The organism is Sorangium sp. So ce117, assembly GCF_051524395.1.
Classification (GTDB): domain Bacteria; phylum Myxococcota_A; class Polyangia; order Polyangiales; family Polyangiaceae; genus Sorangium; species Sorangium cellulosum_B.
The window spans coordinates 12,846,292-12,903,286 of sequence record NZ_CP150309.1; the positions used below are offsets into that span (position 1 = coordinate 12,846,292).

General features: G+C 73.1%; 44 protein-coding genes (1 of these 44 cut by a window edge). 28 read left to right on the forward strand and 16 right to left on the reverse strand.

What is annotated here, in order from left to right; genetic code table 11:
* Positions 1-191 precede the first annotated feature (191 nt).
* Positions 192-1,034, forward strand: coding sequence for an MBL fold metallo-hydrolase (locus WMF46_RS48300; RefSeq protein WP_437743285.1), 843 nt, complete (start codon positions 192-194; stop codon positions 1,032-1,034).
* A gap of 32 nt (positions 1,035-1,066) precedes the next feature.
* Entirely contained in the window at positions 1,067-2,572 is a 1,506-nt protein-coding gene (locus WMF46_RS48305) for a sigma 54-interacting transcriptional regulator (protein ID WP_437983427.1), read from the forward strand.
* A 100-nt stretch (positions 2,573-2,672) separates the two neighbouring features.
* Here the strand turns inward: WMF46_RS48305 and WMF46_RS48310 are convergent, their stop codons facing one another.
* The 4 genes from WMF46_RS48310 to WMF46_RS48325 form a co-directional block, all read right to left on the reverse strand.
* A complete protein-coding gene (locus tag WMF46_RS48310) occupies positions 2,673-3,278 on the reverse strand; it encodes a hypothetical protein (RefSeq protein ID WP_437983428.1) in 606 nt (201 codons plus the stop codon).
* A gap of 143 nt (positions 3,279-3,421) precedes the next feature.
* A complete protein-coding gene (locus WMF46_RS48315; RefSeq protein WP_437983429.1) occupies positions 3,422-4,987 on the reverse strand; it encodes a hypothetical protein in 1,566 nt (521 codons plus the stop codon).
* Entirely contained in the window at positions 4,984-7,839 is a 2,856-nt protein-coding gene (locus tag WMF46_RS48320) for a DUF4175 family protein (RefSeq protein ID WP_437983430.1), read from the reverse strand. The genes WMF46_RS48315 and WMF46_RS48320 overlap by 4 nt, the downstream gene beginning before the upstream one ends.
* Positions 7,840-7,917: 78 nt before the next feature.
* Positions 7,918-9,204, reverse strand: coding sequence for a GNAT family N-acetyltransferase (locus WMF46_RS48325; protein WP_437983431.1), 1,287 nt, complete (start codon positions 9,202-9,204; stop codon positions 7,918-7,920).
* 170 nt (positions 9,205-9,374) lie between these two features.
* On the opposite strand from WMF46_RS48325, the gene WMF46_RS48330 reads away from it, so the two are divergent.
* From WMF46_RS48330 to WMF46_RS48340, 3 genes are all read left to right on the forward strand, one after another.
* Positions 9,375-11,366, forward strand: coding sequence for a DsbA family protein (locus tag WMF46_RS48330; protein ID WP_437983432.1), 1,992 nt, complete (start codon positions 9,375-9,377; stop codon positions 11,364-11,366).
* Positions 11,367-11,800: 434 nt separating this feature from the next.
* A complete protein-coding gene (locus WMF46_RS48335; RefSeq protein ID WP_437983433.1) occupies positions 11,801-12,721 on the forward strand; it encodes a hypothetical protein in 921 nt (306 codons plus the stop codon).
* A gap of 144 nt (positions 12,722-12,865) precedes the next feature.
* Entirely contained in the window at positions 12,866-14,197 is a 1,332-nt protein-coding gene (locus WMF46_RS48340; RefSeq protein WP_437983434.1) for a phosphoribosyltransferase family protein, read from the forward strand.
* Between the two features lie 56 nt (positions 14,198-14,253).
* Here WMF46_RS48340 and WMF46_RS48345 read toward each other — a convergent pair whose 3' ends face one another.
* Positions 14,254-15,681, reverse strand: coding sequence for a hypothetical protein (locus WMF46_RS48345; protein ID WP_437983435.1), 1,428 nt, complete (start codon positions 15,679-15,681; stop codon positions 14,254-14,256).
* 351 nt (positions 15,682-16,032) lie between these two features.
* Between WMF46_RS48345 and WMF46_RS48350 the strand changes: the two genes are divergently transcribed.
* The 5 genes from WMF46_RS48350 (at position 16,033) to WMF46_RS48370 (ending at position 24,258) form a co-directional block, all read left to right on the forward strand.
* Complete coding sequence (locus WMF46_RS48350) at positions 16,033-16,575, forward strand: inorganic diphosphatase (protein WP_272096779.1); 543 nt, start codon at positions 16,033-16,035, stop codon at positions 16,573-16,575.
* Positions 16,576-17,280: 705 nt separating this feature from the next.
* On the forward strand, positions 17,281-18,987 hold the full coding sequence (locus tag WMF46_RS48355; RefSeq protein WP_437983436.1) for a DUF1592 domain-containing protein: 1,707 nt from the start codon (positions 17,281-17,283) through the stop codon (positions 18,985-18,987).
* A 51-nt stretch (positions 18,988-19,038) separates the two neighbouring features.
* Complete coding sequence (locus WMF46_RS48360; protein ID WP_437983437.1) at positions 19,039-20,364, forward strand: DUF1552 domain-containing protein; 1,326 nt, start codon at positions 19,039-19,041, stop codon at positions 20,362-20,364.
* 100 nt (positions 20,365-20,464) lie between these two features.
* Positions 20,465-21,754 carry a DUF1552 domain-containing protein gene (locus WMF46_RS48365; RefSeq protein WP_437983438.1) on the forward strand — a complete coding sequence of 430 codons (1,290 nt, stop codon included), beginning with the start codon at positions 20,465-20,467 and terminating at the stop codon, positions 21,752-21,754.
* 134 nt (positions 21,755-21,888) lie between these two features.
* On the forward strand, positions 21,889-24,258 hold the full coding sequence (locus tag WMF46_RS48370) for a methyltransferase domain-containing protein (RefSeq protein ID WP_437983439.1): 2,370 nt from the start codon (positions 21,889-21,891) through the stop codon (positions 24,256-24,258).
* A 12-nt stretch (positions 24,259-24,270) separates the two neighbouring features.
* Here the strand turns inward: WMF46_RS48370 and WMF46_RS48375 are convergent, their stop codons facing one another.
* Positions 24,271-24,723 carry a nuclear transport factor 2 family protein gene (locus WMF46_RS48375; RefSeq protein ID WP_437547947.1) on the reverse strand — a complete coding sequence of 151 codons (453 nt, stop codon included), beginning with the start codon at positions 24,721-24,723 and terminating at the stop codon, positions 24,271-24,273.
* A 480-nt stretch (positions 24,724-25,203) separates the two neighbouring features.
* On the opposite strand from WMF46_RS48375, the gene WMF46_RS48380 reads away from it, so the two are divergent.
* Positions 25,204-25,935 (forward strand): hypothetical protein, encoded by a 732-nt coding sequence (locus WMF46_RS48380; RefSeq protein ID WP_437983440.1) that lies wholly within the window; start codon positions 25,204-25,206, stop codon positions 25,933-25,935.
* 70 nt (positions 25,936-26,005) lie between these two features.
* Here the strand turns inward: WMF46_RS48380 and miaA are convergent, their stop codons facing one another.
* From miaA to WMF46_RS48395, 3 genes are all read right to left on the reverse strand, one after another.
* Positions 26,006-26,884 (reverse strand): tRNA (adenosine(37)-N6)-dimethylallyltransferase MiaA, encoded by an 879-nt coding sequence (gene miaA / locus WMF46_RS48385; RefSeq protein ID WP_437988022.1) that lies wholly within the window; start codon positions 26,882-26,884, stop codon positions 26,006-26,008.
* 62 nt (positions 26,885-26,946) lie between these two features.
* Positions 26,947-28,977: a DNA mismatch repair endonuclease MutL gene (gene mutL, locus WMF46_RS48390; protein ID WP_437983441.1), complete on the reverse strand. Its 2,031-nt coding sequence runs from the start codon at positions 28,975-28,977 to the stop codon at positions 26,947-26,949.
* Positions 28,974-29,645, reverse strand: a complete 672-nt coding sequence (locus WMF46_RS48395; protein ID WP_437547952.1) for a hypothetical protein — start codon at positions 29,643-29,645, stop codon at positions 28,974-28,976. Before WMF46_RS48395 ends, mutL begins: the two co-directional genes overlap by 4 nt.
* A gap of 145 nt (positions 29,646-29,790) precedes the next feature.
* Between WMF46_RS48395 and WMF46_RS48400 the strand changes: the two genes are divergently transcribed.
* Together WMF46_RS48400 and rsmI are read left to right on the forward strand one after the other, a co-directional pair.
* Positions 29,791-31,098 (forward strand): RNA polymerase factor sigma-32, encoded by a 1,308-nt coding sequence (locus WMF46_RS48400; RefSeq protein ID WP_437983442.1) that lies wholly within the window; start codon positions 29,791-29,793, stop codon positions 31,096-31,098.
* Positions 31,099-31,101: 3 nt separating this feature from the next.
* The gene (gene rsmI, locus WMF46_RS48405; protein WP_437983443.1) at positions 31,102-31,980 is read left to right on the forward strand and encodes a 16S rRNA (cytidine(1402)-2'-O)-methyltransferase; all 879 of its coding nucleotides are present in this window, start codon (positions 31,102-31,104) and stop codon (positions 31,978-31,980) included.
* Positions 31,981-31,985: 5 nt separating this feature from the next.
* On the opposite strand, the gene WMF46_RS48410 is transcribed toward rsmI, so the two are convergent.
* The gene (locus tag WMF46_RS48410; protein WP_437983444.1) at positions 31,986-33,128 is read right to left on the reverse strand and encodes a mannose-1-phosphate guanylyltransferase; all 1,143 of its coding nucleotides are present in this window, start codon (positions 33,126-33,128) and stop codon (positions 31,986-31,988) included.
* A gap of 80 nt (positions 33,129-33,208) precedes the next feature.
* Positions 33,209-34,012, reverse strand: coding sequence for an undecaprenyl-diphosphate phosphatase (locus tag WMF46_RS48415; protein WP_437983445.1), 804 nt, complete (start codon positions 34,010-34,012; stop codon positions 33,209-33,211).
* Between the two features lie 169 nt (positions 34,013-34,181).
* Between WMF46_RS48415 and WMF46_RS48420 the strand changes: the two genes are divergently transcribed.
* From WMF46_RS48420 to WMF46_RS48435, 4 genes are read left to right on the forward strand one after another with little or no spacing between them, the layout of a single operon-like run.
* Entirely contained in the window at positions 34,182-34,694 is a 513-nt protein-coding gene (locus WMF46_RS48420; protein WP_437983446.1) for an NADH-quinone oxidoreductase subunit A, read from the forward strand.
* A complete protein-coding gene (gene nuoB, locus WMF46_RS48425) occupies positions 34,691-35,245 on the forward strand; it encodes an NADH-quinone oxidoreductase subunit NuoB (RefSeq protein WP_437983447.1) in 555 nt (184 codons plus the stop codon). Before WMF46_RS48420 ends, nuoB begins: the two co-directional genes overlap by 4 nt.
* Positions 35,246-35,277: 32 nt before the next feature.
* Complete coding sequence (locus WMF46_RS48430; RefSeq protein ID WP_437983448.1) at positions 35,278-35,826, forward strand: NADH-quinone oxidoreductase subunit C; 549 nt, start codon at positions 35,278-35,280, stop codon at positions 35,824-35,826.
* Positions 35,823-36,989, forward strand: coding sequence for an NADH-quinone oxidoreductase subunit D (locus tag WMF46_RS48435; RefSeq protein WP_437983449.1), 1,167 nt, complete (start codon positions 35,823-35,825; stop codon positions 36,987-36,989). The genes WMF46_RS48430 and WMF46_RS48435 overlap by 4 nt, the downstream gene beginning before the upstream one ends.
* A gap of 96 nt (positions 36,990-37,085) precedes the next feature.
* On the opposite strand, the gene WMF46_RS48440 is transcribed toward WMF46_RS48435, so the two are convergent.
* The 3 genes from WMF46_RS48440 to WMF46_RS48450 form a co-directional block, all read right to left on the reverse strand.
* Positions 37,086-37,514 carry a hypothetical protein gene (locus tag WMF46_RS48440; protein ID WP_437983450.1) on the reverse strand — a complete coding sequence of 143 codons (429 nt, stop codon included), beginning with the start codon at positions 37,512-37,514 and terminating at the stop codon, positions 37,086-37,088.
* A complete protein-coding gene (locus tag WMF46_RS48445; protein WP_437983451.1) occupies positions 37,508-38,635 on the reverse strand; it encodes a hypothetical protein in 1,128 nt (375 codons plus the stop codon). The genes WMF46_RS48440 and WMF46_RS48445 overlap by 7 nt, the downstream gene beginning before the upstream one ends.
* Positions 38,636-38,825: 190 nt before the next feature.
* Entirely contained in the window at positions 38,826-39,164 is a 339-nt protein-coding gene (locus WMF46_RS48450) for a hypothetical protein (RefSeq protein WP_437983452.1), read from the reverse strand.
* A gap of 158 nt (positions 39,165-39,322) precedes the next feature.
* Between WMF46_RS48450 and WMF46_RS48455 the strand changes: the two genes are divergently transcribed.
* On the forward strand, positions 39,323-39,496 hold the full coding sequence (locus WMF46_RS48455; protein WP_437983453.1) for a hypothetical protein: 174 nt from the start codon (positions 39,323-39,325) through the stop codon (positions 39,494-39,496).
* Positions 39,497-39,619: 123 nt separating this feature from the next.
* On the opposite strand, the gene WMF46_RS48460 is transcribed toward WMF46_RS48455, so the two are convergent.
* Complete coding sequence (locus WMF46_RS48460) at positions 39,620-41,077, reverse strand: fibronectin type III domain-containing protein (protein ID WP_437983454.1); 1,458 nt, start codon at positions 41,075-41,077, stop codon at positions 39,620-39,622.
* A gap of 163 nt (positions 41,078-41,240) precedes the next feature.
* Complete coding sequence (locus tag WMF46_RS48465) at positions 41,241-43,301, reverse strand: hypothetical protein (protein ID WP_437983455.1); 2,061 nt, start codon at positions 43,299-43,301, stop codon at positions 41,241-41,243.
* Between the two features lie 426 nt (positions 43,302-43,727).
* On the opposite strand from WMF46_RS48465, the gene WMF46_RS48470 reads away from it, so the two are divergent.
* The 10 genes from WMF46_RS48470 to WMF46_RS48515 form a co-directional block, all read left to right on the forward strand.
* A complete protein-coding gene (locus WMF46_RS48470; protein ID WP_437983456.1) occupies positions 43,728-44,084 on the forward strand; it encodes a hypothetical protein in 357 nt (118 codons plus the stop codon).
* Between the two features lie 88 nt (positions 44,085-44,172).
* A complete protein-coding gene (locus WMF46_RS48475) occupies positions 44,173-45,489 on the forward strand; it encodes a YcaO-like family protein (protein WP_437983457.1) in 1,317 nt (438 codons plus the stop codon).
* A complete protein-coding gene (locus tag WMF46_RS48480; protein ID WP_437983458.1) occupies positions 45,467-46,207 on the forward strand; it encodes a hypothetical protein in 741 nt (246 codons plus the stop codon). The genes WMF46_RS48475 and WMF46_RS48480 overlap by 23 nt, the downstream gene beginning before the upstream one ends.
* Positions 46,204-48,009: a SagB family peptide dehydrogenase gene (locus tag WMF46_RS48485; protein WP_437983459.1), complete on the forward strand. Its 1,806-nt coding sequence runs from the start codon at positions 46,204-46,206 to the stop codon at positions 48,007-48,009. Before WMF46_RS48480 ends, WMF46_RS48485 begins: the two co-directional genes overlap by 4 nt.
* The gene (locus WMF46_RS48490; protein WP_437983460.1) at positions 47,996-48,775 is read left to right on the forward strand and encodes a nitroreductase family protein; all 780 of its coding nucleotides are present in this window, start codon (positions 47,996-47,998) and stop codon (positions 48,773-48,775) included. Before WMF46_RS48485 ends, WMF46_RS48490 begins: the two co-directional genes overlap by 14 nt.
* On the forward strand, positions 48,772-51,339 hold the full coding sequence (locus WMF46_RS48495) for a lantibiotic dehydratase (RefSeq protein WP_437983461.1): 2,568 nt from the start codon (positions 48,772-48,774) through the stop codon (positions 51,337-51,339). Before WMF46_RS48490 ends, WMF46_RS48495 begins: the two co-directional genes overlap by 4 nt.
* A complete protein-coding gene (locus WMF46_RS48500) occupies positions 51,336-53,951 on the forward strand; it encodes a thiopeptide-type bacteriocin biosynthesis protein (protein WP_437983462.1) in 2,616 nt (871 codons plus the stop codon). Before WMF46_RS48495 ends, WMF46_RS48500 begins: the two co-directional genes overlap by 4 nt.
* A 55-nt stretch (positions 53,952-54,006) precedes the next feature.
* Complete coding sequence (locus tag WMF46_RS48505; RefSeq protein WP_437983463.1) at positions 54,007-55,296, forward strand: YcaO-like family protein; 1,290 nt, start codon at positions 54,007-54,009, stop codon at positions 55,294-55,296.
* Positions 55,293-56,699 (forward strand): TfuA-like protein, encoded by a 1,407-nt coding sequence (locus WMF46_RS48510; RefSeq protein ID WP_437983464.1) that lies wholly within the window; start codon positions 55,293-55,295, stop codon positions 56,697-56,699. The genes WMF46_RS48505 and WMF46_RS48510 overlap by 4 nt, the downstream gene beginning before the upstream one ends.
* A protein-coding gene (locus tag WMF46_RS48515; protein ID WP_437983465.1) for an ABC transporter ATP-binding protein crosses the window boundary here: on the forward strand, positions 56,696-56,995 show its beginning. 663 nt of this gene lie beyond the right edge of the window; the window shows 300 of its 963 coding nt (coding positions 1-300); its start codon is at positions 56,696-56,698; the stop codon falls past the right edge of the window. Before WMF46_RS48510 ends, WMF46_RS48515 begins: the two co-directional genes overlap by 4 nt.

The window sequence follows — 56,995 nt, forward strand, 5'->3', positions numbered from 1 at the left end:
CTCCGCGCAAATCGGGGCGCGAGGGCCCGCAGGCCGTCCCCTCGACGCGATCCATTCTGAAGCGGCGATCCGGACCTCGCGCTGCAACTTCGATCGACCTCCGCGGGCGCAGCAGAAAAGCGAAGGGATTTCAATGGCCTGCGTCCTGGCACGCCGCTCGCTGAAGAGGGCCGAGGAGGCTCGCAACAACGATGGAGATCAAGTTCTGGGGAGTTCGCGGGAGCATCGCTTCGCCTGGGCCGGAGACGGCTGCGGTGGGCGGAAACACAAGCTGCGTCGAGGTTCGCTGCGGATCGTCGCGGATCATCCTCGATGCAGGGACGGGCGTGCGCAAGCTCGGAGATGCCCTGCTCCGGGAGGGACCGGTCGAGGCGACGGTGCTGCTGTCGCACCTGCACTGGGACCACATCCAGGGCCTGCCGTTCTTCGTGCCGGCGTACCTGCCGAGCTCGCGGCTGTCGTTCGTGGGCAGCGCGCACGGGGTCGGGAGCCTCCGCGAGGTGCTCTCGACGCAGATGGCCGCGCCGAGCTTCCCCGTCCGCATGGATGAGCTCTGCGCGCAGATCGCCGTGCGGGAGGCGCGGCCGGGCGAGGCGTTCGATGTGGGCGAGGTGCACGTGCGGATCGCCAAGCTCAACCACCCGGGCGGCGTCCTCGCCTACCGCGTCGAGCACGAGGGCCGCAGCGTCGTCTACGCGACCGACACCGAGCACTACGCCTGCGTCGATCCGGCGCTGCGCGCGCTCGCGGACGGCGCCGACGTGCTCATCTATGACGCGCAGTACACCCCGGAGGAGTACCGCGGCGACGGCGGGCGCTCGAAGGTCGGCTGGGGGCACTCGACGTACGTCGCGGGCGCGGAGATCGCGCGGGCGTGCGGCGCGCGGAAGCTCGTCCTGTTCCATCACGACCCGCAGCGGACGGACGCCGGCGTCGCCGAGATCGAGCGCCTCTCCCGCGAGCTCTTCCCTGGCTCGGTCGCCGCGCGCGAGGGGCTGTGCATCCACGTCGAGGCCCTCGCGCGGGCCGCGTGATGACGCGGATGACGACAAGCGTGGCGCCCTCTATGCTGGACACTGCTCCGCTATCCATGTCGCGCCTCTCGCTGCTCGTCGATCTCGCCTCCCTCCTCGCCCGGGAGGTCGACTTCGACGCCCTCCTCGGCACGGCGTGCGAGCGGCTCGCGAAGGCGCTCCGCGCCGACCGCGCGACGATCTGGCTCGTCGACGCCGAGCGCGGCGATCTCGTGACGCGCGTCGCCCTGCTGCCCGAGCTCCCCTCGCTCAGGCAGCCGCTCGAGCGCGGCATCGCCGGGCACGTGGCCACGACCGGGCAGGTCGTGCGCGTCGACGACGCCTCGCGCGACCCGCGCTTCGATCCGTCGGCGGACCGGGCGACGGGCTACACGACGCGCTCGATGCTCGTCGCGCCCATCCGCGAGGACGGCGCCGCGCCGGTCCGCGGCGTCGTCCAGCTGCTGAACCGCGCGGGCGCGCCCTTCGACGAGGAGGACCAGCGCTACCTCGTCGCCCTCGCGACGCAGCTCGCCCGCGCCCTCTCGCTGACGACGCTCCGCGCCGCCGAGGGCGGCGGCCCGGGGGTCGTGCTGCAGGGGCCGTTCAACCGGATCGTCGGCCGGAGCGAGCGGCTGGCCGCCGTGTACGAGAAGGTCCAGCTCGCGGCCCAGACCGACGCGACCGTGCTGCTCCGCGGGGAGACAGGCACCGGCAAGAGCCTGTTCGCCCGGGCGATCCACGTCAACTCGCGGCGCCAGACGAGGCCCTTCGTCACCGTCGACTGCACGACGCTGCCGGCGCAGCTCGTCGAGAGCGAGCTCTTCGGCCACGAGCGGGGGGCGTTCACCGGCGCGGACCGGCGCGTGCCGGGCAAGGTCGAGCTCGCCGAGGGCGGCACGCTGTTCCTCGACGAGCTCGGGGACCTGCCGCTCGACATCCAGGGCAAGCTCCTTCGCTTCCTGCAGGACCGCTCCTTCGAGCGCGTCGGCGGTCGCCAGTCGCTCCGCGCCGACGTGCGCGTCGTGTGCGCCACGCACTGCGACCTCGAGCGCGCGGTCGCCGAGGGGCGCTTCCGGAAGGACCTCTACTACCGCGCGCGCGTCGTCGAGATCGATCTGCCGGCCCTGCGCGAGCGCGGCCCGGACGACGTCGAGACGCTGGCCCGGCACTTCGCGGACGTCTACGCGACGAGGTACGGCAGGCCGTCGCCGCGCTTCGATCCGGACGCGCTCCGCCACCTCCGCGCGCATACGTGGCCAGGCAACGTGCGCGAGCTCGAGCACTGGGTCGAGAGCGCCATCGCCCTCGCGCCGGACGGCCGCATCTCCGCGGGGCACCTCCCGACGCGCCGGGGCGAAGGCGCCCCGCCGCCCGCCGCCGCGGCGCCCGAGGGCGACGCGCGGGTCGCGCTGCCGCTCGGGCTCACCCTCGACGAGGTGACGCGGCGCTACGTCGAGGCGATGGTCCGGGCGTGCGAGGGGAACAAGACGGAAGCGGCGAAGCGGCTCGGCGTCGGCAGGAACACCCTGGCGCGCGCGCTCCGCGCGAAGCACTGAGGCCGCGCGGAGCGCACGACCTCCTCCGGCACGACGCCTGAGCCGCGCGAGGCCCGAGGAGGCGCGGGGCGTGGGTCACGGCGCGCAGGCGCGACCCTCCTCACCCCGGGTCCACCGGGAACGTCAGGCCGATCCCGGCGATCGCCGCGACGGCGGAGCTCTTCCACCTCGCGGCCGGGCCGGCCGAGAGCAGAGGGCGCGCCAGGACGATGTGCAGCTCGAGGAAGCTGCGCAGCTGGAGGTACCGCGCGATGCGCCACTCGGCGCCGCCGCGCGCGCCGGAGGTGAGCAGCCAGAGGACGTCGCCTTCCGTCTGGGTGATGCTCTCCGGGATGGGCGCGCGGACAGCGCCGAGCTGGAAGACGTTGCACAGGAAGACGCCGTCCCGGTGCCTGCAGAGCGACATGACCCCCAGCCCGGCGCTGATGCGCCGCGGGCCGGCGCTCGGCAGATCGCTCGGAGGGCCGCCCAGCGCGACGATCGCCCGCGCCTCGAGCGACAGGGACAGGTCGGACCAGCGGAGGGCGGCAGCGGGCGAGATGCCGATGCCCGCCGTGGGTGTCAGGCCAAATGCCATCACGGAGGACGCGCTGAACTCGCTGTGCACGCGCGGCTCTGGCGCGCGCTGCGCGCCGTGGGCGTAGGCCGGGGCCGGCAGGGCGAGGCCCAGCGCGATCATCAAGGGGATGCGACCAGGGTTCGGCATCCCGCGCACCGTAGGAGCGCGCTGCGGCGCGACGGAATCCGGAGCGGGCGCGCTCGCGAACAAACCGCCGCTCGCGCGCCATTGCGTCGAGCGGCGCTATTTCCTCGGCTCGCCGTCTTTTTTTGGATCTCGGAGGCGACGGCCTAGCGCGCCCTGCGGCGCGCGGCCTCGCAGAGGGCCGAACGGAGGGGGTCGCCGGGGAGATCGGGCAGCAGCTTCTCCTCGCAGGCCACGTCGGGGTTCAGCGGATCGAGCGCCGTGCCCGCCGAGAAGGCGCGGTCCCCGTCGGGGCCTCCGTGGAGCAGCCCGTGCAGCGACCACCACCGGCCGTAGCGGCTGTGCACGTCCTCGACCCGCTCGACGAGGGGCGAGGCGCTCGCGCGCTCGCCCGACGCCAGCAGGGCGGCGGCGAGGAAGCAGCGCACCGCCGGCTCGTGCGGCGCGAGCGCCTGCGCGCGCGCGTGCTGCACCGCGGCGGCGGCGTGGTGGCCGCGGTCATGGAGCAGCTGGCCGAGCCGCACCCGCTTGCTCACCTCCTGCCGGTGCGGCATGTCGGCGCCGGGCGCGAGGTCGGGCGGCACGTCGGCCGGCACGCTGGCGAGGTAGGCGCGCCAGCGCTTGTCCCAGGCCGCGAGGTCCGCGCCGGAGATCTCGGCGATCGCCCGCTCGAGGTCCGCGTCGCTGCTCGCGTCCTTGAGCCGGCGCAGGAGCTGCGGCAGCGCCGTGTCGCCCGCCTCCCTCGTCCAGTAACGGATGAAGCTCGCGACCTCGGCGAACACGACGGCCGCCTCCTCCGCGCTCGGGAGCATCGCGATCGAGGGGCCGATCTTGTCGAGCGGCCGCCCGAGGCCCCTCTGGATGCCCAGGAAGGCGATCGCGTCCGCGGACGGTACGTCGTCCAGCGGGTCGGGCACGCGCCAGCGGACCTCCTCGCGCTTGGCCACGCCCTCCTGCAGCCACAGCGGGGCGTTGTCGCGCGTCCCGCGGGACAGGGCGAGGTGCGTTATCTCGTGCGCGAGCGTGTCCAGCCAGGGGTAGCCGTTCGGCGTGGCGCGCGGCGAGAGCATCGTCACCCGCCCCCACTTGGCGATGGCGACCGTGCCCGTCGTTCGCGCCGCCTCCTCGGGCAGCCCCGTCATCGCGGAGAGCGTGAACTGATCGCGGACGAGATCGATCCGCAGCGGCTGGAGGAGCTCGACGCCGAGGTCCTTCGCGAGCACGTCGCGCGTCCTCGCCGCGACGTCGACGAGGAGCGGCACGAGCGCGCGATCGTCGTCGTCCTGGAGCCGCACCCAGACGCCGCGCTCCTCGTCGTTCACGACGACCGTCGCCGCGGTGGCCCGGGCGCAGCCGCGCGCGATGTCCCCGAGCGCCGCGCCCTCGGCCGTCGCCGCGAGATCGGGGCGCGCGAGGATCGCCGAGGCCGCGTCGCAGTCGCCCTCGTAGATGGCGAGGCGGCCGCGCTCGAGCGCGAGCGCGAGGTCCGCCGGATCCGCGTCCTTCAGGGCGTCCCGCGCCGCGGGGACGTCGATCTCCAGGATCGCGGCCCGGGCCCGCGCCGCGCGATCGAGATCGCCGACCGTGAGGCGTCCGGACGCGGTCGCCGACGCCGTCGCGAGCCCGGCGAGGATCGCCGCCCGGAGGCCGCGCCTCGCGATCGCCGTCGCCCCGCGCCGGGCCGTGGCCGCCCCACCGCCTGTGCGCGTCATTTCAGGAGCCCCTCCGCGTAACGCTTGATCGCCTCTCGCAGCCGCGGCTCCGAGGTCCCCCCGAGCCCCTCGAGCACGCGACGGCGGAACTCCTCGGGGCCCTTGTGCTTGTCCTTGTCCGGGATGTCGGCCTTCCTCGCCATGTTCCGATCCCCTTCCGACTCGGCGTCGCTGTCCTGACCCTGGTCCTCGCTGCGCGACATCTCGAGCAGCCGCTGCGCGTCGCGCTGGCGCTCGTTGCCGCCCTCGCCGTCCCCCTCGGCGAGGGCGCGCTGGGCGTCGCGCATCGCCTGCTCGGCCTCGTCGAGGCGATCGAGCATCTCCTCGGGCATGCGGCCGTCGCCGCGCTCGCCCCGCTTGCGGAGATCGCGCGCGCGGTCAGCGAGCGACCCCTCGCGCTGGCTCGACTTCCCGAGGCCGTCCCGCGCCCGCTCCGCCGCCGCCTGCCGCAGCTTGCGCAGCGCCTCCTCGGCCCAGGCCAGCTCCTCGGCGAGCGCCTGCTGCGCCTCGCCGGCCTCGCGAGCGGCGCGCTCTTCGGGGAAGAAGCCGCCGGCCTGCCCGCCGAGCCGCTTCGCGTCGCCCAGCGAGCGCATCGCGCCCCGGCCGTTCGTCACCGCTTCCTCGGGGCGGCCCTGCTCCAGCGCGCCGGCCATCGCCTCGGCCTGCTCCCTGCCAGCCGCCGCGGCGGACTCGGCCGAGCCCGGCGCCGCGCCCGGCTGCGGCAGGTCCCGCACGGCCTCTCGGATCGCCTCCGCGTGCTTCTTCGCCTCTTCCCGGAGCGCCGCGATGTCCTCGGGCCGCGACGCGCGCGAGAGCTCCTCGGCGACCGCGTTCGTCTCGGCGGCGTGATCGCGCGCGAGCTCCTCGAGATCCCGCTCGCTCTGGGCGACGCTCTCGTCGGCGTTCGACGCGTCCCCGGGGTCAGGCCCGCGCGGCGCGCCCGACTCCACCCCGCCGCGGCCGCCGCCGCCGAACGAAGGCTCCGGCCGCCTGAGCCGCGCCGCGAGATCGCGCGCCGAAAGCTCGGCGTGCAGCCAGTCGCTGGCGCCGCGGGCGCGCGCGATCCGGCGCAGGTCGTTCGCGACGATCTCGCCGAGGTCGAGGCCGAGCTCGCCGAGCTTGCCGAGCTCGACCCCCCCGCCGCCCAGCACCGTGACGGCCGCCTCCAGGCGGACCTCGCCGCCCTCGCGGTCGCCGCTGCCCAGGAGCTCGGCCGCCGCCGCCGCCTCGTCCGCGACGTCGGCGAGCCGCTGCGCGACGGCCCGCGCGTCGCGGTGGCCCAGGCCGCGCAGGCCGGCGTCGAACGCGAGCAGCGCGCCCTCGGTCTCGTCGAGCAGCTCCTGGTGCGCCGCGCGGGTCGTCGACTTCCGCTCGGCGGCGAGCGCCGCGTCGAGCCGGGCCAGCTGACCTCGGGCGAGCGACGCGATGCGCCCCCGCACCCGCAGCCCGCCATGATCCGCGGCGAGCGCCGCCTCGACCGCCGCCTTGGCCGTCGCCTGCACCTCGGCCTCGTGCGCCGCGTGCGCCGCGGCGCCGCCCGCCTCCGGCGTCCTCTGGCCGATGCGGTCGGCGAGCAGATCCGTGAGGGCGTCGCGCGCCTTCACGAGCGCGGCGTAACGCCGCGCCTCGGGCTCGCCCACCTGCGGCGGGACGACCAGGATGGCCTCGCTCCTGCCCCACTTCGGGCCCTCGATCGGATCGTTGTCCCGCGCCTCGATCCGCACCTCGACGGGCACGTACGTCCTGCGGAAGAAGGGATCGCGCGCCCGGAGCTCGTAGCCTCCGCGGTCGACCTTCGCGTCCGCCGCCGGCCGCGAGAGCACCCGCCGCTCCTCCTTCGCTCCGGCGCGCAGGACGAGATCGACCTCGCGCAGGCCGTGATCGTCGGTGATCTCGTAGCGGAGCGGGATGCTGGGCTCGTCGAGGAGCTTCACCGTGCGGGGCGCGCCCTCGAGCGTGACGCGCGGCGCGTCGTCCGGGATCGACACGACGCGCTGCGCGTCGGCCTGCCGGACGCGCACCTGCCCGAAGCGCGCGGCCGCCTGGAGGGTCGTCGACTCGCCGAGCGTCCAGCGGGCGACCACGCTGCCCTTGCCGTCGTCGACGAACGGCACCTCGGCGCCGCCGTCCGTCAGCACGAGCGCGCGCCCCGCGCGGACGGGGCGGCCGCGCACCGTGATCACGGTCCCTCGGGGCTGCATCGTCGGGGCGAACGGCAGGAGCTCCTCCGCGCCCTGGTGCAGGTAATCGGGCGGCGCCGCCGTCATCTCGACCTCCTCGATCCACGGCAGATCGAGGGGAGCCTCGCCGCCGCGGGCGGCGAGGACATCGAGCCCCTCGACGACGCGCGACGGCTCGATCACCGCCGCCGCGAGCGCCGCCGCGCCGAGGGCGAGGCCCGCGCTCGCCCACCGCGTCGCCGCCTGGCGCGCGCGCTCGACGACGCGCGCCTGCGAGGCGCGGCCGAGCAGCCGCCGGAGGTGAAGGCCGGCGAGCTCCGGCGAGCCGACGCGATCGTCGGCCGCGGCGCGATCCGCGAGCGTGAGCGCCCGCAGGGTGGCGGCGCCGAGCGCCTCGTCCGTGCGACCGATGATCTCGCGCACCGTGCGCCGGGCGTCGCCGCGCCGGCGGCGCACCAGGATGGCCCGCGCGGCGATCGCTGCGAGCAGCAGCGCGAGCCCGGCGCCGGCGAGCCCGCGGGCGAGCGGCGACCCCACGCGCGCCACGTGCGCCGCGCCGAACAGCCCTGCGCAAGCGGCCGCGGTGAGCGCGCGGCGCGCGGAGGGGCCCACCTCCGCATCCCAGACGGAGCGCAGCCGCGCGATGGACAGGGCCGGCGCCTCGTTATCCATGGAGAGGCAAGGGTAACCGGCGGGAGGAGGTGGTCCAGCGGATCGGTGGGATCCCCCGAAAGGCGGGAGCCCGGGCGCTCAGACGTCGAGCTCGCCGTCGGTCATGAACCAGCTCTCCGCGTCGAGCAGCACGCGCCGCAGCTCGTCGGGGAAGGCGGGATCGAGGTGGACGATGAGCCACCGCGAGCCGACGTTCGGCGGGTGGGGGCGGGAGAAGAACCCGAGCGCCCGCAGGCGGGCGCTGAACGAAGGGGGCGTCACGAGGAGCATGCCCACGGAGACGTGCCCCTCTCGCCGCATCGCCCGGCAGAACTCGAGCAGCAGGGCGTCGAACGTGGGGCCGCTGTCCTCGCAGAACAGGTCGCTGATCTCGACCTTGTTGTTCCGCACCGAGTAGACGGCGTAGCCGAGCAGCCGCCCGTCATGCCGGTCGAGCATGCAGAAGAAGCGGTATCGGACGTTGCCGAGCTGCGCATAGCGCCAGTTCAGGAACTGGGCGCTCCGCTCGCCGACGACCGGCCAGGGCTTCGCCCGCGACCACAGCGCGTCGAAGCGGTGATCGGCGGCGTCCACGAGCTCGGTGCGCACGCGGCTCCCCTTCGCGAGCAGCGCGGCGGTGTCCCGGAGCGCCATCGAGGCGTCGAGGGCGCTGCCCGCGGCGCGGACCAGGAGGTTGTCCGGCTTCACCGTCGCCCGCTGGACGGCGCGCTCCGCCGCGGTCGACAGCGCCTGCGCGAGCGGGGCGGGCGGGGCGCCCGGCTCCGATGCCTCCCAGAGCGCGCGCCAGCGAGGGTGGGGGACCGCCGACGCGGCCCGCTCGGCGACCCGCTGCACCACCGCGCTCACGGTGCTCCGCTGCTCGCCGGCCGACGAGGCCGCGAGCTCGTTCAGCTTGTACGCGGCCATGAGGGGCCGGACCCAGATGATGGAATCGGCGATCTTCTTGTAGCCGGCGCGCTGGAAGATCGGGAATGAGGCCTTGTTGGGGAAGCCGAAGACGAAATCGACCCCGGCGTCGCGGCAGCCCCTCGCGAGCTCTCGCTGGATGCTCATGGCGGCCCCCGCGATGCGGTGCGCCTTGGTCACGCCGAAGTCGCCGAGGACGCCAGCCTTGAGCTTGCGCCCGTCGACAACCAGGTCGCGCGGGTAGAACGAGCCGCTCCCGATGATCTCCCGCTCCGGTCCGTGAAAGCCCATCCAGGTCCGCGGGGGGCCGGCCGGGTTCTGCTCCTGGAACCAGCGCATCCGCCGCTCCACGAGCTCCTGCGATACCTCGCCGTGGGCGAGGTTCTCTTTCCAGAGCTGCGCGAGGACGTCCTTGTGCTCTTCCGGCTGGACGCGGGCGGCGCTGTAGACCTTCTCCATGGCTTTCCGGTGCGCTCTCCTGGCGCGGCAGAGCGGCGCGCCGCGCCCGTCATGGCCGAAGGCGGCGAGGGCGTCAATCGCGCCTGGCGGCGCGGCGAGGCGTTCCGCGCTGGGCACAGCGACGCCCGCGCGGCGAAGGCGTCATCGCGGAACCGGAGTACACTCGCGCGATGTCTCGCCGCGCCATCGCCGCCGTCGCCTGGCTCTCGTTGCTGTTCGCCCTGGCTTGCAGCTCCGCGCTGCCGCCCCCTCCAGACGCTTCGCAGGTGAAGAGCAGCGGCGCCTCCGCGCGGCAGCCGGGCCCAGCCGCGGATCCGGGAGCGACGTTCGATGACGAGGTGATGGTCGCGGACGGCGACCCCGGTCCGGTGCCGGTGACCCGCGCGGATCCGGCGCGCGGCGGCCGGCTCGCGCCCGTGACGATCGTCGTGTTCTCCGATTTCGAGTGTCCCTTCTGCAAGCACCTGGGCGGCACGCTGAGGCAGCTGGAGCAGCGGTACGGCGCGGAGCGGCTGCGGATCGTGTGGAAGAACTTCCCGCTCGCCTTCCACAAGCAGGCGCGGCCGACGGCCGAGGCCGCGATGGCGGTGTTCGCGCACGCGGGTCCCAAGGCCTTCTGGGCGTTTCACGACGCCATCTTCACGGCCGACGAGCGGCTCTCGCCGGAGGTCGAGGCCAACGCGCTCCGGCGGGCCGGCGTGACCCCCGGCCAGATCCAGCAGCTCGTCCAGCAGAGCAGGGCGGCGCAGAAGGTCGACGCGGACATGGCGCTCGCCGGGCGGCTCGGCGTGAACGGCACGCCGGCGTCGTTCATCAACGGCGTCCTCCTCGTCGGCGCGCAGCCGGCGGAGCGGTTTGCGGAGATCATCGACGCGCAGCTCGCCGCGGCGCAGGCGCTCCGCGCCGAGGGGACGCCGCCGGAGAAGATCTACGCGGCGCTCGCGAAGAAGAACTTCGCTCCTCCCGCCGAGGAGCCCGACGACGCCGAAGAGGAAGGCGACAGCGGCGTGGTGCACCTCGTGCCCGTCGGGGACTCGCCCGTGCGCGGCGCGGACACGGCGCTCGTGACGATGGTGCTGTTCAGCGACTATCAGTGTCCGTTCTGCAGGCGGGTCACGCCGACGGTCGAGAAGCTCAGGGCGCAGTACGGCGACAAGCTGCGCGTCGTCTGGAAGGACAACCCGCTCCCGTTCCACCCCCGGGCCGAGCCCGCTGCAGAGCTCGCGCGCGAGGCCCGCGCCCAGAAGGGAAACGACGCCTTCTGGCAGGCCAACGATCGCCTCCTCGCCGGCGAGGCCGCCCTCGACGACGCCGCCCTAGAGGCCGCCGCCGCGGACCTCCGGCTGAACGTCGACGCGGTGAAGCGCGCCGTCGCCTCGCACAAGCACGCTGCCAAGATCGAGGCCGACGTGGATCTCGCCGACGATCTCGGCGCCCAGGGGACCCCGCACTTCTTCATCAATGGCCGCAGCCTCGTCGGCGCGCAGCCGATCGAGAAGTTCCAGGCGATCATCGACGAGGAGATCGCCAAGGCGGAGGCGATGGTCGTGGCCGGGACGCCGCGCGCGAAGGTGTACGAGGCCATCCAGAAGCAGGCGGTCCCGCCGGCGCCGCCGCCGAAGGTGGCCGTGCCGCCGGTGCCCAAGGGCCACCCCAGCAAGGGCGCGGCCGCGGGCAAGGTGGTCATCCAGGCGTTCTCCGACTTCCAGTGCCCTTTCTGCGCGCGCGCCGCCGCCACGATGGACGAGCTCATCAAGGCGTTCCCGGGCAAGGTCCGTGTCGTCTACCGTCACCTGCCGCTCCCCTTCCACCCGGAGGCGCAGCTGGCCGCCGAAGCGGCCATGGAAGCGCTCGCGCAGAAAGGGCCGGCCGGCTTCTGGAAGATGCACGACCTGCTCTTCAAGGTGAGCGACGCCTCGAACCTCGACCGCGCGGCCCTGGAGCAGCACGCCAAGAGCCTCGGGCTCGACGCGGCGCGCTTCGCAAAGGCGCTCGACGAGCACACCCATCGCGCCGCCGTCGAGGCCGACGCGCAGGCCGCGCGGAGCGCCGGCATCACCGGGACTCCCGGGTTCGTGATCAATGGTTACCTGGTCAGCGGAGCCCAGCCGCTCGCGAAATTCAAGAAGGTAGTTCGGCGCGCCCTCAGCGAAGCGAACTGAACACGACCTGAACACGCGCGACACGCGCGTCCCGGCGGCGCGCGCTCCGGCTCCGGGCCCCAGGACCTGCGCTCCGAGCGATCTGGCGCTCGGCTCACCATGTGCGTTTCCCGGGGCGCCTCCATCGATATCGCGCTTCGAGCTCGTGATAGCCTGTCGCAATGCCCAAACCGCGCGGTCGAGGGACATCGGCCGAACCCAGGCGCACCGTCAAGGCATCGAGCGGATCCGCGCGTGCGCGGCGTCATGGCAAGGCGGGCGCGAAGGCGGGCCCGCCGGCCGCGCTGCGCGACGGGCAGGAGCGGGCGCCCGCAAGCTCGCGCGCCAGGCCCAGGAAGGCAAAGGGCGCGACCTCGCTCGTGGAGGCCGCCGTCGCGAAGCGACCGGCAGCGCCGGGGAAGCGCGCGGCGGCCGAGCCACCGGCGGCGCCGAGGATGCGTCCCCCGAGAGCGCGCGCCGGCGAGCAGGCCAGCGCCGCGCCGCCGAAGCGCCGACCCCGGAACGCGAAGGCGAAGAGCGGAGCGGATGACGCGGAGTTCTCGCCGCCCCGGCCGCCTGAGCTCGACTGGGACGACACGCCGTCCGAGAGCGCCGAGGAGGCCCTCGCCCAGCGCTGGGCGGCGCGGGGGGAGGAGCTCTTCCAGCAGCTCGAAGGCCACGGCGCCGCGCTCCACGAGTACCGCGCCGATCTCAAGGAGGGGCGCTTCGTCTGGATCGCGCCGAGCGGGCGCGTGTCCGCGGAGGCGAGCGCGCGCCTCCTGTGCAGCTGGTCGTGCGCGACCTCGGTCCTGGTCATGGCGTGGGCCGACCCGCTCGCCAGCGGCGCCGGGATCGAGCGCATCGACGGGATGCCCGCGGAGCAGGACGGCATCGACGAGCAAGGCGCCTGGCAGATCGCGATGAGGGCGGCCGACGCCTGCAACGCCGCATTCCTCTATCGCGTGTCCTCGCCGCAGGCCTGGTACTTCCTTGCGCTCGACGGGCTGACGTTCTCACCGAAGCGCACCTCGTTCCATCCGGGCGCGCCGGTCTGCCTCGTGCTGCGCGCCATCGGCGAGGTGCGCGAGGCGATCGCGTCCCGCGCCGAGCCCGCCGACGTCGTGCGCGACAGGATCTCGGCGCTCAGCGACTCGCTGTTCCACCAGGCCAGATATGCCTATCGCGACACCGATTGGGTCGCGCGCCTCGATCGGACCGGCTCGTGCCTCTCGCACCTCGCGAAGCGCATCCCACGCGCGGGCTTCAGCGCGATCGCCGCGGGCCAGCGCATCGACGAGTGGCTCGATCGCGAGCTCGCGGTCGAGCTGATCAACGCGCTCTCGCTCATCGAGGACGAGTGGAGCCTGTTCGGTTGATGGGGCGGTGACGGGCGCGGCCTTGCCCGTATCGCTGTCAACCCCCGCCTCTCGTCGCGTCGCGCGCGGCCGAGCCCGCGCCGCGCGCGCCCCGCGGCACCGCTTTTGAAGGAGTCGCAGGAGCGGACGTGAGGGGAGGGGACGATGGGGCGAGCGAAGCTGTTCGAGGATCGCAGGGACGCCGGGCGCAGGCTCGCGCAGCTGCTCTCGGGGTACAGGAGCGAGGCGCCGCTCGTGCTCGCCCTGCCGCGCGGCGGCGTCGAGGTGGGCTACGAGGTGGCGCGCGCGCTGGGCGCGCCGCTCGATGTGTGGATCGTGCGCAAGCTCGGCGCACCCGGGCAGCCGGAGCTCGGCGTGGGCGCGATCGCCGAGGGGGGCGAGGTGTACATCGATCGGGGCCTCGTCGCGCTGCTGGGGATCTCCGAGGCGGAGCTCGCCGAGATCGCGGAGCGGCAGGCCGCCGAGGTGGAGCGCGGGGTGCGCCGGTTCCGGGGTGACAGGCCGATGCCCCGCGTCGAGGGGCGGACGGTGATCGTCGTGGACGACGGCATCGCGACCGGCGGCACCGTGCGGGCCGCGCTGCGCGACCTGCGCAAGCGCTCGCCGAGGCGGCTCGTGCTCGCCGCGCCGGTCGCCGCGCCGTCGAGCCTGTCGTCGCTCAGCCGCGAGGTCGACGGCATCGCTTGCATCGAGGAGGACCCGGGCCTCCAGGCGATCGGCGCCTACTACGAGGATTTCTCGCAGACGTCGGACGACGTCGTCGCCACGCTGCTCGCCGAGGCGCGGCGCGAGGTCCCGAGGCCGGAAGGGGCGGAGCCGCCGCTCTTCGTCGAGGCAGGGACGGCGGCGCTCCCCGGGGACCTCGCGATCCCGGAGAGGGCGGGCGGCCTCGTGATCTTCGCGCACGGCAGCGGCAGCAGCCGCAGGAGCCCTCGCAACCGCTCGGTCGCGGAGGCGCTCTGGCGGTGGGGGCTGGCCACGCTGCTCTTCGACCTGCTCACCGACGAGGAAGAGGCGGAAGATCGCCGGAGCGCCCACCTCCGCTTCGACGTCGATCTGCTCGCGCGGCGGCTGATCGGGGCGACGGACTGGGCGCTCGCGCGACCCGAGCTCCGTCACCTCGCGGTCGGCTACTTCGGCGCGAGCACCGGCGCGGCGGCCGCGCTCATCGCCGCGGCGGCGCGGCCGCGCGCCGTGGGCGCCGTCGTGTCGCGCGGCGGCAGGCCCGACCTCGCGGGCGCGGCCCTGACGATGGTGCGCGCGCCGACGCTGCTCATCGTGGGCAGCGCGGACACCGAGGTGCTGGCGCTGAACCAGGCTGCCCTCGACGCGCTCGTGGGCCCGCGCCGCCTCGCCGTCGTGCCTTCCGCGACGCACCTGTTCGAGGAGCCGGGCGCGCTCGCGGCGGTCGCCCGGCTCGCCGGCGAGTGGTTCGCGCAGCACCTGATCGCGCGAGGAGCCGAGGCGAGGGCGTGACGCGCCTGCCGCGGCCTGCGCAGGGCGCCCGGCGGGAGCGCCGGCCGGCGCGGCGCCTACCTGGAGAGCCAGACCGTGTACGCGTGCGGCATGAACGGCGCGTCGTCGGGATCGAACGGGAGGCTCCGGATCATGCTCCCCGCGTTGACGCCCACGACGAGCAGCCCCGAGAGCCCGTCGAGCCCCACCACCGTGCGCTGCGCGCGGCTGCTGCCGAAGACGCCGGCCACGTCGACGCGGCCGGCCTCGGCGCCCTGCGCGTCGACCTTCACGATCGCCCAGCGGAACAGCGCGGGCAGCTCCCAGTCGGCCACGAAGGTGATCTCGGCCGTCTTGAGATCCGGCCGAGCGGCCGCGTTCTCCGCCGAGAGATCGAGCCAGAGGTACGTCGCGCCGGTCGGCTCGATCGGGCGCAGGGGCGCGACCCGCCGCGGGAGCGTGGCGTAGGGCAGCGACCACTCGAAGCGAACCCGGCCGAAATCGCCGAAGCGCTCGGCGTCGGAGAGGTGCGCGCCGTCGCTGCGGCTGCCCAGGAACGCTCGCGCGATGGCGAACTCGAGGAGCAGGTCGTCGAGGTCCTCGCCGCGGGATCGCAGGGACGCCCGGAGCGCATCGAAGGTGTCGGGCTCGGCGTGGAAGCGCGCCGAGCCCGCGGGCGTGGACTGCGCCGCGATGGCGAGCAGCGACGTCGCGACCTGCGCCGGCGTCCCGGTGCCGTACGCGTCGTCGAGGTACCACGGAAAGAGCAGGCCGCCGTCGAGCGCGCCGAGCGCCGCGCCGGTGAGCGCCCGCTCGGGCGCCCGCTGGAAGGCGTCGACCGCGGCGAGCTCCTCGGCCGCGCAGGGCGCCGCGATCGCGGCGAGGTAGCTCGCCGTCATGGCGATCGCGCCCTGCTCCGCCCCGGCGTCGAGGCGCATGGCGACGGCGGCTCCGAGCGCGTAGGCCGCGTCGGACGCGCTCGCGCACCCGCCGCCGCGCCCCGGCGCTGCGATGATGGCGAACGCGCTCGCGGCGTCGAACCGCTCCCCGAGCGCCCGCAGGTCGTGCCCCACGCGCATCGGGCCGCGGCGCGGGCCGCGCTCCAGGTAGAGGTCGTACGATGGGCCGCCGCCCCGCGCGCCATCGGGGAGCGGGCGCGGCAGACCGAGCGCGTCGTAGGCCCGCATCGCGGCCTCAAGGTCGGTGAGGCTCTCGAGGACGGCGGCGCCGGGGACGTCCGCGGGCGCGTGCACGCAGACGGGCAGCGTGAAGGAGCAAGCGCGTTGTCGGACATCGCGGACGTCGCGCTCGTCCGGGCGCTGCACCGGCGAGATCACGGGTCGGCCCTCGGCCGGCGGGGCGGCGGCCACCGAGGCGCTGTCGTCGGGAGGCGCCCCGGCCTGCGCGCTCGCGACGGGCGAGGGCGGCCTGGCCGACGGCGCGTCCGCTGCGCGCGCCGCTGCCGCGGGGGGGCCGCCGAGGGCCGCGCCCAGGGCGAGGATCACCAGCGCCCAGGGCGCCTTGCGTCGTAGCGCGGGCGCTCGCTTGGGTCGCGCTGCTGGGGCGCGTGTGGGGAACGGTCTCATGGGGAGCGCACCTGGTATCCGGAGATCCGCCGGCGAGTCTGCTCCGGCGGCTTCGCGCTAGCTCATCGCACGAGCGACCGCCCTTGCCCATGCTCGCCAACGTCGGTCCTGCGCCCCGCGCCTGGAGGGCCCCGGCGGCGGCGTGGCTCATCTCGTTCCAGAGCGGGAATGCGGGGGTGTCTGGACGCCGATCTCACCGAATCGAACTCCTGGTATCCTGTGCGCCCCTCGCCCGCCTCCCGGGCGGGGGCGAAAGCCCAGGACGATTCAATGACCCATCCGCTCCACGACATCTTGCTCCCCGACAGCCGACACGACTTCTTCCCGGTGGTGATCGAGATCCCGAAAGGATCGAAGTGCAAGTATGAGCTCGACAAGAAGACCGGGCTCTTGATGCTCGACCGAGTGCTCTACTCGTCAGTGCACTACCCGGCCAATTACGGCTTCATCCCTCAGACACACGCGGGCGACGGCGACCCGCTCGACGTCCTCGTCATCATGCAAGAGCCGGTCGTGCCGCTCACGATCGTGAGGGCGCGCGCCATCGGCGGCTTCTTCATGCGCGACGACAAGGGCGTCGACGACAAGATCATCGCGGTCGCCGTCGACGACCCCTCCGTGGCCCATTACCTGACCCACGAGGAGCTGCCGCCGCACGTGACCAAGGAGCTCATGCGGTTCTTCATCGACTACAAGACGCTCGAGAACAAGCTCGCAGAGGTAGATACGATGTACGACAGGAACCGCGCCCTGGAGGTCATCGAGGAGTCCGTCGCGAGCTATCGCTCGATCAGCGCCTGGTCCAAGGGCTGACGCGGCTGGCCCTGGGGGCCCGGTTGCAGCGGCGCATGGATGGATCGCGGAAGCGGTGGATCGCCCTTCCTGGACCCCTCGGCGTCCACCCCTCGCAACCTTCGAAAAAATCCAGAAACCGGGCACAGCGGCGCCCGGTAACCCCGCGAGAATACTCGGCACGAGGGTTGCTTTACCGCCCGCCGTGGATCGCTTCTCGACGCTCATGGACGACGAAGGCCTTGCCCAGCGGCTCGCCCAGAGCCCTGAGGTCGAAACGCGCCCGGCGATCCAGCGGCTCCGGTTCGGCCTCGGATCCGGTGGGAGGTCGAGCTCTCTGGCGTGGCGGGTGACACCGTGAGTCGGCTCAACGCGGAGCGTCGAACTCGACTTCGCTCCGGGGAGAGCCACCAAGGGCCCACCATGACGCATGCAGGCGAGCAGGCAGGGCAAAGACGCTGAAAACGACGCTGAAAACGATTCGAACGCGGCGAACGCAATCAACGCAAACAACACGAATGACGCGGACGATTCGGTGACAGGCCATTGAAGCGCGCGGGTATGCGCATGGATTATCGAGGCGACACCGCTTGATCGGGGCTTGACAACATGAGAGACATCAGCTTTTCTCAAGCAATGATGAGCACGCTTAATAGCTTAGTTTCGGCGAAAGCGTGTCGCCGCTACTCCGCAGTGGCGCTTCTCCTCGCCGGCCCGCTCGGTTGCTTGGGCAACCTCGGAAACCCCGACGGGACGCCCTCCGAGACGGGTAGCAGCGGCGACAGCAGCGGAAACGGCAGCGGCAACGGCAGCAGCAGCAGCGGCGGCGACGGCGGGGGCCCCAACGATCCGCCGGAGGTGCCCCCGGAGATCCCGGAGGTGTCGGAGTGCGAGGTTGCGGACAAGAGCACCCCGGGCCCGCGCGTGGTGCGTCGCCTGACGGTGGATCAATTCGAGGCCACTGCCCGCGATCTGTTCAAGGACCAGAGCGTCGCCCTCCCGAGCATCTTCAACGATCCGCAGGTGCTCGGGTTCACGGCCGACGCGAACGCGCTGGTGATTCGCGACCTGACGGCCCAGCAGATCATGGATTGGGCCGAGACGACCGCCGACTGGGCGGTGACGAACAAGCTCGCCAGCATCACCACGACGGCGTGCAGGACCCTGGACGCGAGCTGCCGGACCGAGTTCATCCGCGACTTCGGCCGCCGCGCGTTCCGCGACAAGCTCACCGACGAGCGCGTCGCGTCCTACGACGCGCTGTTCGGGGCGGAGAAGTCGTTCGAGGACGGCGCCAAGGTGGTCGTGGGCGCCATGCTGCAGTCGCCGTACTTCCTCTATCGCCACGAGATCGGGACCGAGGCGAGCGGCTCGGGCGTCTATGAGCTCACCCCGCACGAGATCGCGAGCAACCTCTCGTACTTGCTGACCGGGACCATGCCGGACGAGGCGCTGTTGCAAGCCGCCGACGCGGCCGCCGCCCAGGGTGCCAACCTGACCAGCGAGCAGATCGCCCAGCACGCGCTGCGCCTGCTGGAGGACTCGGCGACAAGGCCGCTCGCCGAGAAGGAGATGATGCGGTTCATGCGCGGCTGGCTCCAGCTGAACCGCCTCGTCACCGCGGTGAAGGACAACACGCTCTTCGATCTCACGGACGCCATGCGCAAGGACATGATGGCCGAGACGCAGGCGCTCGTCGTGGACACCGCGTTCAACCAGAACGGCTCGTTCGCCAACCTCCTGCAGGCGGACCACACGTTCATCAACGCCAGCCTGGGTGCGCACTACGGCATCAACGGCGCCGGGGGCACCGAGCTGACGAAGGTGACGCTCACCCCGGGGCAGCGCGACGGGGGCATCCTGGCCCACGGCAGCTTCCTGACGGGGCATGGCAGCGCGAAGCTGTCCTCGCCGACCCAGCGCGGCAAGATGGTCCGCACGCGGCTCCTCTGCCAGCCGCTCGAGCCCCCGCCGCCCGGCGTGGATCCGAACGTCAAGCCCCTGGAGACCCCGGCGACCACGCGCGAGATGGTCGAGCAGCACACGAAGGCGGAGTACTGCGCGGGTTGCCACAAGTTCACCGACAAGATCGGCGTCGGCTTCGAGCACTACGACACGTTCGGCCGGTGGCGGAACGACGAGAACGGGATCCCCGTCGACGTGACCGGCACGGTCGTCGAGCCGCCCACCGGTGGAGACGTCAATTTCAGCGGCGTCACCGAGCTTGCCGACTACCTCGCGGCGAGCGAGGACGTCAAGGCGTGCATGGTCCGTTACTGGTCGTACTACGCGTTCGGCGGCACCTGGGAGCAGGACGGCTGCACGTACGAGACGGTCCAGCAGGCCGCCGCGGCGGACGAGTTCCGCCTCAAGAGCGTGTGGCTCGCGCTGACGCGCGCGCCGCACTTCACCCGCAGAGTCCAAGGTCCGTGACCCCACGGCTGCAACCCAAGAACAGATCGGTAGCGAGTGAAAGGATCGGTCATGCGCAGCCACAGTCGTAGGAAGTTTCTCAAGGGTGTCGGGGCCAGCCTGGGCGCCAGCCTTCTGTTCTCTCCCTTCTATGATTCCATCGCCAACGCGGCTCCCGGGAAGAAGCCGAAGCGGCTCCTGATCTTCTTCACCATGGGGACGGCCCCCTCGATCTGGAAGCCCAAGAGCGTCTCCGGCGAGACCCCCACGTTCAGCGAGTCCACCTCGCCGCTCGAGGAGGTGAAGGAGCACATCGTGATGCTGGACGGCCTCCCCAGCGGGAGCCCCAGCAACAACCACGGCTCCGCCGACGGCCTCACCGGGATGGGCTATTACAGCAACGGCCCCTACGGGCTGATCTCGGTCGACCAGTACATTGTCGAGAAGCTGAAGGGCAGCGGGCTGTCGACGCCCATCCCCTCGCTCCTGCTCGGCGCCGCCGTCGAGGGCGGCAAGACGGGGTTCTACAAGGGGACCAACCTCTCGCCGATCGCCTCCCCCACGTCCGCCTACTCGACCGTGTTCACGGGCTTCACGCCGTCCAACAACCAAGGCAACAACAACGACAACAGCGCCGCCGAGGCCCTGCTGAAGCGGCGCAAGAGCGTCCTCGACAACCTCACGAAAGAGCTCACGTCGCTCAAGGGAAACCTGGGGAAGGAGCAGCAGTACAAGCTGGATCTGCACCTCGAGTCGATCCGCCAGCTCGAGCAGCGGCTCTCGAACACCATGACCCCGGGAGGAGGAGGAGGGACGGGCGCCTGCTCCGTCCCGGCAACGCCGACCGGCGACATGACCAATGGCTTGAAGGCCAACCAGCTTCATCTGGATATCATCGTCGGCGCGTTCGCGTGCGATATCACCCGCATCGCGGCGATCCAGTGGGGCTCGGATCAGATGATGAACGCGAACCTGAGCGAGATCGGGCTCAGCGGTGAGGAGCATAACGGCATGATCCACACCGGCGCCCCTGCGCACCTCGACCTGATCAAGCTCGAGAAGTGGCTGCACCAGCAGTTCGTCGGCGTCATCAAGAAGCTGAAGGCGACGCCCGAGGCCGACGGCTCCGGGACGCTCCTCGACAACACGCTGGTCGCCTGGTGCCGTGACATGGGCGACGCGCCGAACCACACCCAGAACGAGATGAAGTTCGTCCTGGCGAGCGGCAACGGCGGTTACCTGAAGACGGCCCCTGGCGGCCGGTTCATCAAGAGCGGCGAGCGGCACGAGCGCGTGCTGCTCAGCCTGTGCGACGCGATGGGCGTCACGGACTTCTCCGGCTTCGGAGATCCGGCTCTGGGCAGCAAGTCGCCGCTCCCCGGCATCGCCGCGACCTGACACCGAGGGCGCGAGGCCGCTCGCCGCGACAGGTGCGCCCCCACGCACCTGTCGCGGCGAGCTCCGCTGGCGCGAGATCGGTAGCGTGAAAGGGTCGTTCATGCGCAGCAATCGTCGTAGAGATTTCCTCAAGGGGCTGGGGGCCAGCGTCGGGGCCGGCTTCTTGTTCAACCCATTCCTCGACTCCATCGCCGAGGCGGCGCCCGGGCGGAAGCCCAAGCGGCTCCTTTTGTTCTGCACGATGGGGACCGCGCCATCGATCTGGAAGCCCACGAGCGTCTCGGGCGAGACCCCCACGTTCAGCGAGTCGACGTCGCCGCTGGCGGACGTGAAGCAGCACGTCGTGCTCGTGGACGGCCTCCCCAGCGGGAATCCGGGGAACAACCACGGCGCGCCCGACGCCCTGACGGGGCTCGGCTTCAGCGACCCCGCCAAGCTGATCTCCGTCGACCAGTTCATCGCGGACAAGCTGATCGCCGCCGGCACGAAGACGCAGATCCCCTCGCTCTTGCTCGGGGCCGAGAGCACGGTGAACGGGGGGAGATCGCCGTATTATCGCAAGGACAACCTGCCGGGCATCGCCTCTCCGACGTCCGCCTACTCCACCCTGTTCGGCTCGGCGATCCCGTCGAACACGTCGTCAGACGATCTCTTGCGCCGTCGCAAGAGCGTCCTCGATCACCTCAAGAACGAGATCAAGGCGCTCGAGGGGAACCTCGGCTCCGAGCAGAAGTACAAGCTGGAGCTGCACATCGACTCGATCCGGCAGGTCGAGGAGCGGCTGTCCAACGCGTCGTCCGGCCAGACCGGCGGCTGCAGCGTGCCGACCAAGCCCTCCACCGATCCGGCCAACCCGCTCCAGGCCAACCTGCTCCACATGGATCTCCTCGTCGGCGCGTTCGCGTGCGACATCACCCGCGTCGGCGCGATCCAGTGGGGCTCGGATCAGGCCATGAACGTCGATCTCCCGGACATCGGGCTGAAGGGCGACGAGCACGGCGCCATGATCCACACCGGCGCACCGGCGCACCTCGACCTGATCAAGCTGGAGAAGTGGCTGTCGCAGCGGTTCGTCGACCTCATCAACAAGCTGAAGGCGATCCCGGAGGCCGACGGCTCCGGGACGCTCTTCGACAACACGCTGATCGCGTGGTGCCGCGACATGGGCGACTCGCCGAACCACAACCAGAACGAGATGAAGTTCGTCCTGGCGAGCGGTGAAGGCGGCTATCTGAAGACGGCCCCTGGCGGCCGGTACATCAAGAGCGGCGAGCGGCACGAGCGCGTGCTGCTCAGCCTGTGCGACGCGATGGGCGTCACGGACTTCTCCGGCTTCGGCGATTCGAACCTGCGGTCCAAGTCGCCGCTCCCGGGCCTTTCGGCCAGCTGAGGCGGCCGGCGCGCCGCTTTCCGGCGCGCGCGCTCCGGTTCCCCGCGACCGCCGCGCCGCGCCCGGGCGCCTGCGCTCTCCCGGGCGCACGCCGCCGTCGACCCCCGTCCCGCGCCCGGCGTACACTCGCCACCATGACGACGCGCGCGCCGGCGGGATACGAGGCAGATCAACGGCGAGACGACCTGTCCGCGTACGCGCGGTACCTGTCGGCGATGGACGCGTCGATGCGCCAGAAGGTCGCGCTCACGGCAGCGCACCTCCTGTGCGAGGGCCGCGTCGCCGACATGGGCATGGGCTCGGGGCAGGGCAGCGCCGCGCTGGCCCAGCTCTACCCGCGCCTCGAGGTGATCGGCGTCGACATCGATCCGACGGTCGTCGAGCTCGCGCGCCGCGCTCATCAGCAACCGAACCTGGGCTTTCAGCTGGGCGACATCGCCAGGACGGTATTCCCGCCCGAGAGCCTCGACGGCGTCTTCGACTCGTCGGTGCTCCACCACGTCACCTCGTACGGGGGCTACCGCCACGCGAACGCCGCGGAAGCGCTGGCGGCGCAGGTGGAGCAGCTCTCGCCGGGCGGGGTGCTCGTGGTGAGGGACTTCGTCGATCCCGGGCCGGAGACGGTGTTTCTGGACGTGCCCGCCGAGGACGGCGACGACGGCCGCGATCCCCGCGGCGCCTCGACGGCGGCGCTGCTCGAGCGGTTCGCGGGCGAATTTCGCTCGCTCTCGCCGGAGCCGGGGTTCCCGCTGGCGCGCGCCCCGAGGGAGCCCTCCGGCGCGCTCCCCGCGCCGCGCCCGGGGTGGCGCCGGTATCGGCTCGCCCACAAGCATGCTGTCGAGTTCGTGTTGAGGAAGGATTACCGCGCTGACTGGGAGGCCGAGGTCAAGGAGGAGTACACCTATTTTTCTCAAGCGCAGTTCGAGGCGCTCTTCGCACGGCTCGGCCTGCGCGTGCTGTCGTCGACGCCGCTGCGCAACCCCTGGATCGTGCGGAACAGGTTCGTCGGTCGCTTCGAGCTCCGGGACACCACGGGCGCGCGCCTGCCTTATCCGCCCACGAACTACCTGATCGTCGGAGAGAAGGTGAAGGCCGGTCAAGGGGTCTCGTTCCGGCTCGCGCCCGCGGAGAGCGCCAGGCAGTTCTTGCGGATCGAGCACCACCAGGATCGGGCGACAGGGCAGGTGTTCGACCTGGCAGCGCGGCCGCACCCCACGCTGGACATCGTGCCGTTCTTCTTCGCGGGTGAGACGGCGTATGTGCTGGCGCGGACCAGCTATCCGCGGCCGATCGCGCGCGCCTGCCGCGAGGAGACGCCTCCGCTCGACGGCAGCGGGCCGGCGGACTATCTGGCCGAGCCGATCGCGGTCGTGCAGACCGAGTTCCCGGTCGGGCACACGGTCGAGCATGCGCTGGAGCGGGCGGCCGGGGTGCGGGCGGCGGCGATCCAGCGCATGATCCCGGGCACGACGTACTACCCGTCGCCGGGCGGCATCCTCGAAGAGGTGCGCTCGATGCTGGTCGAGGTCGAGCCCACGTTCGTGAACGCGCCCTCGGAGAACGTGTCGGGGTTCGGCACCTCGGGGCGCATCCGCGCCATCGAGGCGCGCCAGCTCCTCCGCGCCGCGCAGGTCGGCGGCCTGCCCGACGCGCGGCTCGAGCTGAACGTCTACGACCTCCTGGCGCGCTTTGGCCTGCCGTTCGGGCCGTGGATCGGCGACGAGATCCCGCTCGCGGCGGCCGGCGCGGGCGTCGCTGGCGGTGCCGGCGACGACGCCGACGACGCCGACGGCAGCGGCGTGGCCGCCGTGCAGCCGACGTCGCTCGCCGCGCTGCTCGCGCGCCCGAGCCGCCGGAGGTTCTCGCGGGTGGACCCGAGCGCCAGCGCGGGGTTCCTCGAGGTGCGGCGGGCGCGCTTCGAGGAGCTGACAGCAGACGGCGGCGTGGTGGCCGCGCGGGAGCTGGAGTACGTGGTGCCTCGGCCGCTCGGGGTGCTCACGGTCTCGACGGCGCTGCTCGCGCGGGCGCCGTCGGGGGAGGTCGTGCTCGGCGTGGACGACCACGATCTGCCGGCCGCCCAGAGCTTCTCCGGCAACAGCGGCATCCTTGTCGCGCCGGCGTGGCGGCTGCCGCGGAGCGTGAGCGCGCTTTCGGCCGCCGAGGCGTTCGTGCGCGAGCGGCTGCAGGCCGAGTACGGCGTTCGGGTGGGGGCGGCCGTCGAGCTCGGCGGGGCCTACCGCCCTTCGCCAGGGCTGACCCCGGAGCTGGTCCAGCCGCTCGCCTTCGTGGTCACCGCGGCGCCTGCCTCGGCCGGCGCGCCCGCCTCGGCTGCCGCCGTGCCCGACCTCGCGCCGGGGTCCGATGCCGCTCGGCGGCTCTCGTGGGTGCCGCTGATCGAGCTCGTCGCGGGGCGAGAGCGCCTGCCGGACGGCCACCTCCGCGTCGCGGCCCTGCGCGCGGCGCACGCGCTCGGCCTGGCGATCGCGCCGCCACACCCGCGGTGACCCGCGGCAGGCTTACCTGAGCGCTTCCTCGAACATGTTCGTGTTGCCGGTCTGGTACGACACCTCGAACCTGACCTTGGAGATCTTCCAGCCGCCGGCGTGCCTGGCGAGCTCATAGCGGTAGTGGCCCGCGACCAGCCAGTCCTCGCCGCCCGGCGCGCGCGCGAACCGATGGTGGGCGCGGACATGGCACTCCACGGAGGCGTGCTCTCCTTTCACCTCGATGTCGAGGGGGCCGAGGAAATGTTGTGATGCGTCGATCGCGTCGTGAAACTTGCTCCAGCCCGCGAGCAGATCGTCCGTCTTCTGCTCCTGCGGCTCGCCCCCGAAGACCGACGTGAAATCGGCCACCACGACGTCGGCATAGAGGCCGCGGAGCTCGGTCCAGCGCCGCTTGTCGATGTGGTGGGCGATCCGGACAACGACATTCTGGATCGCCTGCACGTCACTCAACTCTCGCGTCATGGTCGTCCTTTCATCGCGTGGAGCAGGACGCGCCGTGCTCCGTGGTGAGCTCTCTCGATCCGTTCCTGGCTGGAGGAGACATGCGGTTAGCATGGACGTAAAAAGGCGAGAAGGGCCCCGCCCCCTCGCCCTCTGGGGTTCGAGATCGTCCGAGCGAGGCTGTCGACCCGGAACGGCGCGGGCGCGCGCCCGCGCCGCCGGGGTGAGCCCATGAAGCCCAGCGAGCTGCGGTGTCGATGACGCGCTGGTGGCCCCCTGATGCTTGGACCCCGCAACCGCGCTCGGCGGATGGCGGTTTCGAGGCCTCAGCGGCGCCGCCGGCGCGCGCGAACATGCCGTATCTGCGCGCGCCGCCCGCGCGCGCGAGGAGCTCCGGGCCTCCGCGGCGGCTGGCACGCCGGGCGCTTACCGCGTCGCACATCGCCGTTTCGCCGGCCGCTCCCCGCGGCGCACAGCGGGGCGGAAGACCCCATGGAACTCATGAGCAACTCCCTGAAGATCCCGATGCCCGGCGCCGCGCCGACGGACCTCGCGAGCCGGAGCAGGAGGCTCGGCTGGCGCGCGCGCGCCGATGCCGGGAGGGCCCGATCGTTCGTCGCCCTGCGCGGGCGCATGCTCGCGAGCCCGAGCCTGGCCGGGGCGCTCCATTTCATGCAGGTGGCGAACCGCCCATGGGAGCCCCATGAGCTCAGGGCGTGGCTCGACGATCACGTGATCGTTCCGGGGTGGATGATGGCCCCGCGCGCGGTGCGCGAGCCGGGCGCGGAGACCGTGGCGCTCCGCGAGCTGGACGAGCGGCCCGAGGCGGTCGCGGCGCTCACCGGGCGCGCGCGCCGGCGCGTGGGGAGCGCGCTGCTCGACTTCGTGGCACCGGACCCCGAGGGCAACTTTCTCCGTGCAGCGCTGTACAGCGCGCGCGTCCGCTGGGCCGTGGTGGGCGACCGATCCGGCTGGCTGCCGGCGCCGCGCGAGAGCGACTTCCTGAGCGACGTCGTGCTCAGCCTCTTCGCCGCGGCGATCCTCTCGAGCCCGGACATCTATCAGCGCCACATGACCGTCTGCTCGCACTGCGGGCGCGTCGCGTTCGCCCAGGAGGCGCGGCCGTCCACCGCGGCCTGCCCGCGCTGCGACGGAGAGGTGCGGTGGCGCATGCCCCCGGCGGGAGCGGGCAGGCGTCGCGGCGGCGGCGGGACCGGCGAAGAGCGCACATGAGCGTCGCCCGCGGCGCCTCGCCGGCGGGCGTCCCTGGTATAAGTTGTTGTAATTATTATTGTTTAATGACTCATGGCAGCGCGACGTACGCGACCGCCTGGTCCCTCAACCACGTGCGCTGCCGGCGCACGAAGGTGCGTGTGGCGCGCACGATGGCCGGCGCGAGCTCGTCGGCCGGCAGGCGCCCTTCCAGGTGCTCCCGCACCTGCCGGTAGCCGACGGAGCCCATCGCCCGCGCGTCGCCGTGGCCGCGGGAGAGGAGCGAGCGGACCTCCTCCACCCAGCCCTGCTCCAGCCACCCGGCGACGCGGGCCTCGATGCGGCGGTCGAGCTCGGCGCGGTCCCGGTGCACCGCGAGCAGGCGCGCGGCGTGCCGGCGCTCCCGGAAGCCGTGCTCCGCGTGCCACGCGCTCTGCGTCCGGCCCGAGCGCTCGTAGATCTCCAGCGCCCGGCTGACCCGCACGAGGTCGTTGGGCGCGAGGCGGGCCGCGCTCTCCGGATCCACGGCGGCGAGGCGCGCGTGGAGCGCGGCGCGCCCCTCGGCGTCGGCGATCGCGCGGTGGCGCGCGCGCGCCTCGGGATCGGCGGGCGGCGCGGGCGACAGGCCGAGCACGAGCGCCTTCACCCAGAGGAACGTGCCGCCGCAGACGACGGGGACCCGGCCGCGGCCGCGGATGTCGTCGATCGCCGCCTCAGCGAGCTCCGCGAAGCGCTGGGCGTCGATCGCCTGGAGCGGATCGACCGCGTCGACAAGGTGGTGCGGCGCGCGCGCCCGCTCGGCGGGGGTCGGCTTCCCGGAGCCGAGGTCGAACTCCCGGTAGATCTGCACGCTGTCGGCGCTCACCACCTCGCCGTCGAACCGCTCCGCGAGCCGGATGGCGAGCTCGGTCTTGCCGCTCGCCGTCGGGCCGACCACGACGAGCAGCTCACCCGGCGCCGGCGGCGCGATCGTCTCCCACGACGGCGGCGCGCCCGCGCCGGCGTCCGGGGCGAGCTCGAGCGCCGCCTCGCTCACCGCCTCCCCACGCGGTGCTCCAGCTCGGGCCAGCCGACGCGCATCACGATGGGCCGACCGTGCGGGCAGTGGCCGGCGAAGTCGACCTCGTCGAGCGCCGTGAGCAGCGCCCGCGCCTCCTCCGGCGCCACCGGGTCGCCCGCGCGCAGCGAGCCGTGGCAGGCCATCGTCGCGAGCGCGAGGTCGACCGCGCCCGAGAAGGCGCGCTCGCCCGAGTGGCTCAGCTCGTCCACGAGGTCGCGCACGAGGCGCTCGGGCGCCGCGCGGCGGAGCAGCGTCGGCACCGCGTGCACCGCGAGCTGCGCCGCGCCCGCCGGGCGCACGTCGAGCCCGAGCCGCGCGATCGCCTCCTGCGCCTCCTCGACGAGCGACACCTCCGCGGGGGCCGCCTGGACGATCACGGGGAAGAGCAGCTTCTGCGTGGCGACGTCGCGCCCGTCGAACGACGCGCGCAGGCGGTGGAACGTCACGCGCTCCGCCGCCGCGTGCTGATCGAGGAAGTAGATGCCGTCCGGCCCCTCGCACACGAAGAAGGTGTTGCGCACCTGGGCGAGGAACCGCAGCGACCCCCAGGAGACAACGCGCTCGGCTGCGGCGAGCACCGGCCCGCTGCCGGTCGGGTAGGGGACGGGCGGCGACCCCGGCGCGGGCGCCGGCGGCTCGCCCGGCCCGCCGCGCGCCGGGAAATCGAGCGCAGCGATGTCGGCCCACGCCCCGAGCTGCGCCGGCGCTGCCGGCCCGGCCGGCGCAGCGTGAGGGCGCGCCGGCGGGACCCCGCCGAGGTCGCCGCCGAGGCCCCATGGATCGCCCGGCGGCCCCTGCCGCTCGCCCGATGCGCCCGCGGCGGGCGTCGATGGACCTGCCGCAGGCGTCTCCGCCGCGGGGCCGCTCGACCAGACCCAGGCGTCTCCGGGCGGGGACGCCGCGTCCTCGAAGAGCTTGCCCTTGCGGCCCTGGAAGCCGCCGGGGGCAGGCGCGGGCAGGCCGAACGCCGCGGCCACCTGCGCGGCGACGATCTTGTAGAGCGCGTCGGCGACGGCGCGGCCGTCGGCGAAGCGGACTTCAGCCTTCTGGGGGTGGACGTTCACGTCCACGAGCTCGGCGGGCAGATCGATGAACACCGCGCCGATGGGGTACCGGCCCGGCTCGAGGACGCTGCCGTAGGCGAGCGCGATCGAGCGCGCCAGCGAGCGGTCGCGCACGTGCCGGCCGTTCACGAACATCCACAGCCAGCTGGCGCCCGAGCGGGCGCGCTCCGGCCGCGACACGAACGCCTCGACCGTGAGCGGCCCGCGCTGGCCCGCGCACGTCGCGAGCTCCTCGCCCGCGAGCATCGCGCGCGCCCGCTCCGCGCGGCTCGAGGTGCGCAGCCACTCCCGCGCGACGCGCCCGTCGCGCGAGAGGACCAGCGTCACGCCCGGCTCGCCGAGCGCGACCGCCTGCGCGATCTCGGACACGTGCGCCGACTCGGTGCCGACGGCGCGCAGGAACTTGCGCCGCGCGGGGACGTTGAAGAAGAGATCGCGCACCTCGACCACGGTGCCGGCGGCGCACCCGCAGGGGATGGCCTGCGCCGCGCCGCCGCCCTCGATCCGGATCTCCGTCCCCTCGGACTCGCCGTCGCGCCGCGTCCGCAGCGAGAAGCGGCTCACCGAGGCGATGCTCGGGAGCGCCTCGCCGCGGAAGCCGAAGCTCTGGATGCTGCGGAGGTCGTCGATCCGGGCGATCTTGCTCGTGGCGTGGCGGAGCACCGCGAGGGAGGCGTCCTCGCGGCTCATCCCGCGCCCGTCGTCCGCGACGCGCACCAGGCCGACGCCGCCCCCCTCGATGTCGACGCGGATGCGGCGCGCGCCCGCGTCGAGCGCGTTCTCGACGAGCTCCTTCACGACGCTCGCCGGCCGCTCGACCACCTCGCCCGCCGCGATCTGGTTGGCGAGGTCGTCCGGGAGGATGGCGACCCTCCGCTCCTCGGCCTGCGTGAGCGTCGATCGAGGATCCGCGCCGGCGATCCTCTCCGCGGTGCTCATGGCTCGTCGCCGGGGTCGACCGCCCGGGCGACCGCCTGGAAGTACATCTTGGTGCGCTCCCGCGTCAGCGCCACCGCGGCGGAGCCGAGGACGGCCAGCTCGAAGATCGCGAAGCGCACCCGCTCGGCGGTCCACCAGAGGCCGGTGTTCGTGAGGCCCGCGCGCTCGGGGATGTCCGGCGGAAGCAGCGCCCCCGCCTGCGCCACCATGTCGATCCAGGCGCCGCGGACGCCCCGCGTGAGCGCGTACTCGACCGCGGCGAAGGCCAGGTTGGCGATGAGGACCTGGAGGACGAAGCCGCGCGTGCCGGGCCGCCCGCCGAGCGCCAGCCCGCTCGCGACGACGAGCAGCCCGCCGAGGAGCAGCTTCCCGATGCTGAGGGGGAAGGAGACGTCCTGGTACAGGCTCAGCGCGCGCGCCTGCGCGGCCTCGAGCACGAGGAACGTGAACTGGAACGGATCCCCCTGGTCGCGCGCTTGCTCGGCCACGGCCATGACGTCAGGGGCCATGCCGGCGCGCAGGTACATGGCCGTCCCGCACCCGGCCATGAAGCCGCGCACGCCGATGAGCCAGGTGAGCAGCATGGTGGCCACCAGGTACCAGGGGCGCAGCGAGCGCGGGCGCGGAGGGCGGTGCGAGTCCACGTGGAGGAGGCTGGCGTGTAGCACGTTCTCCGATCTCGCGCGCTCTCTTCCTTACCTGCGGATCGCGGAGCGGGTAGCCTCCGGATCGCGAAGCGCCCGCGCGCCTGCGCGCCGGGACAGGTGGCGCGGTGCGGCGGGGCTGTACTAGAACTTCGAGGACGAGGTCCGGGTGGCGAAGAGCAAGAGCGAGCCGCGAACGAAGCGAACGAAGGGGACCGGAGCGCCCCAGCCCGACGGGGTGGCGAAGGCGGGGCTCCAGGCCGGAGCGGAGGACGAAGGCGCGGAGCTCCGGCCCGACTCGGACGCAGCCCCCCGGCCCGCCGCGAAGCGCCGCGCGCGCTCCACCGCGAAGGACGGCGGGCGCGCGGGCGGCGAGGCGCAGCCCGCGGAGAGCGACGACGAGGGCTCGCGCGAGGACGAGGGCTCGCGCGAGGATGACGACGAGGCGGACGGCGCGCCCGAGAGCGGCGCCGCGAGGGCGGGCGACGTCGACGAGGGCGATGTCGTGGAGGTCGTCGGCGAGGTGATCGACGACGCGGGCGTCGATCTGAACGACATCGAGCTGCCGCGCTCCGCGCGGGCCAGCGGCGGCGAGGGCCGCAGCGGCGGCGGCAGTGATGCCGCGCTGTCGCGCACGGACCCGCTGCAGGCTTACCTGCGCGAGGTGCAGCGCCACGCGCTGCTCACGCCGGACGAGGAGAAGGAGCTGACGATCAAGTACACGAAGACGCAGGACGTCGCGACCGCCGCGCGGCTCGTGACGGCGAACCTGCGGCTCGTGGTCAAGCTCGCGTACGAGTACCGGCGCGCCTACAAGAACATCATGGACCTCATCCAGGAGGGGAACATCGGCCTGATGCAGGCCGTGAAGCGCTACGACCCGTACCGCGGCGTGAAGCTCTCCTCGTACGCGGCCTGGTGGATCCGCGCGTACATCCTCCGCTTCATCCTCAACAACTGGCGCCTCGTGAAGCTCGGCACGACGCAGGCGCAGCGGAAGCTCTTCTTCAACCTCAACAAGGAGAAGGCGAAGCTCTCGGCGATGGGGATCGAGCCCACGGCGGCGGAGATCGCGAAGCGCCTGTCGGTCGAGGAGAAGGAGGTCGTCGACATGGACCGCCGCCTCGCGAGCGGCGAGGCCTCGCTCGACGCCCCGGTCGGCGACCTCGAGGGCCGGACGATCCCGCGCGTCGAGCTGCTCGTGTCGTCGGGGGCGAGCCCGGACACCGCGTACGAGGCGAGCGAGATGGGCAGGCTCGTCCACGATCGGCTCTCGAAGTTCCGCGAGACGCTGAAGGGCAAGGACGTGATCATCTTCGACAAGCGCATGGCCGCCGAGGATCCGCTCACGCTCCAGGAGCTCGGCAACGAGTTCGGCATCTCGCGCGAGCGCGTGCGCCAGCTCGAGGCGCGGCTCCAGTCCAAGCTGCGGACGTACCTCCAGGAGGAGCTCGGCGACGCCGTCGAGATGGACTAGGCCGTGTCGAGCGGCGGCGAGCAGGGCGGGTCGAGCGACCGCGGTTGCCTCTACGTGGTGGCGACGCCGATCGGCAACCTGGGCGACATCACGCTGCGCGCGGTCGAGACGCTGCGCGGGGCGGACCGGATCCTCGCGGAGGACACGCGGCGGGCCCGGGCGCTCCTCGGCCACCTCGGCGTCTCGGGCAAGCCGGTCGACCGGTTCGACGCGCACGCCTCGGAGGCGGACGCGGCGCGCGCGGCCGCGCGGCTCGCGGCGGGCGAGTCGATCGCCTTCATGACCGACGCCGGCACGCCGGTCGTGAGCGATCCGGGGACGGCGCTCGTGCGCGCGGCCACGGAGGCGGGGGCGCGCGTCGTGGCGATCCCCGGGCCGAGCGCGGTGATGGTGGCGGTGAGCGCGTCGGGGCTCGTGACGGGGGGCTTCCGCTTCGTCGGGTTCCTGCCCCGCGGCGGGCGCGAGCGGCGCGAGGCGCTGGCCCTCGTCACGTCGACGCCGGAGGCGGTTGTGCTGTTCGAGTCGCCGCGGCGCTTCAGCGAGACGCTGGCCGAGCTCGCCGAGCGGATGCCCGGGCGGCGCGCCGTCGTCGCGCGCGAGCTGACGAAGGTGCACGAGGAGATCCTGAGCGGCAGCGTGGAGGAGCTCGCGGCGATCGAGCGCGAGTGGCTCGGGGAGATCACGCTCGTGCTCGCGCCCGCGGCGCCGGCAGCGGAGGGCGCGCGCCCGAGCGACGAGGAGCTCGACGCGCGCATCGATCGGGAGCTCGCCCAGGGGAGGCGGGCGAAGCACATCGCCGAGGAGCTGTCGGTGGAGCTCGGGCTACCGCGGCGCGAAATCTACACGCGGGCGGTGGCGCGGCGGGGGGAGCCGCGCGGGTAGAGCGCTCACGTGTGCCGGCCCTGCCCTCGCGCCTTCAGCTCGTCGACGGCGTGCTTCACCTCCTGGGCCCGATCGCGCGGCACGATGAGCAGCGCGTCGTCGGTCTCGACCACCACGAGGCCCTCCACGCCGACGAGCGCGATCACCCGGCGATCGTCGGGCGCTGCGCGCGCGCGCAGATCGACCACGTGGTTGCCGTGCGCGTCGATCAGCACCGAGCCCGCGGGCGCGCTGTTGCCTCGCTCGTCCTTGTCGGCGAGCTCCCAGGCGCTCTGCCAGCTGCCCACGTCGCTCCAGCCGAAGTCGCCGGGCACGACGGCGAGCCCGGCGACGTGCTCCATCACGCCGTGATCGACGCTGATGGCCGGGAGGCCCGGGAACACCCGCAGGACGGCCTCCGCCTCGGCGCCCGGGCCCAGCGCGGCGGCGCGGTCGATCTCGTCGAGCCCCGCGGCGAGCGCCGGCAGGTGGGCGCGGATCGCGGCCAGCATGTCGCCCGCGCGGAAGATGAACATCCCCGCGTTCCAGAGGAAGCGGCCGCTCGCCACGAACTCCGCGGCGCGCTCGCGGCTCGGCTTCTCGACGAAGCGCCGCACGCGGCGGGGCTCCGCGGGCGCCGCGCCCTCCGCCCCGGCGGCCTCCTCCACCTCGATGTAACCGAAGCCCGTCTCCGGGTGCGTCGGGCGAACGCCGATCGTCGTGATCGCGCCGCCCTGGGCCGACGCGACGGCGGCCTTCAGCGCCTCGAGGAACCGCGGCACGTCGGCGATGTGGTGGTCGCTCGGGAGCACGACGACGACCGCCTCGGGGTCGTCGCGCGCGATGGTGGCGGCCGCCCAGCCGATGCACGGGGCCGTGTTGCGCGGCGCTGGCTCGACCAGCAGCCGCCGCTCGGACACCTCGGGCAGCGCCGCGCGGGTGGGCGCGACCAGGTGCTGGCCGGTCGCGATCCAGACGCGCTCCCAGCCCGCGCGCCCGCCGGGGGCGCACAGCGGGAGCACGCGGCGCGCCGTCGCGGCGAGCAGCGGCTCGCCGCCGAGCAGCGGCAAGAGCTGCTTCGGGCGCGCGGCGCGCGACGCCGGCCAGAAGCGGGTGCCCGCGCCGCCGGCGAGGATCAGGACGTGGATGGAGGGGTCGGTCGGGGTCATCGGCGCTTCTCCGCGGTCTGGACGTGCGGCTTGGACGTCGAAGAGGGTCGCACGGTTGCGGTGCGGCCGCCGAGGGTCGCTCAGGCGAGGCCGGGCAGCGCGCGCGCGTAGGCCACCATCGCGAGGCCGAGGGGGACGACCCACAGCGAGAGCGCGCCCACGCGCCGCCGCTCGGCGAGGGCGCGGAGCGCGGAGGCCGCCGCGGCGGCGCTCACGAAGGCGGCGAGGAGGCCGAGCGCCACGGCGCCCGCCCCTGGCGCCGGGCCGTGGAACGCGCGCGCCTCGGCGAGCGCCGAGACGAGCAGCGCGGGGAGGCTCAGCGCGAGCGCGAGCTCGACGGCGCGCGCGGGCCGGACGCCGAGCCAGAGCAGCACGACGAGCGCGGCCCCGACCCGCGACGCGCCGGGCAGCGCCGCGACCCCGTGCGCCGCGCCGGCCGCGAGGGCCCCGGCGATCGACGGCGCGTCGGTCTCGTCGCGGCCGTCACGCCACGGCGCGAGCGCGGTGCTCGCGAGCGCCGCGCCGGTGGCGAGCAGGCCGAGCCCCACCGCGAGCGGCGCGTCCCGCCACGGCGCGACGTACGGACGGAGCGCCGCCGCCACGATCAGGCTCACGGCGGCGCCCAGCGCGAGCCCCGCCGCGTCGCGCGCCGGCGGCGACGAGCTGAAGAGCGACGGCGTCGCGAGCGCCCGGAGGAGCCGCTGCCGCACGGCGAGCGCGAGCGCCGCCGCCGCCGCGAGCGCCTGCGCGGCGGCGACCCAGGCGTCGCCGTCGGCCGCGCGGAGCCAGAGCCGGGCCGCCGCGCCATGCCCGGTCGCCGAGATGGGCAGCGCCTGCGCCGCCCCCTGCACGGCCGCGAGCACCGTCACGTCAACGAGACCCACATCCGAGCGATATCCCAGCTCGGCGCGTCCTGTCGATCCCGAGCAGCAGCGCCGGCGAGGCCAGGGTCTGCCGGCTTGCCGCGGTTCAGCTTTTCACCTACATAACCACCCATGGATCCGACCCCTCTCGCCTGAAACGAGGGGGGCGAGCCGAGCGAGGTTCCGCCCGATGTTGATGGCCTACGCCAGCGTTGCCGCGTTCTTTCTGGTGGCGATCGGCTTCATGCTCGGCTCTATGCTGTTCGGGAGGCTGCTGCGCCCCAACAACATGTACGCCGAGAAGGTCGAGACGTACGAGTGCGGCGAAGCGCCTGTCGGGCCCGCGTGGTTCAACTTCAACCCGCGTTTTTACATCATCGCGCTCGTCTACATCATCTTCGACGTCGAGATAGCGTTCATCTACCCGGTCGCGGCCGTGTTCAAGCGCTGGGTGGACCAGGGCAACGGGCTCTTCGCGCTGATCGAGATCTTCCTCTTCGTGGCCATCCTGATGCTCGGCTTCGCCTATGTCTGGGTGAAGGGCGATTTCAACTGGATCCGCTCCATCAAGGGGGATCCGCGCGGGGCTCAGAACGTGAGCAGCCGGGCTCGACCGCGCGCGCCGCTCGCGGGCGCGGGCGGAGGCGCGCCGGCGGGCCTCCCGGGTCAGGCGGCGGCCGCCGAGGGAGGTGCGGAGTCATGACATCGAACCTGAACCTGATGGCCCCGCCCCGCGGGTGGGAAGCGAAGTACGAGAGCGACGGCGGCGGCGTCATCACGACGAGCGTCGATCAGACCGTCAACTGGCTGCTCAACTGGGGCCGGTCGAACAGCGTCTGGTACATGCTCTTCGGCCTGGCCTGCTGCGCCATCGAGCTCATGCAGACCGGCGGCCCCCGCGGCGATCTCGAGCGCTTCGGGGCCGCGCCGCGGCCGAGCCCCCGGTCGAGCGACCTGTTCATCATCGCGGGGACGCTGACGTACAAGATGGCGACCCGCGTGAGGCGCCTCTATGACCAGATGTCGGAGCCGCGCTTCGTCATCTCGATGGGCAGCTGCTCGAACTGCGGGGGCCTCTTCCAGTACGCCTACTCGGTCTGCAAGGGCGTGGACCAGATCATCCCGGTCGACGTCTACGTGCCCGGCTGCCCCCCGCGCCCCGAGGCGCTGCTCGAAGGGCTCCTCAAGATCCAGGAGAAGATCAAGAGCGAGCGGGCCCTCGGCCGCCGCGGCGGCGCTCACGAAGGCGGCTGAGCCCACTCCTCTCGACACCTCCCGGATCTCCCATGTCACCCGAAGCTATCTTCCAGGCGCTCCAGGCGAAGCTCGGCGAAGACGCGGTCTTCGACTTCCACCCCGTGTCTCCGAAAGATCGCGACGCCTGGCTCCAGGTCGCGCCCGCGAAGATCGAGCCCGTGTGCCGGCTCCTGCGCGAGGCGCCGGAGCTCGATTTCGATTATCTGGAGTGCATCACCGGGGTCGACTATCCCGATCTCAAGAAGATCGTCGTCGTCTATCATATCTACTCGTACGCGAAGAAGCACCGGGTCGTCCTGAAGGTGTTCCTCGACCGGGAGAGCCCCGCGCTGTCGACGCTCGTCGACGTGTGGTCGGCGGCGAACTGGCAGGAGCGGGAGTGCTTCGACCTGCTCGGCGTGCGCTTCGAGGGGCACCCGGATCTCCGCCGCCTGCTCCTGCCCGACGACTGGGAGGGGCACCCGCTGCGCAAGGACTGGCAGGAGAAGGCCGAGTACCGCGGCATCCCGACGCAGCGGCCGAACCCCGTCGAGCTCTTCAAGATCAAGCTCCCGAAGAAGGACGCGGAGGCGTCATGAGCCAGGTCATCTTCAGCGTCGACCGCGGGGGCGCGGAGCCGGGCGCCGAGATGGAAGACGAGATGACCCTCAACATGGGGCCTCATCACCCGTCGACCCACGGCGTGCTCCGCTTCATCATCTCGACGGACGGCGAGATCATCCGGAAGGCGGTGCCGGACGTCGGCTACCTGCACCGGAGCATCGAGAAGATCGGCGAGCGCTGCACGTACAGCGGCTTCATGCCGTACACGGATCGCGTCGACTACATCGCCGCGATGTTCGCCAACGAGGCCTGGGCGAGCGCCTGCGAGAAGCTGATGGGCATCGAGGTGCCGAAGCGGGCGCAGTACCTCCGCGTCATCTCTTGCGAGCTCAACCGGATCGGGAGCCACATGATCGCGCTCGGCGCGATGGCGATGGACGTCGGCGCGGTCACGCCCTTCCCGTGGGCGCTGCGAGAGCGGGAGTACATCAACGACTTCATCGAGGAGCTGTGCGGCGCGCGGCTCACCTTCAATTACCACCGCATCGGCGGCGTGTCGTTCGACATGCCGAAGGGGTGGGCCGACAAGGTGAGGTACTGGCTCGACCGCTTCGAGCCGATCATGGTCGAGTTCGACCGGCTCATCAGCCTGAACGACATCTTCATCAAGCGCCTCGCCAACGTCGCCGTGGTCACGGCCGAGGAGGCGAAGGACTGGGGGCTCGTCGGCCCCAACCTGCGCGGGTCCGGCGTGAAATGGGATCTCCGCAAGGAGGACGCCTACTCGGTCTACCCCGAGATCGAGTTCGACGTCCCCGTGGGCCGCGGGCGCTACGGGACCGTGGGAGACTGCTGGGACCGGTTCTACGTCCGTGTCGAGGAGTGCCGCGAGTCGGCGAAGATCCTCAGCCAGGCGCTCGACAAGATCGACGAGCACCCCGAGGACGACATCCTGGGCAAGCTGCCGAAGAAGATGCGGCCCGACGGGGAGGCGTACGCTCGCATCGAGAGCGCCCGCGGCGACATGGGCTGTTATGTCATCGGGCGTGGCGCGGAGGAGGCCTATCGGGCGCGCTTCCGGACAGGGAGCTTCACCGCGATGGCGATGATCGAGGCCAAGAGCCCCGGGCTGTTCCTCGCCGATCTCGTCGCGCTCATCGCGAGCTTCGACGTCGTGGCGCCCGAGATCGACCGGTAGAGCACCGATCACGCCGCGAGAACCCGAGAGAAATCGACAGGGAGACCGGGAGGCGGAGGGATAGAGAAAGAGAGCGCTCCCCTCGCGCGGGCGCTGTCATTCGTGCGCGTAGCGGAAGTCCGGGAACCGACACTCGCCGTCGACGCACGCCCACGCGCCGGCATCGCTGGGCAGGTACAGGGGGCAGTCCGCGGGGGTGGAGCACTCGATGGGTGTGCTCGTGCAATACGGCAGCTCCACGCGGCGCGACGCGGACTCGTTGCATAGGAGGCCGGCGCCGCACGGATCGAACGTCGGCTCGACGATCGTGCACAGCTTCGCGCACGACGCGGTGCACTCGCCATCAGAGCAATAGGCCTCCTTCGGCGTGCAGCGCCCGACCTCCTCGGCTGCCGGCGACTGTAGGCACTCGCGGTGCGTCGTGCATGAATTGGAGCTGCACGAGCAGAGCCCCGTCCCGAGCGCGGCGACCGCCGCGAACGTCACGAGGCGCGGGAACCAGGTGCGCAGATGCTTGCTTACCATGAGACGTCCTCGCGATCGTTGTGCATGCTTGTTTTCGTGGATCGGATCGTCCAGCCATCGCCGTCCTCTGCAGTGAAGACCCGCAGATCGAAGCCATCGTAATGGACGAAGCGCACTCGCGTGGGCGCTGGTCGATCCGCGATGAGCCTCACCCCGCTCGTGCGGGGCAGCGTCGGCCGCGAATAGCTGGGAGGCGCGGGCGCGCCGCGCCAGTTGAACTCGATCTTGGCCTGGCTGAGCACCTCGACACGCTCGCCGCAGCCGACGATGCGCGCGAGCTCGAAGACGTCATCGTCACCGCACCGCTCGACCGCGCCGAGCACGGGCTCCAGGCCGTCCCCGCCATGGACCACTGCGAACGTCGTCACGTCGCACGAGAGCGGGAGTTGCTCGGCGACGAACGAGCCGCCCGCGCGGCGGAGCGCGTGAACACGGCGCGGAGCGTCCCCTGCCTCCGGCGGGTACAGGCCGACGCCGAGCGCGAAGAGTTCGCATCCGTCCGGCACGAAGCTCGTAAGATGGTCGTACCCGATGTGCGGCTTGAGGGCCCCGATGAGCTCCTGAGGAACGTCGATGCGCGCCTCGATGGACGAGGCTGCTGCGGCCGCGCTCGCAGGCGTGAGCGCAAGCATGGTGAGAAACTCGCCTCGCTGGAACGCTACCTCGATACCTCCGGCGTCGAGGGGCGCGGTCGCCGCGAGGATATCGGAGGCACGCAGCGAGCTCATGTACGGCATGAGGAAGGAGAGGTCGATACGCTCCCAGGCGCCCCGGAAGCGGGCAACCGCGATCGCCCCCTCGTTGGACGAGACGATCGCGGGGCGTTCCTCTCCCGGTATCGGGATCGCATAGAGGTAGGGGTTCGGCGGCAGCGCGGGAAGCACATCCTCCCACGCTGCCGGACCGAACCCCCCTCCTTGCTGCCCGAGCGCGATCCAGTTTCCGCACGCGGGGTCCAGGATCAGCACGTCGTCGAGGCCGTCCGCGTTCACGTCATGGGAGGCAAGCGCCACCGGAAATCGCTTGCACCCTCCCTGATCCGGGGCGGACAGGGCGGTGATGGCCGGGCCAGGCTCTAGCGTGACGATCTCGACGGTCTGCAGCCCGTGCACCGCCGTCACGAAGGCCGCTTTCCGCGCAGGCAGCCACGCCAGGTCGACGCTCCGATGGATGAGCGGTCCGCCACCGCTCACCTCAACGTCGTGCCCGGTCGACGCACACCCTCCCGCGCCGAGACACAGCGCTGCGACGAGCCTCACCGAGCCGTAATGCCGCGACCTTCGCCCACGCACGTGAACCATCTGTAACCCTTTATCTCCTCACATCGCCGGCCGTATCCGGATTCGCCCACTCCGTATAGTCCTGCGCGGCAGCGCCTGCATCCTCGACCGAGTAGCCGATGTGCCGCCGCCGGGACAGGACTTGCTGGCCGTCCGAGATAGATTCTATCGAGAAGGCGAACACGTAGCGCGGCTCGATTGTACCCTCGCTGTTGTCCGGCATCACATACATCGGCTCCTCCCAGTGCACGCGGGCGGTCGGCCACTCCTGCATGAACCGCGCCTTGATCGTCTCGGTGTCCACCCTCCGCGTCAGCATCCTGGACTGCCCGAGCGGGATCTCGCCGGCGGGCGAAAACTCGGAGGCCATCTCCGCTACGAGGAGTTCCCCGCAGGAATGCACCGTGAATAGCCCGTTCTTGAGGGGCTTCAGGGCGGCTTGGGATGACAGGAGGTCGCTTCTTTGACGAAGCGCGCGGGCTCCACGCGTTCCTAGGCATGGATGGGCACCGCTCTGGTCATCTTCAGATGAAGTGGCAGCGAGGGGAGGCGCGGCGGGCGGTGAGGGGCCGGCGGCCATTTCCTACTGCCGGGACGTCACGGCCCTCGTCGATCCAGGCCAAGAGCCCCGGGCTGTTCCTGGCCGACGTCGTGGCGCTCATCGCGAGCTTCGACGGCGTGGCGCCCGAGATCGACCGGTGAGCGGGGCCAGATCGAACGCCCCTGTCTCCACGGGTCGAGCCTGCCGCAGTGGTCGGTGTCGCCGTATCCCGAGGGGATGAGGTAGGCCAGCTCACTTGGGGCTTGGCATTCGCGCGAACTCGATCAGGGGCGCACGACCCGTGAATTGACGGCGCCCTCGAAGACCCCGAGCCCCGGTCGCACGCGGGGCCCGGCCGAGCGCGGCGCGGCCTCGATCGAGAGGCCGCCCTCGGGGGTCACGTTGACGCGGCACTCCGCGCCGACGTCGAGCGTCTGCGAGAGCTCCTCCCAGGCTGCCTCCACGCCACGCCGAACCTTGTAGTCCAGTATCTCGAGCAGGCCGAGACCCAGGACCTCATAGTACCAATCGGAGTCCGCATCGACCTCGAGGTTGCTCGTGACGATGCTGAGCGCGCCGTCAGCGCACACGAAATCAAGATCGAAATCGACGTCCACCTCGGGGTCGGGCAGCCATGTGCTGTAGGCCAGATCGAGGTCGACGTGGGCCGTCGTGCACTCGGCTTCGCCCGCCGGGCAGCCGCGGGTGATCTCCACGGCAGGGCCGTACAGGTTACCCCAGTACAGGTCCTCCCCGTGCAGCGAGTCACCGACCAGGGCCTCGACCCGGCTCACCAGCTCCTCGTTGGGGATGCCGAACGCCAGCAGAAACTGGGCGGCGGTGTGATTGTAGCCCGCCCAGGCCGGGTGGGCGCGTAGCTCCGCATGGCTGACGGTGAGCGTCGGGGAATGGCCGCTGTCCGTGTCGAGCCAGTGGCAGCTGGACGCAGCCCCGAAGTCGCGATCGAAGACCTCCATGCCGTTCACCAGGAGCGAGAAGCCCTGCACGCAGAGGGCGTCATCGCCCTCCTTGGACAGGGTGATCTGCGTGATGTCCCCGATGTCGTCGATGGAGTCGAGGTTCAGGTCATACGTGAACGTGCTGCCGCGTTCGAAGTCGTCACGCCCGTAGTCCATGTACGTGATGTTGCCGGACGGCACGGCGCCGCCGTTCAGACGCGCGAACACCGCGTCATCCGTGTTGGCGTCGCTGCGATCGGCCACGCGCACCTCGAGCTGCGCCCGCCAGACGCGAAACCCCCGGCTGTCGCGCGAGAACGCGCAGCGCTCCGGCGAGAAGCGCTGGCCGTACTGGTTGTACGCGCGCACACGATAGCAATAGGACGTATCCGGGGTGAGGCCCGAATCGGTGAAATTAGCTGTCACGCCAGAGCTCAGGGCGCCAAAGCTGCGCCGCGTTACCCAGCTGGTCGAGCCCCCGCCGCGCCGCTGCAGTTGATAGCCCGTTTCGTAGGGCGAAGAATCGCGGAAGGACAGCGCCACCGTCGTCGCGGTGCGCGCGCCGACGCTGATACCGGAAGGTGCCGCGGGCGGTTGTGTCGAGGGATCGACAGGGTCGAGCACCGGCCCGCCCTCGCCGGGCGGCGGCAAGGGGGGCAGGGCAAACGCGGTGCCCGTGAGGCTCAGCGCCGCGAGCATCAATCCCAGCGTGCGCGCAGCACGCCGTCCCTCCCGTGCTGACATGATGGAAACCGATCGGCTGACGTGCTGGTTCGAGAGCATGACGTAGTCCCCTTCTTTCGAGGATCGCCTCGTGCGACGCGAGAAGACCGTCCCGCTCCCCGTCGGCAACCTGGGCGATGCGATGCTCGCTGCTCATGCAAGCTCGAGACCAGCGAGCGTTGCGGCGCCGACACGCCACGTCTGAACGAGCTTTCGCGGAGTCTCAATCCTCGCTTGCGGGCAGAGGCGGAGGCGGCGGCAGCGCGCGGGGGGGCTCGAGGCGCGTCGGCTCCGCCTTGCAGGCGATGGTGCGGCCATCGCAGCCACAGACGTTACCGCCCAGATCCTCGTAGACCGCCGGGGAGCGCTCATCGACGTACCTCACGAGGTCGAGCGGCTCGCACGTGAAGGTCGTCGACGCGAGCCGCACCGTCGCGCCGACGTTGTAGATGCCGGCCGCGGTGCTCCGCTCGATCACGCTGTCCCGGACGAGGGCGTCCGCCTGCCCCGTCTCGTTGTTGTAGGCGATGATGCCGTAGCCGTAACCGTCCCCGCCGTCGAGCGTGCGCCCCAGGGTGTCCGTGATCGTCGTCGAGTCGATGGTCGCGTCCGAGTCGCTGAGGAAGAGGCCGCCGTCCCTGCTCGACTCGATAAGGACATTGCGCAGGTGAGCGCTCGCGCGCTCGCCGAGGTCGGGCAGCGACTGGACATTGACGCCCCGGCCGACTTCCTCGTTCGACGGCAGCGGCCTCGTGTCGCGCACCACGGTCGAGTCCAGGGTCGCGTCGGCCCCGAAGACGGCGATCCCGATCCCGTAACTGCCTTCCACCGCGCTGCCGCGCACCTGGGCGCTCGAGCGCCGCTGATCGTGCGCGATCTCGATCCCCGCGCCGTAGTCGGGCGCGCCGGGGACGATCTCCCGCACGAGGAGGCCATCGATCTCGACGTCGGAGCCGTTGATGACGACCCCCCTCTCGCGGCTCCGCTCGACAAGGACGTGCCGCAGCGCCACGAGGGCGGGACGGCCGTCGACGCGGCTCGGCTCGGTGTAGAGGCCCATGCCATGGCCCGGATCGCCCTCTGTCAGCACCAGACCCGTGTCGCGCACGACCGTCGCCTCGATGGTCGCCTCTGCGCCGATCATCGCGATGGCGGCGGTGTGGTTCCGCTCCAGGACGCTGCCCCGGACCGTGAGGGTCCCCGGATCGAAGTTCGGGATATGGGTCGCCGTGAGCCCGGTGCCCGGCAGCTCCGCCGCGAGCCAGGCGACGTCGCGGACGACGCTGTCCTCGACGACGCCGTCCGCTCCGGAGAACCTGAACCCGAGCCCCCCGACGCGCTCGATAACGACGGATCGCGCCGTCACGCTCGCGCGGCGCTCGAACGACTCGACCTGCATCGCGATCGCATGGCCGTAGAACGGGTGCCCTCGGTCTCCGGTGGCGAGATCGATATCGCGCAGGACCGTGCCCTCCAGCGTCACGGCGGCGTCCGCCACGACCATGCCCGCGCCCGTTGTGTGCTCCACGAGCGCCCCGCGCACGGTCAGGCTCGTTTCGGAGTTCAGGCCTGCGGCGAGGAGGCCGATGTCGCTCGTGTCGTGGATCCAGACCCGCTCGACAAGGACATCGCGCGCGTTCGCCACGCCGAGGCCCATGCCCTGCCCGCGGATCGCGAGGTCGTGGATCTCCGTGGCGCTCGCGCCCCTGTCGATCTGGACGGCGATCGCCGAGGGCGGCCCGACGAGCTCGACGCGCGCGGGGCACCGGCCCCAGAGCCGCACGGGCTGCCCTGAGATCAGCAGCTCTTCGGCGTAGCTGCCCTCCGCGATCGCGATCAGGGCGCCCTCGGCCGCGCGGTCGATCGCGTCCTGGATCGTCGTCCACGGTCTGGCCTCCGTGCCGTCGCTGTCCGCCCCGGCATAGGCCGCGTCGACGAACTCGGTCGTCTCATCGATCGGCGCGCCGCCCCACGGGCCCGCCCCGCACGGAGCGACCTCGCGCCACGCCGCCTCGCCGGGGACGGCCATCTGCCCTGACGGGCCCGCCTCCGCCGGCAGCACGGGCACGCAGCCCTGCGCTCCGTCGGGCGTGAAGCCGCTCCCGCACCGCCCGGGCGGGACCCCCGCCGGCTCGCAGCTCGCGCCGGTCTCCACCGCGCCCGGCGGGCACGGGAACGTGGGCCCGGCGTCCGTCCCTGCGCCGTCGTCGGGTTCAAGGCGCTGTACGCACGCAGTGAGCAGCGCGATCTGCAGGAGAGAGAGGGCGAGCCGGTCTAGACGCATGGTGCTTCGGTGCCTCGCGGGAACGATACGCGCTCCTCGTCCCCGAGGCGCCCTCGGAGACCTGCGTGCGCATGTTGAGCGAAACCTCGCTCACTTGGGCGCGTAGTTGCGCATCGAGGGCAGCATCGTGGGGATGCCGCCCGCGCCCCGGGCGCCGCTCCGCCGGTCCCGGGCTGCGGTCGTGAGCTCGGGCCCCGCGGCATGCGCGTTGCTTGAAGTGAAGGAACGCGAGCCTCGGGGCTGGAGCGGCGCCGGAAGGCACGCTCGCTGTCCGGCTCGACGATCACGGGGTGTCACAGGCGACATGCCGCCTTGGACCTCAAGGACTCTTCGGAGCGCATCCGAGAGGGCGCGCGCGGTCGTTCGCGAATCCTCGCGAGCGACCGCGCGCGTCGATACGTAGTCAACGTCTGTAAGGAGATTGCCATGCTCACCATCCAGAATACCGAGTCGATGATCGAGACGCAGACGACCGCCGGCGCGACCGACGTCGTCGACACGAAGGCCGGCGTGCAGCGTCTCGAGCTCACCCTCAAGAAGATCAGCGAGAAGAGCAACGAGACGCTCCAGGCCGTCCCGCTGAGCTCCGCCTGTACGAGCGGGTGCTTCTCCTCGGTCAGCTCGATCAGCGTCTCGTCGAACTCGTCCTTCGACAGCCTCGACGAGGGGCAGCTCGAGAGCGTCATCCGCATGCACGACAAGGCGATCGACGTCATGGGCCAGGACGCCCTCGTCTCGGCCGCGATCGCCAAGGGCGTCGAGCTCGGCGCCGACAAGAAGTGAACCCGTAGGCGCACCCTGGGCGGCCCGGACGCGCGTCGCGCGTCCGGGCTCCCGGGGCGCCGCCTGCTCCGCTCAAGGAGTCGCCACCATGCCGGAGATCTCGCTCATCGATCGCCTCGCGCCGCTCATCGACGAGCGCTGCGGGATCATCCGCCGTGTCCGGCGCTTCATTTTTCCCCCCGGCTTCGAGGGGCAGATGCACGGCTTCACCGCGTTCCTCGGCAGGCCCGCGGCGCTCCACCCGGGCCCGTCCCGCACGGGCTCGAAGCTCGGGTCGCTCACGGGCTCCGGCACGGCCGTCGACGAGACCACCGCCCAGATCCGGGCCGTCTGCGAGGCCCTCGAGCGCTACTGCGGCGTCATGTACCCGACCGAGGGGGTGCTGCGCGCGACGCCGCGCTCGCTCGGCGATCGCGCCCTCGACCCCGCGCGGCTGCCGCGCTGCTCTGCGCGCGAGCGGGCCCGCGCGCCGTCGGCCTTCCGCCTGCGCGAGCCCGATCCGGATCGCGACGAGCTCTGGGTGCGCGGCTTCTCGCTCACCCACGGGCGCCCGATCTGGGTGCCGCTCACGGCGACGTACATGGGGTTGCCGCTGGCGATCCGCGAGCACGCGCTCTTCCCGCTCTCGACGGGGTTCGCGGCGGGCGCGAGCTTCCGGCAGGCGATCCTCTCGGGCCTGTGCGAGGTGATCGAGCGCGATAGCCTCGCGCTGTTCTGGCTGCACCAGCTCCGGATGCCGCGCATCGCGCCCGGGAGCGCGCGGAGCCCGCTCGTCGCGGCGCTCCTCCGCAGCGCCGAGGCCGCGGGCACGGAGACGGCGCTGCTCGATCTCACGACCGACGTCGGCGTCCCCGTGATCGGCGCCGTGCAGACGTGCGCGCACGGCGCGCCGCACGCGATCGCGATGGCGGCCTGCCGCCCCGACGGCGAGGCCGCGGCGGCGCGCGTCCTCGAGGAGGTGGGGAGCCTGCGGGTGGCGCTGAGCGAGCCCGCGCCGCCGGTCATCCGGGCGTCGTTCTTCACCGACGCCGATCAGACACCCGAGTCGTTCGGGCGCCTCTACGCGGGGCCGGACGGCCCCGCGCGGTTCGCGTTCGCCACGCGCGAGGCGCCGGTCGCGACCGCCTTCCCCCGCCCGATCGAGGGCGACGACCCGCTCGCGGCGATCGTCGCGCGGCTCGCCGCGCTCGGCATGGAGGTGGTCGCCGTCGACGTGACGATGCCCGAGGTCCGCGACTTCGGGATCGTCGTCGTGAAGGTGATCGTGCCCGAGCTCCTGCCCATCAGCTTCACCCACCACGCGCGGTACCTCGCGCACCCTCGCCTGTACGACGCGCCGGAGAGGCTCGGGTACGGCGCTCGCACAGAGGAGTCGATCACCGATGATCCGATCCCGTTCGCCTGAGGAGAGCCCGGCCTCGGAGCGCGCCGCCGGCGCGCCCGCGGTGCACGTGCTCCGTGACGGAAAGCTCGGCGCCCGCTGCGCGGAGCTCCTGACCGGCGCGGGGGCGCGGGTCACGACGTCGGCGCTGGGCACGGGCGCGCCGGAGTCGCTGCCCGACGCGGTGATCGTCCTCGCGACCGATCGCCCCCGGCCCGCGGCGGCGCTCGCGCTCGACGCGGCGGCGTTCGCGGCGCGCGTCGCCTGGACGTCCGGCACGCTGCTCGCGCACGAGCTCCGGATCGGGCCGTCGATCGTCCCCGGCCGCACGCCGTGCTTCGCCTGCTTCTCGCGGCGCGTGCGCTCGGTCGCGCTGGACCTCGAGGCGCACGACGCCCTCGAGGCGCTCGGGGCCTCGGGCGACCCTGGCCCCTGGTTCCAGGGCGAGCTCGCGGCCGTCACCGAGCAGGCGGCGGCGCTGCTCGCCGCGGAGGCGCTCGCGCTCTCCAAGGAGCGCGGCGCGCCCGAGCCGCCCCGCGCCGGAGCCGCGCGCATGGGGCGCTTCTGGGAGTGCGACGTCACGTCGGGCGCGCTCCGCGCGCGGCGCTTCGCCCGGGTCGGGCTGTGCGGGCGGTGCGCCGCCGGCGAGCACGCGGCGGGGCGCGGGGCGTCGCTCGCGGGGTACTTCGCCGAGCACCCGCTCGCGATCGCCGGATCGTCCGGCGTGGGAGATGACCGATGAGCCCGTCCGATGATGCCTACGAGGCCCGCGATCTCAGCCGCTTCGCCGAGCTTTACTGGGAGCTCCGCTGCCCGGAGCGCCCGCGCTTCGTCGAGGATCTCCTCCGCGTGACGCTCCCGGGCGGAGAGCTCCATGTCCTCGGCGGCGAGGCGCAGATCATCCAGGGAGCGTCGCTCCCGTGGGTGATGGAGAACCTCGTGCCGCTGCTCGACGGGACGCGCACCGTCGGCGACGTCGAGGCCGCGTTTCCGGGCGTCGTCGCCTCCGACCTGCGGGACGCGATCCACCTGATGCACATGCACGGCATGCTCGAGGAGGGCGACGGCGCCGCGGCCGACGAGGCCGAGGAGCCGCGCCGGGCGCAGCGCGCGTTCTTCAGCAGGTACCTCCGCCGGACCGGGCGCAACCGCAGCCGGGGGGAAGCGCAGCGGGCGCTCGAAGGCGCGCGCGTGCGCGCGCTGGGGGACGGCGACGCGAAGCTCGCGGGGATGCTCGTGACGATGCTCCGCGAGGCGGGCGTCGCCGACGTCCGCCTCGCCGCGAGCGCCGGGGAGCTCGCGCAGGGCGAGGTCGATCTGGCCGTGGTGATCGGCGACCAGGGAGCGCTCGAGGCGGCGGCGCGCGCGTGCATCGCGGCGCGCGTCCCGATGCTCGCGGCGAACCCCGGCACGTGGACGATCGGGCCGCTCACGATCCCCGGGGCATCCGCGTGCCCGGCGTGCGTCCGGCTCCAGATCGGCGCTGCCGCGGCGGATCCGGCGCTCGACGACGGCGCTCTTCGCGCGCTCTGGGGGCGCGCGCTCGTGAGCCGGGTCGCGCAGCACGTGATCTTCCACGCGAGCGGGCTGCTCGCGGTGGCCCCGCTGGAGCACGTCGAGGTGTGGCGGCCCGGCGCCGGCGAGACGGCGCTCCACCCCTTCATGACCAGGCTGCCCAGCTGCCCGCTCTGCGGCGGCGACGCGCCGCCGCGGACGGCGACGCTCCCGTCCGGCCACGCGGAGAGCCTCGCGCGGATGTTCCACAACACGACGGTCGTCCAGCCGTGGCACATCGGCCAGCACGCGGGGATGCAGGCGCACATCAGCCCGGAGGTGCGGAAGCTGCAGAGCACGCCGGCCGCGCCGTCGCCGCGGCGGTCTCCGGAGGGCGCCGGTGCGACGAACGCCACGCCGCTCGGCGGGGCGTTCGGCGCGCCGGTGGGGGCCGCGCTGTCGCGACGGCGCGACGCGACGGGGACGCTCGACGCGGGCGCGCTCGGCGCGCTGCTCGAGCTGAGCTTCGGCGGGCGCGTCGAGCGCCGCGCCGAGGGCGAGGCCCACGTGCGTCGCACCACCGCGTCGGCCGGGAACCTCGGCTCGGCGGAGGCGTACGTCGCCGCGGCGCGGGTCCCCGGGATCGCGGCCGGCGTCCACCGGTTCGAGCTCGCCGCGCGAGCGCTCACGCCGCTCCGCGCCGGCGTGGCCGCGGGCGCCCTCGCGCGCGCCGCGCTCGCGGGCGGGAGCGCCGAGCACGCCGCGGCCGTGGAGTCCGCGGGCGCCGTGATCGTCGTCGTCGGCTCGGTCGCGCGGGCGTGCTCCAAGTACTACGCGCGCGGGTACACCTACGCGCTGCTCGACGCCGGGTTGATGGCCCACCGCGTGGAGCTCCTCGCCCAGGAGCTCGGCCTCGCGGCGACGGCGGTCTGGACGTTCGACGACGAGGTCGTCGCGCGCGTGGTCGGCGTCGATGGCATCGATCTCGCACCGCATCTCCTCATCGCGCTCAGGGGCGCAGCCACGGAGGCCCGCGATGTCTCTCGCTGATCACAGGATCTCGTCCACGCTCGCCGCGGCGACCCAGCCCCTGCGGGGGGTCGCCGAGCTCGTCGTCGCGAGCCGCTACCCCGGGACGCGGCCGTCGCCGGAGCCCGCGCTCCCCGCGCCGTCGCCGCTGCCCGGGGACGCGGAGCGCGCCCTCTCGCTGCCCGCGCCGCGCGCGCTCGAGCCGGTCCAGCGCTCGCTCGCGGCGGTCATCGCCGCGCGGCGGAGCGGAAGGCTCTCGGCGGGGGCGATCGACGCGGCGACGCTCGGGACGCTGCTCGCGGCCGCCGCGGCGCGGCCGGCAGGGCTCGCGGACGCGACGCTCGATCCGCTGCTGTTTCCGGTGGTCTTCGACGTCGACGGTGTCCCGCCCGGCGCGCACCGGTACGACCGCGGCGAGCACCGCCTCGCGCCGATCGGCCCGGCGTCGCGCGCGTGGATGGCCGAGACCGCGATCCTGCAGCGCGAGCACGCCATGGGCGCGGCGGTGCTCTTCCTCGTGGTCCCGATCGGGCGGTGGCTCGTGGCGTTCGGCGATCGCGGCTACCGGGGCGCGGCGTTCGCGGCGGGGTGGCTCACCGATCGCCTTTACCTCGTCGCGGAGACGCTCGGGCTCACCTACACGGCGACCGGCGGCTTCGCCCCCGCGGTCGTCGACGAGGTCCTCGGGCTCGACGGCCGCGATCATACGGCGTTCTTCGCGTTCGCCGTCGGAGGGCACCGCCAGCCGACCTCCCGAGAGGCGCCTCGCGGAGGGCAGCCGCGATGAGCCGCGGGCTCCAGGTCGCGCCGTGGGGCGCGCTGCGCGTCGCGGGGATGCCGGCCGACGCGCTCGCCGGGCTCCGCCTCCGCGAGAGCCCCGCGGTTGAGCGCGAGCTCGCCGTGGCCGAGCTAGAGCTCGCGGCCGCGCGGGCGGATGCGGCGGCGCGCATGTTCGACGTCGTGCGCGGGTGCGAGGACGAGGCGCTGCGCCGCGCGGCGCTCGAGGTGAAGCGGCGGCTGTTCAACGAAAAGGCCGTGGCGGCCGGCGCGCTCGAGGGCGCGAGGACCGCGCCGCCGGAAGGGGCGCGCGCCGCCCTCGCGCTCGTCGATGCGCGCGCGGCCCGGTGCGCGGCGCTGGAGGAGCGCTACGAGGCGACGTTCGCCGCGGAGTGGATCGCCGCGTCGGAGCGCTTCCGGAAGACGCTCGGGAGCTCGCGCCTGCTCGGGGGGATCCTGCTCTCGAGCGCCGACCATCATACCACGGCGCAGAAGCTCGCGGAGATCCCGGGCGGCGCGCCGCTCACCTCGGCGCAGCAGATCCGCGAGGCCACGATCGCGCGTTACGTCTTCCGCGCGACGGCGCGCACGACGCCGTTCGCGGGGTTCGCGGGCGTCGCGCTGCTCGACCTCTCCGCGTCGCCCGAAGGCGTCTGCAGCGCGCCGCGCACGGCCGAGGAAGCGCGGTGGCGCAGCCTCCCGCAGCTCGCGCTCGCGCACGCCGGGGAGCTCGTTGCGCGCGCGATGTCTTCTTCGTCTTTCTCGTCTTCTTCCCCGGCTTCCCCGGCGGCTCACGCCCACGCACGCGCGCGCCTGCCGCTCCGGATGAACCCGCTCCGGCGCTTCACGGCGGGCGCCGCGCCGTCGGTCGTGTTCTCGCGCGCTGGGTCGGGCGAGCTGATGTCGCTCGGGTGGACCCCCGCCGTCGCCCGCCTCGTCGAGGGCGCCGAGGGGCGCACGCTCGAGGACGCCGCCCGGGCGCTCGCGTCGGACGACGCCGACGAGCGCGCGTGCCGCGACGTCCTCGAGCAGCTCGTCGAGGCGGGCATGCTCGAGCCGGCGAGCGTCCCGATGGGGCCGACCCCTGCGGGGCTGCGCGCCGCGGCAGACGCCCTGGGCGAGATCGGGTGCGCGGGCGCGCCGGACGAGCTCCGCTCGGTCGCGCGTCGCCTCGAGGACTACGCGACCGCCGACGTCGAGACCCGCGCGCGCCTCGCCGTCGAGCTCGGCCGCGGCCCTGGGCGCTCGGCCTTGCTCGAGGATGTCATGGTGGACGGCGCCTTCGGCGCGGAGCTCCCTGTCCCACGCGGGGCGCTCGCCGAGGCGCTCGATCCGGTCGTGCGCTTCGTGCGCGCGAGCGCCTGCGGGGCCGCGCACCGCCGGCTCTGCGCGGCGTTCGTCGAGCGGTTCGGTCGTGACGGCGTGTGCGACGACGTCGGCGGCTTCGTGACCGAGATCCTCGAGGACCCGCGGCGCGTCGCGGTCATCCGCGGCGCGTCCGAGCCGATCCGCTGGATCGACGCGGAGCTCGGCCGCGTCGCCGCCGCGGCGACGGGCGACGTCGTGCGCCTCGATCCAGGCCTCTTCGAGGGGCTCGCCGCCCCGGACGCGCCGTCGTCGATGGCGCTCTTCCTCCAGATCGCGCCTCCCTGCCCGCGCGACGGCGGAGCGCCGCGCGTCGTGCTCAACGGCGCGCAGGCCGGGCGCGCGAAGTACCTGTCGCGCTACCTCGCGGACGCCGAGGGGCGCGCCCCCGAGGCCCTCGAGGTGATCCGCCGCCGCCTGGCGCTGGAGGACGGTCCGCTGCCCGTCGAGCTTTCGCCCACGCTCGGCCTCAACTTCCAGGTGCACCCGCGCCTCACGGAGTGGGCGCTCGAGCTCCCGTGGGAGCCGAGCGCGCCGGGCGACAAGGTCCTGCCGCTCCGCGATCTCTCCCTCCGCTTCGACGCGGCGGCGGTCCAGCTCCGGCTCCGATCGCGGCGCCTCGGCCGCGAGATCGAGCCGATCCACCTCGGCTTCCTGCGGGACGCCGCGCTCCCCGATCCGCACTTCCTGCTCCGCGCGCTCTCGCCGCGGCTCCGCGACGACACGGTGGCGGAGCGGGCGGATCTCTACAACGTGCTCGATCGCCTCGATCTGGCCCGTGGCGTCGCGCTGGCCCCGCGGCGCCCGCGCCTCACGGTCGGTCGCGTCGTGGTGGAGCGCGCGCGGTGGGCGATCCCGGTGAGCGCGATCCCGCGCAAGGAGCCGAAGCAGCCGTACGCGTCGTACTTCCGCGCGATCGCGCGCCTGCGGCGCGAGCTCGATCTCCCGGGCCGGGGGTTTGCCCGGTACGTCGGGCCGGAGGTGGCCGGCTACGGCTTCACCGAGACGAACATGTACGTCGACTGGGAGAGCCCGTTCACGCTGATCGGGCTGGCTCGCCTGCTCGGCGGTCCCGGCGACGTGAGGAGCGGGTACCTCGTCTTCACCGAGCTCCTGCCCGAGCCCGAGGCGTCGTGGCTGCGCCTCGACGGGAGGCCGCACGCGGCGGAGCTGCTTGTCGAGATCGACGGCGAGAGGAGCGCGCGATGAGCTGGATCTACCGGAAGCTGTTCCACGATCGGGGCCTCGAGGGCGAGGGGACCGACGCGCTCCTCCTCGGGCTGATCGATCCGCTCGTGTCCGAGCTCGAGCAGCGCGGCGCGATCGATCGCTTCTTCTTCCTCCGGTACGCCGAGGGAGGCGACCACCTGCGGCTGCGCGTGCGCGTGGCGCCCGGGCACGACCCCGTCGACGTGGCGGCGCGCGTGGACGCCGCGGCGGCGTGCTGGGCCGCCGTGTCGCGCGCGGAGGCCGCCGCGTACGAGCCGGAGCTCGAGAAGCACGGAGGGCCCGCGGGGATGGAGATCGCGGAGCGACAGTTCTTCGCGTCGAGCAGGTTCGCGCTCGGCTGCATCCGGAAGACGGCGGGGCGACCGCGGGCGCGCGCCCTCGTCGCGGCCTGCGCGCTCGACGCGCTGCTCGCGCGCGCGGGCATCGCGGGCGACGCGCGGCGGTCGTTCCTCGCGGGGTACGCGCGGCACTGGCGCGCGTTCGCCCGCGCGATCTCGGGCACGGAGCTCGCCTGCGCAGCGCCGGACGCCGAGTCGGTCGCGCTGGTGCGCGCGCTCGTGCGGGGAGAGGGGCTCGCCGCGCTCGGCGAGCTCGTCGACGGCGAGCGCGCGCTCCTCACCGCGTTCGACGCCGATCTGCCCGAGCTCGCCGAGGCGTCACGGCGCGGAGCGCTCGGCGTGCCGCTGGCGACGGTCGTGACCAACCTCGCCCACACGTTTCACAACCGCCTCGGGCTCACGCTCGCCTTCGAGGTGTGGGTGGCCGACGCGCTCGCCGAGGCAGGCGCCCCGCACGAGCCGCCGCGGGCTCGCCCGCCGGGCGTCTCGCCGGGCGAGGCGTGGCAGCGCCTCGCCCGCGCGGCCGAGCAGCGCCGGCCCGTCACCGCGCTCCTCGACTCCGGCGAAGGTGCCGTGCTCGACGCGCTCCGCGACGCAGCCCGCCGCGACGGCCTCCGGTTCATCGCGCCCGCCGCGCCCGAAGGCGGGATGTCCGCGCCGTTCGCGCTGCTGCGCGCCCTCGCGGACGCCCACCCGGCGGGCGGCGCGCTCCTCGCTGCCCTCGGCCGCATCGAGGCCGCGCACGACGCGCCGGAGTGCCCGCTGCCGCCCGACCCGGCTTCCGTGGCCGAGGCGCTCCGCGCCTTCCTCGCGGAGCACACGCTCGAGCCCACGGTGCTCGTCCTCCGCGACGTCGACGGCGCCGACGCCGACACGCAGCACGCCGTCGCGTTCCTCGCGCGCGCCCTGGAGACGGAGCCGCTCGCCCTCGTCGTCACCGCGAGCGGGCGCCCGAGCCCCGGGTGGGCCGCGATCGTGGCCGAGATCGAGGAGGGGCCGGGGCTCCTCCGCGTCGCGATCGCGCCCGCGCCCGCACTCGAACGCGAAGCGGCCGCCCCCGCCGTGACGCCGGGGCCCGCGATGGTCGCGCGGGGCGAAGCGTTCTGCCGCGCCGGCGCGCTGCACGAGGCCGCCGCGATCCTCGGCGACGCCCTGGCGTCGCCCGGCCTCTCGCCCGCGGCGCGGGTCGACGCGCTCGTGGCGCTCGCGAGGACGATGCTCCGCATGTCGCGCCCCGCCCTCGCGCGGCAGGCGGCAGAGGCGGCGCTCCGCCTCGGCCTCCCGGAGCGCCGCCGCGCGCTCGCGCGGCGCGTCCTCCTCGCCGCGCTCCACAACCTGGGCGAGACCGCCGCGCTCGACGCGCTCCGGGACGAGGTCGCTTCGCAGCGCTTTGCGCCCGGCGCGTCCGCCGCGGAGCGCTGCTGGGCGGAGCTCGACGCCGCGCTCACGTGCGCCACGGGCGAGCGCCGCGCCGAGCACGAGGCGCGGCTCGACGCCCTGCTCGCCGCGCCGCGCGGCGACGTGCCGCCGCAGTGCCTCGCCGCCGCGCACGCGTGGCGCGGCGCTGCGCACGCGGCCAGCGGCGAGCACGAGCGTGGCCTCGCGCACCAGCGCCGGGCGCTCGCCTTCGCCGAGGAGCTCGCCGATTTCCGCCGCGCCCTCATGGTGCGCGTGCGCCTCGCGAGCAGCGTCGCGGCCGCGGGCGAGCTCGCCGAGGCGGCGGCGCTCTTCGAGATCGCGGCCTGTCACGCGGCGTGGATCGGCCTCTTCGACCTCGCGTCGCTCGCCGCGCAGAACGCGATCTCGCTCGGCCTCGCGCGCCGCGACGCGGCCCCGGTCCGCGCGTGGCTCGACGGCGCGCGGCCCGCGCGCGCCCGCGTGTGGCGCTCGCCCTACGGCGAGCTCGCCGTGCTCTACGCGCGCGCCGAGTCGGCCCTCGCGCGGGGGGAGGCCGGTGCGGCGGGGGCGCACCTCGATCGCCTGCGCGCGCGCCTCGCCGCGCTCGGGGGGGCCGCCCCGCGGAGCGCGCCCCTGCTCGCGCTCGCCGCGGCGCACCTCGAGGCCGACGTCGCCGCCGCCGCGGGGGACGACGCCGGCAGGGAGGCCGCGCTCGCGCGCGCCGCGGAGCTCACCGCGGGCGTGCCGCCGGAGGAGCGGCGGCTCGTCACGGCCATCGCCCGCGCGCGGCGCGACGCCTGCCGCGGCGACGGCCGCCGCGACAGGCCGGTGGTCCTCGGTTTGCAGAGCACTTGAACGGAGAACGAACTCGAGCCGCGCCCGCCATGGCGCAGAGCGAAGGAGAAGCATCGTGGAGACTCAGACAAAGCTTCCGCCCATGCCGGGGCTCTCGGGCCCCGAGAAGAAGCGCTTCATGAACGGCACCCACCGCGCGGCCTCGCCCGAGGAGACCCTGGATCGGATCAAGGGCTTCATGCCGGCGATGGGGATCACGCGGATCGCCAACGTCACGGGGCTCGACGCGATCGGGATACCGGTCGTCGTCGTCTGCCGCCCCAACTCGCGCTCTCTCTCGGTCAGCCAGGGAAAGGGGCTGACGCTCGCGGCGGCGAAGGTCTCGGGGCTGATGGAGTCGATCGAGGCCTATCACGGCGAGAACATCGTCCGGCCGCTGCTCCTCGGCTCCTCTCGCGAGCTCCGGCGCTCCCACGCGATAGCCGACGTCTCCGCGCTGCCGCGGACCTCGAGCGTGCCGCTCGACGAGGACACCCCGCTCCTGTGGGCCGAGGGCTACGACCTCATGCGCGGCGCCCCGGTGTGGGTCCCCTACGAGCTCGTGCACGTCAACGCCACCGCCACGGGCCGCGTCAACCCGGGTATCTTCTGCTGCTCGACCAACGGGCTCTCGTCGGGGAACGGGATCCTCGAGGCGGTGAGCTACGGTATCTGCGAGGTGGTCGAGCGCGACGCCACGGCCGTGTGGGGGGCGCTCACCGACGAGGAGCGGGACGCGAGGCGGCTCGATCTCGACAGCATCGATGATCCCGGCTGCCGCGAGGTGCTCGCGCGATTCTCTGCCGCCGGGATCGCCGTCGGCGCGTGGGAGACCACCTCCGACGTCGGTATCCCCTCGTACGAGTGTCTGATCGCCGAGCGGACGGAGGACGCCGTCCGGGCGCTCCACGGCTCCGGCGGGCAAGGCTGCCACCCGTCGCGCGCCGTCGCGCTGCTGCGCGCCCTCACCGAGGCCGCGCAGACCCGGCTCACGGTCATCTCGGGCGCGCGCGACGACCTCCTCCGGACCGAGTACGACCGCCACCGGAGCCCCGATCAGGTCCGGCACCTCCGCCGCCTGCTGACGGCGCGCGGAGAGCGCTCGTTCTCCGCGGGGCCGACGTTCGCGGGCGACACGTTCGAGGACGACGTCGCCTGGCAGCTCGAGCGGCTGCGCGCGGTCGGGATCGACAGCGTCGTCGCCTTCGATCTCACGAAGCCGGAGTTCGGCATCCCCGTCGTCAAGATCGTGATCCCCGGGCTCGAAGGGATCCACTCGTTCCCCAACTACATCCCTGGCCGCCGGTTCCGCCGCGCGCTCGAGCGCCGGAGCGGGAGCGCAGCGAGCTTGAAGGAGATCGTATGAGCATCATCGTCTTTGTCGGTCCGACCCTCTCGCTCGAGGCCGCGCGGGCGGAGCTCGACGCCCTCTATCTGCCGCCGGTCTCGCAGGGCGACGTCTACCGGGCATGCGCGAAGCGCCCGAGCGCCATCGCGATCATCGACGGCTATTTCGAGCGGGTCCCGGCGGTCTGGCACAAGGAGATCCTCTTCGCGATGGCGCAGGGCATCCACGTCTTCGGGAGCTCCAGCATGGGGGCGCTGCGCGCCGCCGAGCTCTCGGCCTTCGGCATGGAAGGCGTGGGCGCCATCTTCGAGGCGTACCGCGACGGCCTCCTCGAGGACGACGACGAGGTGGCCGTCGTCCACGGCCCCGCGGACAGCGGCTTTCGCGCCGGCTCCGAGGCGATGGTCAATATCCGCAGGACGTTCGACGCCGCGGCGGCCGCGGGCGTGATCACCGCCGCCACGCGCGACGCGCTCACGGCGGTCGCAAAGTCTCTTTACTATCCCGACCGCGTCTATCCCGTGATCCTCGAGGCCGCGTCCCGCCACGGCGTCCCGCAAAGCGAGCTCACGTCGCTGCGTGACTTCCTCCCGAAGGGGCGCGTCCACCAGAAGCGCGACGACGCGATCGCGCTGCTCCGTCACCTGCGCGCGCGCGCCGAGGCGGGCTTCTCGCTGAAGACCGTCACGTACAGGTTCGAGGTCACCGAGTTCTGGTGCCGCGCCGAGCAGGCGGCCGGCGAGATGGTCGCCGCGGAGCGCCCGACCGCTGGCGACCCGTCGCCGTATGAGACAGTCGCCCTCGACAGCATCCTGGACGAGCTCCGCCTCGACGCGGCGGCTTACGGCCGGGCGAAGCGCGGGGCCATGCTCCGGTACCTCGCGCTGCAGGAGGCCGAGCGGCGCGGCCTCACCGTGGACAACGCCGCGCTGGAGCGGGCGTCCGACGCCTTCCGCCGCGAGCGGCGGCTCTATGAGCCGGACGACGTGAAGGCGTGGATGGGTCGGTTCAGCGTCGGCTGGGGCGAGCTGACGCGGCTGCTCCGCGACGAGGCGCTCATCGGCTGGGTCGAGAAGGCGGTCGACGAGGTGGCGCAAGGCCACGTCCGCGACCACCTCTCGGTCTCCGGCGAGTACGCGGAGCTGCTCTCCCGGGCCCGCGACAAGCAGCAGCGCCTCGCCGAGCTCGGCCTGTCGAACCCCGCCTTCTCCGACGCCGGGATGGCCGAAGGCGACCTGATCCGGTGGTATTTCGAGCGATGCCTGGGCGCGCCCGTGCCGCCCGATCCGGCGAGCGCGCTGCGCTCCGCCGGCTTCGCCGACGCGGACGAGTTCAAGCGCGTGGCGCTGCGCGAGGTGTGTTATCGCCGCGCCGCGCACGGCGACCGCGCCGCGAGCGCCTCGGCCCCGGAGCGCCGATGACGCCCGCGATCTCGCTCCGCGGGGCGACGAAGGTCTTCGCGTCGCGGCGGGCCGTCGACGCCGTGTCGTTCGAGGTGCGGCGCGGCGGCGCCACAGCCCTCCTCGGCCGGAACGGCGCCGGGAAGACGACGACGATGCGCCTCGTGACAGGCATCCTCCTCCCCGACGAGGGCGCGGTCGAGGTGCTCGGGGGCAGGAGCGACAGCGTCGCGATCCGCGATCGCGTCGGGTACCTCCCGGAGGAGCGAGGCCTGTACAAGCAGATGCCGGTCGCCGAGCACCTGGCCTTCCTCGGC

Excerpts from the sequence above, each read along its gene's own strand:
- WMF46_RS48300 (WP_437743285.1), top strand. The coding sequence starts at position 192 with ATGGAGATCAAGTTCTGGGGAGTTCGCGGGAGCATCGCTTCGCCTGGG.
- WMF46_RS48305 (WP_437983427.1), top strand. The coding sequence starts at position 1,067 with ATGCTGGACACTGCTCCGCTATCCATGTCGCGCCTCTCGCTGCTCGTC.
- WMF46_RS48310 (WP_437983428.1), bottom strand. The coding sequence starts at position 3,278 with ATGCCGAACCCTGGTCGCATCCCCTTGATGATCGCGCTGGGCCTCGCC.
- WMF46_RS48315 (WP_437983429.1), bottom strand. The coding sequence starts at position 4,987 with ATGACGCGCACAGGCGGTGGGGCGGCCACGGCCCGGCGCGGGGCGACG.
- WMF46_RS48320 (WP_437983430.1), bottom strand. The coding sequence starts at position 7,839 with ATGGATAACGAGGCGCCGGCCCTGTCCATCGCGCGGCTGCGCTCCGTC.
- WMF46_RS48325 (WP_437983431.1), bottom strand. The coding sequence starts at position 9,204 with ATGGAGAAGGTCTACAGCGCCGCCCGCGTCCAGCCGGAAGAGCACAAG.
- WMF46_RS48330 (WP_437983432.1), top strand. The coding sequence starts at position 9,375 with ATGTCTCGCCGCGCCATCGCCGCCGTCGCCTGGCTCTCGTTGCTGTTC.
- WMF46_RS48335 (WP_437983433.1), top strand. The coding sequence starts at position 11,801 with ATGCGTCCCCCGAGAGCGCGCGCCGGCGAGCAGGCCAGCGCCGCGCCG.
- WMF46_RS48340 (WP_437983434.1), top strand. The coding sequence starts at position 12,866 with ATGGGGCGAGCGAAGCTGTTCGAGGATCGCAGGGACGCCGGGCGCAGG.
- WMF46_RS48350 (WP_272096779.1), top strand. The coding sequence starts at position 16,033 with ATGACCCATCCGCTCCACGACATCTTGCTCCCCGACAGCCGACACGAC.
- WMF46_RS48360 (WP_437983437.1), top strand. The coding sequence starts at position 19,039 with ATGCGCAGCCACAGTCGTAGGAAGTTTCTCAAGGGTGTCGGGGCCAGC.
- WMF46_RS48365 (WP_437983438.1), top strand. The coding sequence starts at position 20,465 with ATGCGCAGCAATCGTCGTAGAGATTTCCTCAAGGGGCTGGGGGCCAGC.
- WMF46_RS48370 (WP_437983439.1), top strand. The coding sequence starts at position 21,889 with ATGACGACGCGCGCGCCGGCGGGATACGAGGCAGATCAACGGCGAGAC.
- WMF46_RS48375 (WP_437547947.1), bottom strand. The coding sequence starts at position 24,723 with ATGACGCGAGAGTTGAGTGACGTGCAGGCGATCCAGAATGTCGTTGTC.
- WMF46_RS48380 (WP_437983440.1), top strand. The coding sequence starts at position 25,204 with ATGAGCAACTCCCTGAAGATCCCGATGCCCGGCGCCGCGCCGACGGAC.
- mutL (WP_437983441.1), bottom strand. The coding sequence starts at position 28,977 with ATGAGCACCGCGGAGAGGATCGCCGGCGCGGATCCTCGATCGACGCTC.
- WMF46_RS48410 (WP_437983444.1), bottom strand. The coding sequence starts at position 33,128 with ATGACCCCGACCGACCCCTCCATCCACGTCCTGATCCTCGCCGGCGGC.
- WMF46_RS48420 (WP_437983446.1), top strand. The coding sequence starts at position 34,182 with ATGTTGATGGCCTACGCCAGCGTTGCCGCGTTCTTTCTGGTGGCGATC.
- nuoB (WP_437983447.1), top strand. The coding sequence starts at position 34,691 with ATGACATCGAACCTGAACCTGATGGCCCCGCCCCGCGGGTGGGAAGCG.
- WMF46_RS48430 (WP_437983448.1), top strand. The coding sequence starts at position 35,278 with ATGTCACCCGAAGCTATCTTCCAGGCGCTCCAGGCGAAGCTCGGCGAA.
- WMF46_RS48435 (WP_437983449.1), top strand. The coding sequence starts at position 35,823 with ATGAGCCAGGTCATCTTCAGCGTCGACCGCGGGGGCGCGGAGCCGGGC.
- WMF46_RS48440 (WP_437983450.1), bottom strand. The coding sequence starts at position 37,514 with ATGGTAAGCAAGCATCTGCGCACCTGGTTCCCGCGCCTCGTGACGTTC.
- WMF46_RS48450 (WP_437983452.1), bottom strand. The coding sequence starts at position 39,164 with ATGGCCTCCGAGTTTTCGCCCGCCGGCGAGATCCCGCTCGGGCAGTCC.
- WMF46_RS48455 (WP_437983453.1), top strand. The coding sequence starts at position 39,323 with ATGAAGTGGCAGCGAGGGGAGGCGCGGCGGGCGGTGAGGGGCCGGCGG.
- WMF46_RS48460 (WP_437983454.1), bottom strand. The coding sequence starts at position 41,077 with ATGCTCTCGAACCAGCACGTCAGCCGATCGGTTTCCATCATGTCAGCA.
- WMF46_RS48465 (WP_437983455.1), bottom strand. The coding sequence starts at position 43,301 with ATGCGTCTAGACCGGCTCGCCCTCTCTCTCCTGCAGATCGCGCTGCTC.
- WMF46_RS48470 (WP_437983456.1), top strand. The coding sequence starts at position 43,728 with ATGCTCACCATCCAGAATACCGAGTCGATGATCGAGACGCAGACGACC.
- WMF46_RS48475 (WP_437983457.1), top strand. The coding sequence starts at position 44,173 with ATGCCGGAGATCTCGCTCATCGATCGCCTCGCGCCGCTCATCGACGAG.
- WMF46_RS48480 (WP_437983458.1), top strand. The coding sequence starts at position 45,467 with ATGATCCGATCCCGTTCGCCTGAGGAGAGCCCGGCCTCGGAGCGCGCC.
- WMF46_RS48485 (WP_437983459.1), top strand. The coding sequence starts at position 46,204 with ATGAGCCCGTCCGATGATGCCTACGAGGCCCGCGATCTCAGCCGCTTC.
- WMF46_RS48490 (WP_437983460.1), top strand. The coding sequence starts at position 47,996 with ATGTCTCTCGCTGATCACAGGATCTCGTCCACGCTCGCCGCGGCGACC.
- WMF46_RS48495 (WP_437983461.1), top strand. The coding sequence starts at position 48,772 with ATGAGCCGCGGGCTCCAGGTCGCGCCGTGGGGCGCGCTGCGCGTCGCG.
- WMF46_RS48500 (WP_437983462.1), top strand. The coding sequence starts at position 51,336 with ATGAGCTGGATCTACCGGAAGCTGTTCCACGATCGGGGCCTCGAGGGC.
- WMF46_RS48510 (WP_437983464.1), top strand. The coding sequence starts at position 55,293 with ATGAGCATCATCGTCTTTGTCGGTCCGACCCTCTCGCTCGAGGCCGCG.